Raw genomic sequence first — 57,379 nt, 5'->3', positions numbered from 1 at the left:
TGTGCCGCCGTCGTAGGCGGGATCTCCCGCGTACCCCTTGGGGTCTACGGCCAGCCATGGCTCGCGGCCGGCGCGCAGGATGTTCCGGGCGTGGAGGTCGCCATGGATGAGGGTGTCCGGCTGGACCCGGCCCAGTTCCCGGACGGTCGCCACAGCGGCATCCACCACCTGGCGCGGCAACGGATGTGTCAGCTCCTCTGCGTCCCTGCGCAGCTGTTCCTGCCAGGCATCGGCCTGCTCGCGCAGCCGGGGCAGGCCGGACGGTGCGGGGATGGCCAGGCGGCGATTGAGCCACCCGGCAACCGCCACCACCTCGTCGCCGTCCGCAACCTCCGCCAGGGTCGCAGCCTGAACCCGCTCCAGCAGCATCGCGAACCGCTCGTCGTCGCGCTCATGCAGCAGGACGGCGCCGCGCCCGGCCCACGCCACGAACGCGTCCGGCTCATGGGCGTTGCCGGGATGCGGAAACGACACTTTCAGCACAGCGGTCTCCTCAGCCCGCCGTCGTACCGGGACGATGACACCAACGCCTCCGTGCAGGACCTTGCCATCCGGCACGCACTCCCAGCGCCCCAGTAACTCCTCCACGATCCCGGGCAGCTCGGCGAGCCACTCAGCCCCGGCCTCCCCCTCGCGCTCGATGGTGCTCCGTGCGAACTCCTCTGGCATGGATCATCTCGGCACCCTATGCGCCGGCCCACCTCAATGACCAAGTCCGAGGCAGGTATGTTCTGATCTTTTTCGGATAACCCTTGGGAGCGGGTAACCCCGCCGCTGTCGCCCGCTCCTGCGCGACATCTCCAGTCCGGCCGCATGCAGGCCCGTTTGCGGCTTTGTCGGGGCGGCTGAGATTCCAGGTACGAATCTCAGCCGCCCCGATTCCCGCTTGAGACTACGTGTGGACCGCCGGGTAGCCCCAGGAAAGCGAGGAGTTCACGCTGGTGCAGTATGCGTAGCTCCAGGAGTCACTGCCAGTCGCAAGCCACGGCCCGTACACAATCGTGCCGTTGTTGCATATGGCTACGGCTCGGAAGGCTATACCTCCGACTGCGGTTCCGCAGTTGGTCCCGAAGGTATTGGAATCCTGCCAATTGACGCAGGCGCCAGAGCTTGCACTCGCCGGAGTGGCGGCGAATCCTCCGAGCATAAGCGAGGCCGAGGCAACTGCCACCGCGGTCAGGGCGCGCACCTTGCGCATCAAGTCTCCCATCGACGCGAAATCGGCGCTGTGCGGCAGTCCGATTTCAATCTGTCATGACAATAAACAGATCCTCTCCTCCAGGGCCTACAAACGTCAATCGGGATAAAGGCCGTCGACATGCGCTCATATGAACCAATTGCCAACTTCAAACCAGGGCAAAGTTCATAAACTTGCATTGAAACCATGACAGTTGCCACACGCCGCAGCCACGACCGACGACGCCTCGCCGAGCCCTCCACCAGATAGATCACGACGTCACACTGGAGTATCGGCCGGGCCGGACCGGACCAGCGGCTGCCGTTCCGGCGCTACCCTGCTGGCACATCGGCGCGCGCGGTGATCAACTGGGGCGGACAACTCACCTGGGAGGGAACGGATATGGGCGTACGGGGGCTGGCGGAGATCCTGGCGGACGCGGCGGGCGGGGTGTTCCCGCCGCCGGACGGGGCGGTCACCGTGGTGCCGCAGCCCGCGCCGCGCGAGGCCGGGGTGCTGGCCCTCGCCGCCCACGCCGTGGTGTTCACCGACGAGGACCCGGACTGGGTGCGCGAGGCGATCGCCGCCGCCCCCGGCGACCCGTTGTCCGCACCGGTCTGCCCGCCCTTCCTCACCGCCTTCGCCGAGCGCACCGGGCGGACCGTCAACAACATCGACCTGCTCACCGTCGCCGACCGCCTCCCCGGCGCCCCGCCGCTGCCGCTCACCCCGGTCGAGGACCGCGAACACCCCCGGGTGGTACGGGCGTTGCGCTACCGCGAGGACGTCCGGGTGTACCAGGCCGACGGCGGTGTGCTGATCCTCGGCCGCGGCGTGGCGGGCCGCTGGGAGGCCGCCGTCGAGGTCGACCCGCACGCCCGGGGCCGCGGTCTCGGCCGCGCGCTGGCCGTCGCCGGCCGCCACCTGCTGCCCTCCGGCGGAACCGTCTGGGCCCAGCAGGCCCCCGGCAACGCCCCCAGCGTCCGCGCCTTCCAGGCCGCCGGCTACCGGCCGATCGGCGCGGAGGTCCTGCTGGTGGCCGGACGGCCGTAGGCCCTCACCGCACCAGCACCCGGTCGGCTCCGAGGTCGTACCCCAGGAACGGCGCATCGCCGCCCTCGACCCACGTGGGCACCGACCTGCCGAGCCGCCGCCCGATCGCGGCCAGGAAGCCGCACAGCGCGTCCAGCCCTTCCTGGCCGTCGAGTTCGGCGACATCGACGTCGAAGTCGATCCGCTGCGCACTGCGGAACCGGAACACCACCCCGACCCCCGGCCCCGGCCGCACGCTCAGCACCGGCTGCGCGGGGCCGCGCGGCCGGAACAGCACCTCCTCGGCCCGCGGCAGCGCCGTCTCGAAGCAGCCCACGACGAAACTGCGGGCCCAGCCCCGCTCCACCACCAGGTCGAGCACGGCCTGCCAGTCCGCCACGGTGGTGTCCGCGACCCACCCGTCCGGCAACCAGCCGTCCCGGCACGGATCGAGCAGCCATGCGGCGTGGTCGCCCCAGCGCAGCTCAGCCATCCCGCTCTCCTGCCCCCGGCGCGGTCCACAGCAGCCGGACCCGGTCGGCCGCGATGTCGTACCCGAGGAACGGCTCCCGGGTGTCGCCTTCGAAGTACATCGGCACCGACTTGCCGAGCCGGCGCCCGATCGCGGCGAGGAAGCCGCAGAGGACGTCCAGCCGCTCCTGGCCCTGCAGTTCCCGCAGGTCGACGTCGAAGTCGACCTGCTCCTCACCGAGGAACCGGAAGATCGCGCAGACCTCCGGGTCCGGCCACACGCGCAGGTTCGGGCACGCGGCGCCGGCCGGGCGGGACAGCACGGTCGCGGCCCGGGGCAGCGGCAGCACCGCCTCGCCCTCGGAGTACTCGAAGGCCCAGCGCTGCTCCACCACCAGGTCGAGCACCGCCTGCCAGTCCGCCACCGTCGTGTCGGCGACGTACACATCCGGGAGGCAGCTCCCGCCGGACGGATCCAGCAGCCACGCCACGTGGTCGTCCCGGAGCAGGTCGGGCATGCCGCCATCCTGCCGTCCAGGACGCCTCCCGCCGAGCGGTTTTCCGGCGGCGACCTCCGGGCCGCTGACCTGCGGGGGCACCGCGACCCTCGTCAGCCGGCTTCGGGCACGATCGCCCGGACCACTCCTACCCCCCGCGCGCCCGCCGGGGCGAGGTCGGCGATGGTCCGGACCGCGTCCGCGATCTGGGCGTCGGTGAGGTCGCCGCGGGCCGTCAGGCGCAGCCGGGAGATGCCGTCCGGGACGGACGGGGGGCGGAAGCACCCGACGGCGAGGCCGGCGCGGAGGCAGTCGGCGGCCCAGGTGACGGCGGCCTCGGGGCCGGGGGCGCGGACCGAGACCACGGCCGCGTCCGGTTCGCAGGCCCGCAGGCCGGCGGCGGTGAGGCGGGCGGCGAGGGTGCGGGCCACCTCGCGGGCCCGGTCGGCGCGCTGGGGTTCGGCGCGCAGCAGGCGCAGGGCGGCCAGGGCGGCTCCGGCGGCGGCCGGGGCGAGGCCGGTGTCGAAGATGAAGGTGCGGGCGGTCTCGGTGAGGTGGCGGATCACCCGGCGGGGGCCGAGGACGGCGCCGCCCTGGGAACCCAGCGACTTGGACAGCGTGACGGTGGCGACGGTGTCCGGCTGCCCGGCGAGCCCGGCCGCGGCCAGCGCGCCGCGGCCGCCGGGGCCGAGCACGCCCAGTCCATGGGCGTCGTCCACCAGCAGTGCGGCCCCGTGCGCCCGGGCGGCCCCGGACAGCCCGGGCAGCGGCGCCGCGTCGCCGTCCACCGAGAACACCGAGTCGGTGACCACCAGGGCCCGCCGCTGGGTCCGCCCGGCGAGGACCTCGGCGACGGCCGCCGGGTCGCTGTGCGCGGCCCGGTGGACATCGGCCCGGGCGAGCCGGCAGCCGTCGATCAGCGAGGCGTGGTTGTAGGCGTCGGACACGATCAGGGTGTCCGGGTCGGTCAGCGCGGTGAGCGCGGCGAGGTTGGCGGTGTACCCGGAGGAGAACACCAGCGCGGCCTCCACCCCGCAGAACTCGGCGAGCTCCTGCTCCAGTTCGGTGTGCAGCGCGGTCGTGCCGGTGACCAGCCGCGAGCCCGTCGCCCCGCCGCCCCACCGCAGCGCCGCCTCCCCCGCCGCGCGGGTCACCACCGGGTGCCGGGTGAGCCCCAGGTAGTCGTTCCCGGCCAGGTCCAGCACCTGGTCCTCCGCCCGACGACTGCGCAACCTGCGGGTCAGCCCGGCGTCGGCGCGCAACTCGGCGGCCTCGTCGAGCCAGTCGAAGACGTGCGCCGGGGCGGGCCCGGCGGCGGTGTGCGGTGCGGAGGTGAGCGGGAGGGTCATGCCCGGCACTCTGGCACGCCCCGCGAGACGGCGGCAATGTGCGACTCCACACAGCATGGGCAGGGCTTTCTTGTCGCCATTCACTTTTTGTTTACCTGATGTCAATCAGAGAGAAATTCCCTATTTCCCCACTTACTGCCGCTTCGCTCACCCTGACAACAGGTACCACCAGGACGGCAATACTTTCGGGTACGCTCCATGGCGATCTACACCTGGGGGCGGACACGTGACAGAATTCGAATTCGAGCGTCGAATGAATCCTTGGCTCTTCGACGAGAAGGGCAATCTGACCGAAGCGGCCAAGAAGCAGTTCCCGGACCTGGCCGGCAGCAACGCCGCCCCGGTCTCGCTGAACCCGGCGGGCGGCGGCGCAGCCGTGACGGTCAACACCGCCAGGGCGCCCTGGAAGGACCGGGCGCCGACTCGCACCTCTTCAAGACGGGCGAGGTCGAACGCCTGCTGGGCACACTCGGCCGGAACCCGGACGCCTACGCCTCGATCGCTGCCGGGCAGCAGGCCTACACCACCGCCCAGATCCAGGACGTGCTGGCCCACCCCGAGTTGCACAAGGACCTGGCCGTGGCGGTCGAGAACATCGCCAAGCCGGCCGGTCAGGTCAACGGCCTCATCACGAGCGCCATGGTCGACGAGGTGTACAACAAGCACACCGCCAGCGACGCCGAGTACAACGCCGCCATCGACACCAAGCGGGAACTCGCCGGCCAGCTCTGGTCGTTCGCCGGCGACGCGCTGAAGGAGCGGGCGCCCCTGATCGGCGAGGGCATTGACAACGTGGCCAACCAGATCATGGACAACGTCGCCGCCGGCTACAAGGTGGACACCCACAACGCCGCGAGCGACGAGGCCGTCACCGCGAAGCAGAACGCCGAGGCCAACTCCCAGCAGGCGATCCTCAACGCGGTCCGCGACGCCGGCCGCGCTACGGGCGCCGACCCGAACTACATTAACGACGTGGCCCGGCGGGCCGCCCAGGAGGAGAACACCGGCTACGGCAGCGGCTGGGACTCCTTCGCCACCGCCTTCCCCAAGAAGAACTAGGCCCCGGCCCGCCGCACCCAGGCCACGACCGAGAGTGTTGAGACATGGTTGACGTCGCCCACATCACCCCGCCGTCCCCGGACGACCCGCCCCGGCGCCGGTCACGGGTCCGCCCCTGGCACGCCGCCGTCGCCCTCGCGGCCGCGGCGGCCGTGGGCGGCGGGTTGTGGGCGTGGAAGCCGTGGCAGGAGGTGGAGCTGCCGCAGAGCGCCTGCTGGTCCCTGGTCACCAAGGACCAGCTCAAGGTGCTCGCGGGCCCGGACGGCCGTGGCTACGAGGGCACCCGCCAGGACCGGATGGCAACCCCGTCGGACCCGGTCAACGGCGACCGGTACGGCAAGTGCGAAGTCTGGTGGGCCGGGCAGCACACGACGGCCGACGTCCTGCTGTCGGCAACCGTCTCTCCCGCGTACGACGGGATCGACGCCGACCGGCAGAAGGACACCCGGGAGGCCGGTCGCACCATGCCACTGGACTTCGGCCCCGACACAGTGGGCTGGGTGGCCGACGCGGGCGGCGACAAGTCGCCCCGGGTGCGGTTGTACGTCCGGTGCGACGGCTACCAGCTGCCGCCGGAGCTCCGTAAGGCCGAGGCCGACCCGGCGTACGTCCAGGTCTCCGTCGACGGCGAGCCCTGGGTCTCCGCCGCGCCCCGTGCCAGGATCCGGCAGACGTACGCCGATGTCGCCCTGAAGATCGCGCGGGCCGCCCCGGGCGCGTACAGGTGCGCCAACACCCCCCGGCTCGCCCACACCGCCCCGACCGTTCCCGTCGAGTGATCCCGGGCTTTGCCCGGGGTGGCGGCGAGCAGGCAAGATAGCCGGGTGACCCTCCTTGATCTGATGCCGAAGCCCGCCACCCCCGACGCGCTGTACGAGACGTTCGCAGCCTGGGCGGAGGAGCGGGGGATCACGCTGTACCCGGCGCAGGAGGAGGCGCTGATCGAGCTGGTGTCCGGGAACAACGTGATCCTGGCGACGCCGACCGGGTCGGGGAAGTCCCTGGTGGCGGCCGGCGCACACTTCGCGGCGCTGGCGGAGGGGCAGCGGACCTTCTACACCGCGCCGATCAAGGCGCTGGTGTCGGAGAAGTTCTTCGACCTGGTGAAGATGTTCGGCACCGAGCAGGTCGGCATGATGACCGGCGACGCGAGCGTCAACCCGACCGCGCCGATCATCTGCTGCACCGCCGAGGTGCTGGCCCAGATCGCGCTGCGGGACGGCGCCCGGGCCGACATCGGCCAGGTGGTGATGGACGAGTTCCACTTCTACGCCGAGCCGGACCGCGGCTGGGCCTGGCAGATCCCGCTGCTGGAGCTGCCGCAGGCGCAGTTCCTGCTGATGTCGGCGACGCTGGGCGACGTCCGCCGCTTCGAGGAGGACCTGACCCGCCGCACCGGCCGCCCGACCACCGTGGTGCGCAACGCGACCCGTCCGGTGCCGCTGTTCTACGAGTACCGCCGCACCACCATGCACGACACCCTGGAGGAGCTGCTGCAGACCGGCCAGGCGCCGGTCTACGTCGTGCACTTCACGCAGAAGGAGGCGGTGGAGCGCGCGCAGTCGCTGATGAGCATCAACATGTGCTCGAAGGCGGAGAAGGAAGCCATCGCCGACCTGATCGGCAACTTCCGCTTCACCACCAAGTTCGGCCGCAACCTGTCCCGTTACGTGCGCCACGGCATCGGCGTGCACCACGCGGGCATGCTGCCGAAGTACCGCCGACTGGTCGAACGCCTCGCTCAGGCGGGCCTGTTGAAGGTGATCTGCGGCACCGACACGCTCGGTGTCGGCGTCAACGTGCCGATCCGCACGGTGCTGTTCACCGCCCTGTCGAAGTACGACGGCCAGCGGGTGCGGATCCTGCGCGCCCGTGAGTTCCACCAGATCGCCGGGCGCGCGGGCCGGGCCGGCTTCGACACGGTCGGCCAGGTGGTCGCCCAGGCGCCGGAGCACGTGATCGAGAACGACAAGGCGATCGCCAAGGCCGGGGACGACCCCAAGAAGAAGCGCAAGGTGGTGCGGAAGAAGGCGCCGGAGGGCTTCGTCGGCTGGACCGAGGAGACCTTCGACAAGCTGATCGCCGCCGACCCGGAACCGTTGGTCTCCCGGTTCAAGGTGAGTCACGCGATGCTGCTGTCGGTGATCGGCCGCCCGGGCAACGCCTTCGAGGCGATGCGCAAGCTGCTCACCGACAACCACGAGGACAGGGCGGCCCAGCGCCGGCACATCCGCACCGCGATCGCGATCTACCGCTCGCTGCTGGAGGGCGGCGTGGTGGAGCGGCTGCCGGAGCCGGACGCCGAGGGCCGGATCGTCCGACTGACCCTGGACCTCCAGGAGAACTTCGCGCTCAACCAGCCGCTGTCCACCTTCGCGCTCGCCTCCTTCGAGCTGCTCGACCCGACCTCACCCTCGTACGCGATGGACGTGATCTCGGTGGTCGAGGCGACCCTCGACGACCCGCGCCAGATCCTCGCCGCCCAGCAGAACAAGGCGCGCGGCGAGGCCGTCGGCGAGATGAAGCGGGACGGCATCGAGTACGAGGAGCGGATGGAGCGGCTCCAGGAGATCACCTACCCGAAGCCGCTGGAGGAGCTGCTCACCCACGCGTACGACGTGTACCGCCGGGCGCACCCGTGGATCGGCGACCACCAGCTCCAGCCGAAGTCCGTCGTCCGTGACCTGTACGAGCGGGCGATGACCTTCTCGGACTACGTCGGCTTCTACGAGCTGGCCCGCACCGAGGGCATCGTGCTGCGCTACCTGGCGGGTGCGTACAAGGCGCTGGAGCAGACCGTCCCCGAGGACGTGAAGACCGACGACCTCAAGGACGTCATCGCCTGGCTCGGCGAGCTGGTCCGCCAGGTCGACTCCAGCCTGCTGGACGAGTGGGAGCAGCTGGCCAACCCGACCGAGGCGGCCACCGCCGAGGTCACCCTCGACGACAAGCCGGCCCCGGTCACCGCCAACGCCCGGGCCTTCCGGGTGCTGGTGCGCAACGAGATGTTCCGCCGGGTCGAGCTGTGCGCGCTGGAGCACTGGGACGAACTCGGCGAGCTGGACGGCGAGTACGGCTGGGACGCGGACCGCTGGGCGGACGCGATGGACGGCTACTGGGACGAGTACGACGACCTGGGCACCGGCCCGGACGCGCGCGGCCCGAAGATGCTGATCATCGAGGAGGAGGACTCCGCCTGGAAGGTCCGGCAGATCTTCGACGACCCGGAGGGCGACCACGACTGGGGCATCAGCGCCGAGGTCGACCTGTACGGCTCGGACGAGGAGGGCCGGGCGGTGCTGCGGGTGACGGCGGTGGACCGGCTCGGCGGCTGACCGGGCAGGAGCACGCGGACGGGGCCCGGCGCGCGGACGCGCCGGGCCCCGTCCTTTCTCACGCCGGTTCGGCCACGCCCCTCGGCTACATCCAGACGAACGGCTGCCCCGCCGCGTACGACAGCGCGCGGGTGGCCTCGTCCAGGTTGGGTTCGCCGCTGCCGGTGGCCGGGGAGCTGGACGTCGGGGCGGTCGAGCCAGGGGTGCCCGGGCTGCCGCTGCCGCTCGTGCGGGCGTCGCCGGGGCGGGAGCTGGTGACGGTCACGTAGTGGCCGACCGCCTCGACCCGGGCCTCGCTGCCCGGCTTGGCGCTGCCGGCGGACTGGGCGGGCGCGAAGTTGGTGTCGGCGAGGATGAAGGCGACCGCGCCGGGCTTGCCGCGCAGGGTGTCGGCGGCCTTGGCGGCGGCGGCCTGGTCGGCGAAGCGGAGCAGGGTGACGCTGCTGAGCACCGGTCGGTCGACGCCGGTGAAGCTGACGATCAGGTAGGCCTGGCAGCCGCTGTCCTTGAGCAGCTCCTGGGTACGGTCCTGGAGCACCTCGTCGCACTTCTCGCCCTGCCGGATGCCGCCGCGCCGGGCCTTGTAGCCGGCGACCTCGACCGGGCGCTGGGCGGGGAACAGATTGCCGGCGTTGAGAGCCTCGGGGTCGGTGGTCGGCGGGGCGGCGCCCACCACCGGGGGCGTGCGGGTGGAGTCCGCCTTGGACGGGCCGAGGCCGGGTATGTAGTCGCCGGGCGTCGGGCGGGTGATGACCCATCCGCCGGCCACGACCACGACGGCCACGACGGCCCAGCCGACCGCCCGGCGGGGGGTGAGCCGGGGGCCGCGCCTGCGTGCCGTGCCGGCGGATCCCGCGGCGGGAGTGTCCTCGGCGCCCCCGCCGGTCCGCAGTCCTGCCCGGCCGTCCTGGCCATCTCCCGGAGTCGGGGTGCGCTCCCCCTGCGTGGTCATGGCGCAGATTCTAAGCACCCCCCGGGTGGCGTGCGTCACTGGGTGGGGGGTTGTCGATCTTCGCCCCGGGCACCCCCGCCCTACCCGCTGGTAACCTCGCCTCCGGGCCCCCGTCAAGCGCGTGACCAGCGCCGACGCCGTGAGCTTCGACACTGTGGCAATCGGCACATCCTTCCGGGGATCTTCTGGTGGGTTTGCTCTGGCGCCATTCCGACGCCAGCAGGCAGGATCGCCCCATGGATCTGCTCGATACCCTCACCGCCAAGGGCCTGCGCGGCGAAGTCCCGACCCGCGAGGAAGCCCTCGCCGTCCTCGCCACCACCGACGACGAGCTGCTCGACGTGGTCGCCGCGGCCGGCAAGGTGCGCCGCCGCTGGTTCGGCCGCCGGGTCAAGCTCAACTACCTGGTGAACCTGAAGAGCGGGCTCTGCCCCGAGGACTGCGCCTACTGCTCGCAGCGGCTGGGCTCCAAGGCCGAGATCCTCAAGTACACCTGGCTCAAGCCGGAGCAGGCCGCCGACGCCGCCCGCGCCGGGGTGGCCGGCGGCGCCAAGCGGGTCTGTCTGGTCGCCAGCGGCCGCGGTCCGACGGACCGTGACATCGACCGGGTCACCGACACCATGGCCGCCATCAAGGACGCCGACCCCGAGGTCGAGATCTGCGTCTGCCTCGGCCTGCTGTCCGACAACCAGGCGGAGCGGCTCAAGGCGGCCGGCGCCGACGCGTACAACCACAACCTCAACACGTCCGAGAACACCTACGGGACCATCACCAAGACCCACACCTACGCGGACCGGGTCGACACCGTGCAGAAGGCCCACGGCGCCGGCCTGTCCGCCTGCTCCGGTCTGATCGCCGGCATGGGCGAGACCGACGAGGACCTGGTCGACGTGGTGTTCGCGCTGCGCGAGCTCGGCTCGGACTCCGTCCCGGTCAACTTCCTGATCCCCTTCGAGGGCACCCCGCTCGCCAAGGAGTGGAACCTCACCCCGCAGCGCTGCCTGCGCATCCTGGCGATGGTCCGCTTCGTCAACCCCGACACCGAGGTGCGGATCGCCGGCGGCCGCGAGGTGCACCTGCGCTCGATGCAGCCGCTCGGCCTGCACATCGCCAACTCGATCTTCCTCGGCGACTACCTGACCAGCGAGGGCCAGGCCGGCCAGGCCGACCTCGACATGATCAAGGACGCCGGCTTCGAGGTCGAGGGCGCCGGCGAGGCCACCCTGCCGCGCCACCGCGCCGACGTCGCCGAGGCGGCCGCGGCCGGCTCCTGCGGGACGGCCGCTTCGGCCTGCGGCAGCGGCGGCGGCTGCGGCCCGTGCGGCGGGCACTCCCACCCGGAGCCCGCGCCGGTCGAGGAGGGCACGGACGAGGAGCTGCGCAGCGACCTGGTCAAGGTCCGCCGTCGCGGCGCCGGCACCGAACTCGCCCCCAACGCCTGACCCTTCGGCACCCTTCGGCGCCCTCAGGCACGCTTCGGCACCCCGGGGCGCCCGCCGTCGGAACACTTCGGAGAGACCTCACCATGTCCCAGCTGTCCACGGACACGCTGCTCGCCCTCGACCGGGCGCACGTCTGGCACCCGTACGGGCCGATGCCCGGCACCGTCACCCCGTACGTGGTCGAGTCCGCCTCGGGCGTCCGGCTGCGCCTCGCGGAGCCCGTGGAGGACGGGCGGCGCGAGCTGGTCGACGGGATGTCGTCCTGGTGGGCGGCCATCCACGGCTACCGGCACCCCGTGCTGGACGCGGCCGTGCGCGAGCAGCTGGGGCGGATGAGCCATGTGATGTTCGGCGGGCTCACCCACGAGCCCGCCGTCCGGCTGGCCGCCCGGCTGGTCGAGATCACCCCGGAGCCGCTGCAGCACGTCTTCCTCGCCGACTCGGGCTCGGTGGCGGTCGAGGTCGCCATGAAGATGTGCCTGCAGTACTGGCAGTCGACGGGCCGGCCGGGGAAGCGCCGACTGCTCACCTGGCGCGGCGGCTACCACGGCGACACCTTCCACCCGATGTCGGTCTGCGACCCGGACGGCGGGATGCACCACCTGTGGGGCGGGGTGCTGCCCGGGCAGCTCTTCGCGCCCCAGCCGCCGTCCGGCTTCGACGCCCCGCTCGACCCCGAATACGCGGCGCGGTTCGAGGAGTTGATGGCGCGTCATGCCGACGAGCTGGCGGCCGTCATCGTCGAACCGGTGGTCCAGGGCGCGGGCGGGATGCAGTTCCACTCCCCCGCCTACCTGCGGATGCTGCGCGAACTCTGCGACCGCTACGGGGTGTTGCTGGTCTTCGACGAGATCGCCACCGGCTTCGGCCGCAGCGGCGCGCTGTTCGCCGCCGACCACGCCGGCGTCTCCCCCGACGTGATGTGCCTGGGCAAGGCCCTCACCGGCGGGTACCTGACGCTCGCCGCCGCCCTGTGCACCGGCGAGATCGCCGACGGCATCAGCCGCGGGGAGATGCCCGTACTGGCCCACGGGCCGACCTTCATGGGCAACCCGCTGGCCTGCGCGGCCGCCAACGCCTCGCTGGACCTGCTGCTCGGACAGGACTGGGCGGTGCAGGTCAAGCGCATCGAGACCGGGCTCGCCGAGGGCCTGGCCGCGGCATCGGACGTGCCGGGCGTGCGCGACGTCCGGGTCCGGGGCGCCATCGGCGTGGTGCAGTTGGACCACCCGGTGGACGTCCCGGCGGCGACCGGGGCGGCGGCCCGCGAGGGCGTCTGGCTGCGGCCGTTCCGGGACCTCATCTACACCATGCCCCCCTACGTGACGGAGGACGAGGACGTGGCACGGATCGCTGCCGCCGTGACCGCCGCGGCGGTGGCGGGATGAGCGCGCGCATCCTGTTCGTGACGGGCACCAACACGGACGTCGGCAAGACCGTCGCCACCGCGGCCGTGGCCTCGGCGGCGCTGCGGGCCGGGCGGAAGGTCGCGGTGCTCAAGCCCGGGCAGACGGGCGTGGCTCCCGGCGAGCCCGGCGATGCGGCGGAAGTCGCCCGTATGGCGGGTGAACTGACGGTGCGTGAGCTCGTCCGGTACCCGGAACCGCTGGCGCCCGACACCGCCGCCCGGCGGTCCGGACTGCTCTACCTCTCCCCCGCCGAGGTGGTCACGGCCGTCGCCGACCTCGCCGCCACCCACGACCTGGTCCTGGTCGAGGGCGCGGGCGGACTGCTGGTCCGCTACGACGACCAGGGCCGTACGCTCGCCGACCAGGCCCGGGCCGTCCTCGACGCCGGCCTCCCGGCCGAGGTGCTGCTGATCGCCTCCGCCGGGCTCGGCACCCTGAACATCGTCTCGCTCACGGCGGAGGCCCTCGCGGCCCGCGGACTCCCGCTCGCCGGCGTCCTGGTCGGGTCCTGGCCGGCCGACCCCGGCCTCGCCGAACGCTGCAACCTCGCCGACCTGCCGCGCTCCGCCGGCGCCCCGCTGCTCGGCGCCCTGCCGGAACGCGCGGGCGCCGTCGAGGACTTCGCGGCGCTCTCGCTCGCGTCCCTGGCCCCCGAACTGGGCGGCACCTGGGACGCGGAGCACTTCGCACACGTCCACCGGCCGGAACCGGGCCCGCGTCCCCCGAAGGTGTGATCCCGGCGCCCAAACCGCGCGGGGTGCGGTACCGGCTCAATACCGTTCCAGGTATGACAGACGGGCTGACCGTGGACGAGGCCCTGCGGGCCTTGGCCGCCCTTGAGGCGGCGTGGAAGGACGACGACGAGGCCCTGTCCGCCCTTGCGGCGGGCGGGGCCGACGAGCGGCCGCTGCCGGCGCTGGTCGCCGCGTACGGCGAGCACGCGATGGACACCCTGATGGCGCTGGCCTTCGGCCTGCGGTCCAGCATGAGCGACGAGGAGATCGCCGAACTCTCGGACGCCGTCAGCGCCAACATCGGCGCGAGGATGAGCGCCCTGCTCACCCAGACCCTCAAGGCCTGGGGCACGGTCGCGGCGGCGGACGACCTCTGCGTCACCCGAATCATCGCCCACACCGTCATCGACGCCATGCGCGCCGTCACGGAGGATCCCAGCAAGACCGAAGTCCTGCCCCTCCTGGCCACCTTCCGCAACTACGCCCTCAACGGCGTCTGAGAGACGGACGGTCCCGGTGCGGGCTTCGAGCGATCCCGAAGCCCGCACCGCCTTCTGAACAGTCGCCCGTACCGGACGTCGGCGGGACCGACTTCCGGTACGGCGGTCATCGCCCCATCGACCGGGAGACGTCCCGGGCGTTCTCGTCCAACCGCGGCTCGGCCGTCCCCGTCGGCACCGCTCCCCCCCTGGGCACTGGCCCCGTCGGTACCGGCCCCTTCTCTTCGGCCCTCGTTCGATATACGGTACACAACGCTTGTTACGTACCCGGCAGGTCGGCGCGACGGTGCGCCGTATCCCCTCTGGAGAGTCCGCTGTGACCGAGCCCGCCCAGCCCACCGAGCCCACCCCGCCCATCAAGTACCGCAAGAACGGCCTCACGCGCGGGGTGACCGAGGAACTCGCCGAGAGCATGAAGCACGGCTGGGCCGACACCGAGCGCCACGGCCTGGAGCCGATCCCGCAGGCCGCCCACACCGAGCGCCGCCGGGCCGCGCTGTCCGCCGCGTACCCGGGCGAGCTGCTGGTGGTCCCGTCCGGCAACCCCAAGGTGCGGGCCAACGACACCGACTACCCGTTCCGCCCGTCCTCCGACTACGTCTACCTGACCGGTGACCAGTCCCAGGACGCCGTGCTGGTCCTGGAGCCCACCGGGGACACCGGCCACCGGCCGGTGCTCTACCTGCGCAACCGCTCCGACATCGAGAGCGGCGAGTTCTGGCTGGACGGCCACGGCGAACTGTGGGACGGGCGCCGCAACAGCCTGACCGAGAGCGAGCGGCTGTTCGGCCTGCCCTGCCGGGACGTCCGCACCGCGCGCGCGGACCTGGCCGCGGCCACCGCCCCGGTCCGGGTGCTGCGGGGACACGACGCCGGGGTGGAGGAGACCCTCCGGGACAGGACGACCGCCGAGCGGGACGCCGAGTTCGAGGTCTTCCTGTCCGGAATGCGCCTGGTGAAGGACGAGTTCGAGATCGCCCAGCTGCGCCTCGCCTGCCAGGCGACCGCCCGCGGCTTCGAGGACGTGGTGCGCGTCCTCGGCACGGACGCCGCGACGCCGGAGCGGCTGATCGAGGGCACCTTCTTCGTCCGGGCCCGGCTGGAGGGCAACGACGTCGGCTACAGCACCATCGCCGCCGCCGGTGCGCACGCCACCACCCTGCACTGGGTGCGCAACAACGGCCAGGCCCGCCCCGGCGACCTGCTGCTGCTCGACGCCGGCGTGGAGACCAACGAGCTCTACACCGCGGACGTGACCCGTACCCTGCCGGTCTCCGGCCGCTTCACCGACATCCAGCGCAAGGTCTACGACGCCGTGCACGCCGCCCAGGAGGCCGGCATCGCCGCTGTCCGGCCGGGCGCGGACTTCCGCGACTTCCACCGCGCCGCCCAGCGCGAGCTCGCCGAACACCTCACCGCCTGGGGCCTGTTCGGCGACCTCACCGCCGACAAGGTGTACGAGCTGGGCCTGCACCGCCGCTTCACCCTGGCCGGGACGGGCCACATGCTCGGCATCGACGTCCACGACTGCGCCCACTCCCGCACCGAGGAGCACGTCGACGGCACGCTGCTGCCGGGCATGGTGCTCACCGTCGAGCCCGGCCTGTACTTCCAGGAGAACGACCTGACGGTGCCGGAGGAGTACCGCGGCATCGGCGTCCGGATCGAGGACGACATCCTGGTCACCGAGGACGGCAACGAGAACCTCTCCGCCGACCTCCCCCGCGGCTCCGAGGAGGTCGAGGCCTGGCTGGCCCGCCTGCGCGGCTGAGCCGGGAGAGCGGACGTGCGGGCCCCCGGGGGAACCACCCGCCGTGCACCGGGCCATGGTGGTCCCCTGTCGGGTGGGCGGGTGTCGACGTCGTGACCGAACGCAACCGTTCGCACGCGCATCGGGCCCAGCGGACCACGTCCCCCGGACGGCCGCCAGCGCTCGGCGGCCGTCCGGACGGAAGACCTCCGGGCGGCGTCGCGTGCGGTTCCGCGCCGAGGACGGCAGGGAGCGGATCAGCCGAGGCGCCACACGGTGGTGGTCTTGACCGAGGCGTCCTCCAGGTCCGCCACCACCGGCACCTGGTAGGCGGCCACGGCGGTGAACCGCTCGCGGGGCAGGTAGGCCCGGCCCGGGTCGCCGACGATCACGGTGGCGCCGCGGGCGGCGGCCCGTTCCAGGAAGGGCAGGAAGCGGGCGGCCATGGCCCGTTCGTAGAAGACGTCCCCGGCGAGCACCACCTCGGCGGGGGCGCCGTCCCCGTCCACCAGGTCGACCAGCGCGCCCGCCACCCGGACGCCGTTGGCCTCGGCGTTCAGCTCGATCGCGGCGACCGCGTAGGCGTCGATCTCGGCGGCGCGCACCTCCTTCGCGCCGCGCAGCGCGGCAGCCACCCCGACCAGTCCGGATCCGGCGGCGATGTCCAGGACCGCGCGCCCGTCGACCAGTTCGGGGTGGTCCAGCACGTAGCGCGCGACCGCCACCCCGCCGGCCCAGGCGAACGCCCAGAACGGCGGCGGCAGTCCGTCCCGGCCGCGCTCGCGCTCGGTGGTCTCCCACAGCGCGATGGCGTCCTGGGCCATGTGCAGGCGGATCTCGGGCACGAAGGGAACGGGCGTCAGCTCCGTCTCCCGCCGGATGAAGGCGGGGTCGGCGCCGGCTCGAAGAGTTCGCAGCTCGCTCGGCATGCCCGCAGCATAGGGCCTACGGGGTGCGCCTCCCGCGCGGGTGGTCGGCGGAGGGTGGCCGCTCAGCCCTCGACCGCCAGCGGGATCGCCGCGGTGAGCCGGGCGCCGGTCGCGGTCGGAGTGACGGTGAGCGTGCCGTGGTGGTGGCGGGCGATGTCGCGGGCGATCGGCAGGCCCAGCCCGGTGCCGCCGTGGTCGCGGGAGCGGGCGTCGTCCAGGCGCGTGAAGCGTTCGAAGACCCGCTCGCGGTCGGCGGCCGGGATGCCGGGGCCGTCGTCCTCGACGTCCAGCAGGGCGAGACCGTGCACCGGGTCGGTGCCCAGTCGCACGTGCACGGTGGTGGCCGCATGGCGTTCGGCGTTGTCGAGCAGGTTGGTGAGCAGCCGGCCGAGCCAGAGCGGGATTCCGTCGACGGCGACCCCGGGGGCCAGGTCCGTGGTGCGCCGGTGCGGGCCGCACGGGCGGGCGAGGACGGTGGTGGCGACCAGGTCGGAGAGGTCGATCCGCTGGCGTGGGCGGTCGTCGGTGCCGCCGGCGTCCAGCCGGGCGAGCAGCAGCAGGTCGGTGGCCAGGTTCTGCAGCCGGTCGGTGTCCTCCAGGGCGCCGTGCACCAGCTCGGCGCGGACGTCCGGGTCCGGGTGGGTGTCGGCGACCTCCAGCTGGGTGCGCAACACCGCGAGGGGGCTGCGGAGTTCGTGCGAGGCGTCGGCGATGAACTGCCGCTGTCGGCGGCCGGAGGCCTCCAGCCGGTCGAGCATCGCGTTCATGGTCGCGGCGAGCCGGGCGATCTCGTCGGCCGTGCCGGGTTCGGGGACGCGGCGGTGCAGGTCCTGCCCGGTGATGGCGTCGACCTCGGCGCGGATCGCCTCCACCGGGCGCAGCGCCTGTCCGGTGACCTTCCAGGTGACCACCACGCCGGTGAGCAGCAGCAGCGGGCAGGCGACGGCCAGCCCGGCCTGGGTGATGTCCATGGCCTCGTCGGCGGCCCGCAGCGAGGCGCCCGCGTAGACGGTGACCGGCCCGTCGGCGGTGTCGGCGGTGACGGCGGCGAGCCGCTGGCGGTGGTGTTCGTACAGCGGGTCGACATCGTCGGTGGTGTGCGAGCCGGTGCGCCGCGCGGTGGCCAGGGCGGGGCGGCCGGCCAGGTTGGGGCTGGCGGCGAGGACGGTGCCGCGGGCGTCGACGACCTGGAGGAAGTCGGTGCCGTGGGCGGGGTGCAGAACGGGTGTCAGCCGTCCCTGGACGGCGAGTTGGGCCACCGATTCGGCCTGCTGTCGGGTCGCGGAGGCGGCCGAGGCGACCAGGTCGGCGTGCACCGCGGCGAGCAGTCCGGCCCCGGCCAGGGCGAGCGCGGCGGCCAGCACGGTACCGGCGGCCGCGGTGGCCCGGGCCCGTACCGTACGGGGGAAGAACCGGCGCAGTGCGTGGGGGAGTTGACGAGACCCGGGCACGTCAGCCGCCGGCCGGGTCGAGCCGGTAGCCGGCGCCGCGCATGGTCTGCAGGGCGGCCCGGCCGAAGGGCGCGTCGATCTTGCGCCGCAGGGCGTGGACGTGCACCTCGACGATGCTCGGGTCGGCGTCGTGGTCGGCGTCCCAGACGTGGTCGAGGATCTCGCGCTTGGAGACCACCGTCCCGGCCCGGGCTGCCAGGTGTTCCAGGATGGCGAACTCGCGGGCGGTCAGGTGGGTGGGGGTGCCGGCCCGGGTGCAGGTGCGGGCGTTGGCGTCCAGCACCAGGTCGCCGAGGGTGTGCAGCCGGGGGCGCTGCCGGTCGATCCGCCGGTGCAGGGCGCGCAGCCGGGCGAGCAGCACGACGAAGGAGAAGGGCTTGGAGAGGTAGTCGTCGGCGCCGGTGTCCAGGGCCTCGGCCTCGTCCCACTCGCCGTCCTTGGCGGTGAGCATCAGGATTCCGGCCCGGCAGCCGCCCGCGCGCAGCCGGGCGCAGACCCGGTAGCCGTTGAGGCCGGGCAGCATGATGTCGAGGACGATCACGTCGTAGGGGTGGCGCTCGGCGAGGGCGAGGCCCTCGGGGCCGTTGTGGGCGGTGTCGACGGTGTGTCCGTCGGCCTCCAGTCCGCGCCGCAGCGCGGTGGCCATCCGCTGTTCGTCCTCCACGACGAGTATGTGCATCCGTTCAGGGTGCCAGGTGCTCCTGAGAGCTTCCGACCCGCCTTAAGCGCAGGTTCAGGTACGGTCCGCCATGATCGCCGGGCGCGGCCCGGGCGGTACCGGGCCGGACGCTGAGCGCAGCAGCCGCACGAGGCAAGGAGTGCCCCCGATGACCGACCCCCTGTCGTCCACCACCCCGCAGCCCGGGATCGAGCCGGAGATCCCGGAGGTGCCGCCGCTCGCGCCCCGCCGTCGGCGCGTGGAGCGCCTGCGCGCCTGGGCGAGCGGGCGGGAGCGCCGGATAGCCGCGTCGGTGGCGACCGTGGCGCTGCTCGCCGGGGGCGGGCTCGCGGTCGCGGCGGCGGCGCACGAGGGACACGGGGAGCGCGGGAGCGGGCACCGCGAGGCGTCGGCCCGGTCCGAGGACGGGAGCGGGCACGCGTACGGGAACGAGCGCGGGACCGGGCACGAGCACGGGACCGGTAACGAGCACGGGAACGGAAACGAGTACGGGACCGGGCACGGGAAGCAGCGCGGGCACGCCAACGGCGAGGCGCCCGCTCCGCTGCCCTCCCTCGGCGCCTCCGCCGCCCTGGACAAGGCCCAGGCCGCCGTCCCCGGCGGCCGCGCCGAGTCGCTGCACCGGGTCACCGCGCAGGGCGGCGGCGCGGCCTGGGCCGTGACGGTCGTCGGCCAGGACGGCGTGCGCCACCTGGTGACGGTGGACGGCACCGACGGCCAGCTCACCTCCAACACCGTCGTCGACGGCTCGGAGGGCTGAGGTGGCCCACTCGTACGCGCCGACCGCGCCCGGCCCCGCCGCGCCCGGCCCCGCCGCGCCCGGTGACGTCCGGGCCGCCGCCAGCAAGGTCCCCGTGGTGGACGGCTGGTTCTGGGTGGTGAAGGTGCTGACCACCGGCATGGGCGAGACCCTCTCGGACTTCCTCGCCAAGACCTTCGACCCGGTGCTGGCGGTGGCCGCCGCCGGACTGCTGCTGGCCCTCACCCTGGTGGTGCAGTTGCGCACCCGCCGCTGCGTGCCCGGGCTGTACTGGGCGGTGGTCGTGCTGGTGAGCGTGTTCGGCACGATGGTCGCCGACGTGGCGCACGTCGCGCTCGGTGTCCCGTACGTGCTGTCGGCCGGCGCGTTGGCGGCGGCGCTGGCGGGGCTGTTCCTGCTCTGGCACCTGGTGGAGGGCTCGCTGGCGATCGACCGGGTGACCGGGCTGCGCCGGGAGCTGTTCTACTGGGCGGCCGTGCTGCTGACCTTCGCCCTGGGCACCGCGCTGGGTGATCTGACGGCGGCCACCCTCGACCTCGGCTACCTGGTGGCCGGCCTGGGCTTCGCGGTGCTGATCGCCGTTCCGGCGGTGGCTGCGCGGGCCCGCTGGGTGGGCCCGGTGGCCGGGTTCTGGTGGGCGTACGTGCTGACCCGTCCGCTGGGCGCCTCGTTCGCGGACTGGCTGGGCGTCGGCGCCGACCGCGGTGGCATCGGCCTGGGCACCGGCCCGGTCAGCCTGGCCCTGGCCGTGCTGATGGCGGTCGCCCTGGCCCTGTCCGCGCGGACGCGCCGTCGGACGGCTGGACTCGTCGCCCACTGACCGTCTACATTGCTGTAGACGTCGGAGGCGCACGGCATCACCCCCCGGACAGCCGTGCGCCTCCGACCTCCTCTCCGCTACTTCCGCTCGTCCACCACCCGCTTGATCTTCCCGACCGAGCGCTCCAGCGTGTACGGGTCCACCACCTCGGCCGCGACCGTCACGCCCACGCCGTCCTTCACCGCCCGGACGATCGACTCCCGCGCCGCCGCCCGCAGTTCGGCGGGCGCCTCCGGGCGGGCCTCCACCCGCACCGTCAGATGGTCCATCCGCCCCTGCCTGGTCAGCCGCAGCTGGAAGTGCGGGGCGACGCCCGGGGTGCGCAGCAGGATCTCCTCGATCTGGGTCGGGAAGAGGTTCACCCCTCGCAGGATGATCATGTCGTCGCAGCGCCCGGTGACCTTCTCCATCCGCCGGAAGGCCGGCCGCGCGGTTCCGGGCAGCAGCCGGCTGAGGTCACGGGTGCGGTAGCGGATGACCGGCAGCGCCTCCTTGGTGAGCGAGGTGAAGACCAGCTCGCCGACCTCGCCCTCGGGCATCACCAGGTCGGGCCCCAGCCGGTCGCCCAGCGGGTCCACGACCTCCGGGTAGAAGTGGTCCTCCCAGATGTGCAGCCCGTCCTTGGTCTCCACGCACTCCTGGGCTATGCCGGGGCCGACCACCTCCGAGAGGCCGTAGATGTCGACGGCGTGCAGGTCGAGCCGCTCCTCGATCTCGCGCCGCATCTCCTCGGTCCAGGGCTCGGCGCCGAAGATGCCCACCTTCAGCGAGCTGGCGCGCGGGTCGAGACCCTGCTTCTCGAACTCGTCCAGCAGGGTGAGCAGGTAGGACGGGGTGACCATGATGATCTCGGGGCGGAAGTCCTGGATCAGCTGGACCTGCCGGGCGGTCATGCCGCCGGAGGCCGGGATGACGGTGCAGCCCGCCCGTTCGGCGCCGTAGTGGGCGCCCAGGCCGCCGGTGAACAGCCCGTAGCCGTACGCGACGTGCACCTTGTGGCCGGGACGGCCGCCGGCCGCGCGGATCGAGCGGGCGACCACGTCGGCCCACATCGACAGGTCGTTCTCGGTGTAGCCGACCACGGTCGGCCGCCCGGTGGTGCCGCTGGAGGCGTGGATCCGGCGGACCCGCTCCATCGGGACGGCGAACATGCCGAAGGGGTAGCCCTCGCGCAGGTCGGCCTTGGTGGTGAAGGGGAACCGGGCGAGGTCGTCCAGGGTGCGGCAGTCCTCGGGGCGCACCCCGGCGGCGTCGAACTTGCGGCGGTAGAGCTCGACGTTGTCGTAGGCGTGCCGCAGGGTGGCCCGGAGGCGGTCGAGCTGGTGGGCACGGAGTTCGTCCACCCCCATCCGCTCGCCGGCGTCCAGCAGTGCGGGTGGAATCGGCTCCCCCAGGCGTCGTCCCGGTTCGGGTGAGCTGCCGGTCATCGTCGCTCCTTCGCAGGTCGGCCGATCCGTATGGGCCCGACCGATCGTTCGGTCCGGGCCGGCCCAGGCCAAGTAATCCAGCACCCGAACCACCTGTCAAGGGCTTGCGCAGCGGCGCCGGAATGCGCAGTTCCGACGCCTTCGTGGCGGGATTCCCCTCGCCGCTTGGCTGGCCGATATGAAAATCATTACGGAATCTTGACCAGGCTCCGACCGCTCCCGACCCGGACGCATGGTTCAGTGGTGCGGCTTCTCCCCCGCACCCCGGAGTGATCACCTTGGCCTCGACCCCTGCGCTGGTCAGCGCGCTGCGCGAGCTCGGCGACCGGCCCGCCGTCGTCGCCGACGGACGCACGATCAGCGGCACCGGCCTGCTGCTCGGCGTCTCCCCGCCGGGCGGCCTGCCCCGGGCCCTCGCCGAACGCGTCGCCGAACACGCCGCCCTGGCGCCCTCCGCCGCCCGCACCGCCGAGGAACGGCTCCGCCACTGGGCCGGCGTCCTCGGCCCGCCGCCGATCCGGCACACCGTGCTGCACCCGGCCACCGAACTCGCCGTCGAACTCGCCCTGGCCACCCTGCTGGCAGGCGGCACCGTGCACTGCGCCGACCCCGACCAACGGCCCGAGCAGCAGCTCAGCGCCCTCGCCGCCAACGGCACCACGCACCTCAGCCTGCCATCCGCCCTGCTCTGGCGGCTCAGCCGCCAGCCCGGACTGGCCGAGCACGACCTGAGCGCGCTGCGCCTGGTCCTGCACGTCGGACCCGAACCCCGGCAGGACGACGTGTACGCCGCCGTCGACGCCCTCGGCGCGGTCCTCGCCCACGTCCGCGCCCCGCACAGCCAGGCCGAGGCCGCCGACCGCCGGCTGCGCGCCGACGCCGAGGCCGCCACCGCCGCCGCCTGGAAGCACGCCATCGGCATCACCGCCGACCAGGTCACCGAGTTCGGCGCCCATCTCGACCGGGCCGTCCTCACCGCCCTGCTGCACACCCTCCAGCAGGCCGGAGTGCTCACCGACCCCGCCCGCGGCTGGTCGGAGGCCGAACTCCTCGCCACCGCCCTGGTCATCCCGGCCCAGCGCCCCCGGGTCGGCCGCTGGCTGGACGCCCTCGCCCGGCACGGCCTGATCACCCGCCAGGGCGGCGGGGCGCAGGGCCCGCTCTTCCACGGCGCCCCCGAACTCACCGCCGCCGAGGTCCGGGAGGCCTGGCGTCCCGCCGCCGAGAGCTGGGCCGACGGCCTCGGCACCGCCCCCGTCCTCGACCGGGTCCGGCGCGGCGCCCTGCGCCTGCCCAAGCTGCTCACCGGCCAGGAGGCGCCCCGCCCCGCCGTCGCCCCGGTCCGCTGGGCCGCCGCCCGCGGCTACCTCGGCGCCGCACTCGGCGCGCTGGTGCGCGCCACCGCCGAGGCCCACGAAGGACCGCGGCCGCTGCGGGTCCTCGAACCCGACCGCGACGGCGCCGAGACCGCCGTCGCCCGCGCCCTGGCCGCCCGGCCCCGGCAGAACGCCGACCACCACCTCACCCCGGACGGCGGGCGCTACGACCTCGTGGTCGCCACCGCCGCCGGACGCCCCGACGAGGAGGTTCCGGCGCTCGTCGACCAACTCGCCCCCGGCGGGCGGCTGCTGCTGCTCGCACCCGTCGCCGAACAGCTCGACCTGCTGATCACCGGCGACCCCCGCGGCCTCACGGCCCACCCGGCCGACCACTGGCGGGCCGCCCTCTCCGCGGCGGGCTGCCCCACCGTGCTCACCCTGCCGGCGGACGGGCACCCGATGGGGCTGCTGGGGCAGGGGCTGTTCGCGGCGCGGGTCGACTGACTCCGCGGCGCGCCCGCCGAGCGAACACGCTCCCGTGGCTCCGGGACGTGTCGGCCGAGGGAGCTCGCACTCCCGTGACTCCGGGACGTGTCGGCCGCGGGAGCGCACTCTCGTCACTCCGCGGCGCGCCCTCGGCGGGTGCGGCTACGATCGGGCGCATGGCAGCTTCCGTGCGTTCGATCCGCTCCCGGGCCTCCCTCGGCTCGATCGGCTCCATCGGTTCCATCGGCTCGCTGCTGTCCATCGGCTCGGTCGGGTCCGTCCTCTCGATCGGATCGGTCGGCAGCGTGCTGTCCGTCGGCTCGGCCGGCTCGGTCTTCAGCGCGTTCTCGGCGTGCTCCTGGCTCAGCGTCGGCTCGCTGCTGTCGGTGCGCTCGCGCTGGTCCGTACGGGGCCGGCGCCCGGGGCGGGGGCCGGCCGCGGCCGACCGGTGAAGCAACGGTCACGTACCGCCACCCGATCCGTACCATTTCGATACCGAAGCCCGGGTGAGCTGCGGGAATCCTCGCCGCGCCGGACGGTCCCCCGGTAGGCTCCGGCTTGTCCCCCGGGCCTTCCCGCGGGCGGCGGCGCGCCGCCCGTGCCGGTGCACCGGGGGCAGACCCCCGCGGGCCATTCGGTGGGCTCCGCGCACTCGACACCGCGCGCCAGGGCAGTCGCGCGAACGGCGAAGGGCATCGCATTGGCGGATCGGCTCACCGGAGGAGACTCCTCGCTGCTGCGGCGGATCAACGCCGCGGTCACGCTCAGGGCGCTGCGGACCGGCCACTCCGTGACCCTCACTCAGCTCGTGGGCGAGACCGGGCTCTCCCGGCCGACCGTCGAGGGCGTGATCGAGGGCCTGGTCGAGACCGGACTGGTCGCCGAGGTCGAGCAGCCCCGGGAGGACGGCCAGCCTGGCACCGGCCGCCGCGGCCGGCCGGCCCGCTGGTTCCGCTTCCGCGCCGAGGCCGGGCACATCCTCGGCATCGAGATCGGCGTGCACGACATCCGGGTCATCCTCGCCGACCTCACCGGCGAGGTGGTGGGCAGTCACTTCAAGCCGGTCGACGAGACCCTGGACGCCGAGGAGCGCCTCACCGCCGTCCGCACGGCCGTCGCCGACATCCTGCGCAAGGCCGGCATCTCCCGGGACAACCTGTGGGCCGTCGGCATCGGCACTCCCGGCATCGTCGACCGCGAGGGCACCGTCCGGCTCGGCACCGCGATGCCCGGCTGGACCGGCCTCGACCTCGGCGCCCGCCTGCGGCGCTCCTTCCGCTGCCCCGTCCTGATCGAGAACGACGCCAACCTCGCCGCCATCGCCGAACACTGGCAGGGCGCGGCCGTCGGCGCCGACGACGTGGTCTTCGTGATGGCCGGCCTCAGCCCCGGCGCCGGCTCGCTCATCAACGGCAAGCTCCACCGCGGCTACGGCGGCGCCGCCGGCGAGATCGGCGCCCTGCACCTGCTCGGCCAGGAGGTCACCCCGGAGAAGCTGCTCTCCACCACCGGCAAACCGCTCAACCCCCTCGACGAGGCCGCCGTCGCCCGCGTCCTGCGGCTCGCGCGGGAGGGCGACGAGGTCGCCAAGGTCGCCATGGACCGCTTCCTGACCCGCCTCGTCCAGGGCGTCGCCGCCCTGGTCCTCGCCATCGACCCCCAGCTGGTGGTCATCGGCGGCTGGGCGGCCGGCCTGGACGGCGTGCTGGAGCCCCTGCGCGAGCGGCTGTCCCAGTTCACCCTGCGGGCGCCGGAGGTGGCGCTGGCGGCGCTGGGCTCGGAGGTCGTCTCCATGGGCGCGCTGCGGGTCGCCCTGGACCACGTGGAGGACCAGCTCTTCGCGGTGGACCCGCCCCGGGTGTGAGCCTCGCCCAACGACAGCGGCCCGGAAGCCAGTTGGCGTCCGGGCCGCTGTCCGAGGGTGGGTGCGGGATGGTTCAGGAGGCGGTGCGGACCTCGGGGGTCGCGGCGACCGGGGTGACCTCGACCAGGCCGGTCTCGCCGAAGGTCAGCTTGCAGGTGTCCGCCCGGTAGGTGGAGACGGCGAGCGCAACCAGGCGGCCGGCCGAGGCGTACTGGGTGGTCATGACCAGCACCGGTGTCCCCGGGGGGCGCTCCAGCAGAGCGGCCTCGTCGGCCTCGGCGACACCGAGCTCGACGGCCCGGGACTCGCCGTCCACCTCCAGGCGCTCCAGCTGGCGCAGCACCGAGCGGGCCCGGTCGCTCTCGGCGCGGAAACCGGGCAGGTGCGGCAGGGCCGAGGCCGGGACGTGCAGCGACTCGGTGGCCATCGCGCGGCCCTCGACCAGGCGGACCCGGCGGACGGTGTGCACGGTGGCGCCCTCGGCGATGCCGAGGTCCTTGGCCAGCTGCGCGGAGGCCGGCGCGGTGGTGCAGTCCACCGTGCGCCAGGCCTGGCTGCGGCCGGCGCCGGGCCAGCCCTCCTCCTGCCGGTTGACCGGGACGCCGACCCGCGGGGCGGCGATCAGCGTGCCGATCCCCCGGCGGCGGACCAGCCGGCCCTCCAGCTCCAGCTGGTCCAGGGCCTGCCGCAGCGTCGCCCGGGCGACCCCGAAGCGCGCGGAGAGCTCGCGTTCGTTGGGCAGGACCTCACCGGTGGAGAACTCCGAGTCGATGGCCCGCAGCAGCACCGTGCGCAGGTGCCAGTACTTCGGTTCCGGCACCGCCGAAAGCTGTCCTGTCGTCCCGACCGTGCCCACCGTGTCCTCCACCTGGTCCTGTCCGCCCTACGACAAGGAGGGCGGATCCCGGGCCCGCTGCCCGCTGTTGCGGCAGGTGGGAGAGCGAGCCTTTATCCGTCCTTCTTTATTAAAGGTCCTTGCAGTAAGCGACCCTAGGTGCTGCGTCCGGAGATGGTCAAGACCAATGGCACGGCTTGGTGCGGCGTTCGCGAACATTCATGCCACGTTCACGACAGCCCACGCCGGCGCCGCGCCGGACCCCTGCCGCGCGTCACGGTTCGGGACGGACACGACCAATGGGTAGGCTGCCCGGGTGATCGTGGTGACGAGTGTGAACGTGAACGGAATCCGGGCGGCCGCCAAGAAGGGCTTCGTCGAGTGGCTGGCCGGAACGGAGGCGGACGTGATCTGCCTCCAGGAGGTGCGCTCCGAGCCCGCGCAGCTGCCCGTCGAACTGAGCGACCTGGACGGCTGGCACGCGGTCTGGGCCCCGTCCGTCGCCAAGGGCCGGGCCGGCGTCGCGATCCTCTCCCGCCAGGAGCCGCAGCGCACCGCGATCGGATTCGGATCGGAGGAGTTCGACAATTCCGGCCGGTACGTCGAAATCGACCTCCCGGGCCTGACCGTCGCCAGCCTCTACCTGCCCTCCGGCGAGGCCGGCACCGAGCGCCAGGACGAGAAGGAACGCTTCATGGCGGAATTCCTCGTCCACCTCACCGACCTGCGCGCCCGCGCCGCCGCCGACGGCCGCGAGGTCGTGGTCTGCGGCGACTGGAACATCGCCCACCGCCCCGAGGACCTCAAGAACTGGAAGGCCAACCAGAAGTCCGCCGGTTTCCTCCCCGAGGAACGCGCCTGGCTCTCCCGCGTCTACGACGAGGCCGGCTACGTCGACGTCGTCCGCGCCCTCCACCCCGACCGCACCGGCCCCTACACCTGGTGGTCCTACCGCGGCCGCGCCTTCGACAACGACTCCGGTTGGAGGATCGACCTGGTTGTCTCTACTAGAAACCTCGCTGAGAAATGCGTCGAGGCCTACATCGAACGAGCAGCCTCCCACGCCGAACGCTGGAGCGACCACGCACCGGTGACCGCCGTGTTTGATCTCGACTAACTGACCGACAGCCAGCGAAAGTTCAGCAGCACTGAGAGGTATCCAGAGGCAAATCGAACCCAGCCGCGCCAAAATTCCTTCCCGTCTGCAGGACGACGCTACACCGCCCTCAAGCTCCAGCGGCCTTCCTCGCTGGAGCTCTTTTACAAAGTGAGTCGATTGCCAGCTTCGATAGCCTTGTCAGCATTCCAGTCACCCTGCAGTCGATGGCGGCCACCTTCGATTTCGACGGCACCCTGGCCCAGACCAGTGCCGCCAACATCCACGTCGTCCGCACCAGCTTCGCCGACCTCAGTCTCACCGCGCCGGCCCGTGGCTGCGCGAGGCTCCGCTGGGCGACCTCATGGCGTCGACCTGATGATCTTGATCATCTCGTCCAGGTCGCCGACCGCGCGAAGCATCCCCAGGTCCCGTCCGAGGTCGAAGCCCTGTGCGGCCGGTTGAGCATCATCCGCGCGGGACAAACCGTGGAGACCGAAAGCCTGGCCGACCTGCGGCACTCACGCCATAGCCCGTTCAGCTGCCCGGCGTCTGCTCGTCTCCGACCCTGCGGGAACAGTCGGGGCCTCCTGGCACACCTTGGCATTCATCGTGACTCGAACGGCCCACATAGGACAACAGACTGCTCCGCGCGTAGCTCGCGCCCGGCACCGGCGCCTGGTGCCGCCTGACATGCCATCTTCAACTGCCCTGACAGGTAGGGACTTTGATGTTTTGCGTTCGCTTCGCCGTGCGGCAAGGATGGCGCGATGAATGAAGCCACGCGCCTGCCGAACCCCGGAACCGGTCTGACCGGCCCTAACTACGCCCGGCGCAGTCGAGTAGAGCCGACCGTAGATGCACTCGGAAAGGGCCGGTGGGTCGCGACTGACGAGTCCGGCTGGGGAGGCGACCAACTCGCCGCCAACCCCGACCGATACATGACCATCGGATCGGTTGCCATCGATGACCAGACGGCGCAGCAGGTGCTGCTCGATCTGCGGCGTGACGCGAGGATCACCGATCAGGTGGCCGAGGTGAAGTTCAAGCACTTCAAGGACAGGCCGACAGGTCGGCAGGCGCTGATCGAGGCGCTCGGCCCAGGCGGATCCCTCGAAGGTCGAACTTCGGTATACGTGATCGACAAGCACTACTTCGTGGTGGGAAAGATCATCGACCTCTTGATCGAAACTCAGGCCCACTCTCGAGGCGTCGAAATGTACCGCAACGGCGCAGCTCGCCAAAGCGCCCGGACGCTGTTCGAGGAGGGGCCTCGGGCGCTGGGAAGGGATGGGTTCGGAAAGCTTGTCCAAGCCACGGTGGACTTCGCGTCGATGCGGAACCGGGACGGGCGGCAGTCCTCGGTTGAGAACTTCTTCGACGTCTTGGAGGCGGCGTGGGCGAAGTCCACGCGCCGACGCGTCACTACGGTCCTCGCGCAGGCCCGCGGGACTCGGGCGGAGGCTGCGGACTTCCTGCAGGCGCTCCAGGAGGGTGATCTCTCGGACAGTCTCGAACCACTGATTCCCGGGGTGGCAGCCGTTGTCAACAACTGGTCTGAGCGGATCGGGAAGGTCAACGCGTTGACGGACGACCAAAAGGTGCTCACTGACGACTGGTTGGACAAGATGATACGCCAATTCGATGGGGGCGGGTCCTGGGAGTTGCGGTGGGTCCTGGGACGGGCCCAGGTCGGGCAGATGCTGCGAGGGGAGTCCAAGACGCACCCTTCGCTGCAACTCGCCGACCTCGTCGCCGGCGCCGGGTTCGCTGTGGCAAAGCGCTTTGGGGGCAGCGACTCACCTGCGGCAGCGGAGCTCTACCCGGCCGTCGTGCCGCTGATCGACCCGAACAGCATGGTCGCCTTCGACGACATGTCGCGGTTCGCGAGGCCGCTTGGATGACGAACGCCAGCCGGATCCCTGGCCTCGACCAGTCGAACGGATCCCTGCGCGGACTTCACGGCGCCTGCTCCGGAAGGCTCGGGGTGTGAGGCGTCGTAGCAGTCGAGGGGCCTGCTCGCGACGACAACGTGCACATTGCCCCCGCCGCCTCACGTCGGCCCCTCGCTCGCACGAGCTGCCGGGTTGGAGTCCGGAACATCCCGAGTGACCGCCAGACGCGGCGCAACGCTTGGGCTGCGGTGTCGCCTCACAAATATTCACAAGTGCACATTCCGATTCTATGTTCAGAATAACTGGACATAGCGACTACCCTCCTGCTTGTGACGTCAACCGTTGATCTGCTCCGCGGGATGTTGGGCGAGAACGCGTACGCGGCCCTAAAGGCTTTGGCGGCTGCGACCGTGCCACCGTCAGGCCGGATGATGGCAAAGAACTTGGGGATTTCCCCGACGACTGCGACGGCGGCGCTGGAGAGGCTGCGAGAGGCTGGCTTCGCTACCTCGAGCCAGGTCGGCCGGGCCAACCTCTGGCACCTCACCACCGACAGCGAGATCATGCGCGCGTGGCTGGAGGAGGTCCGACTGCAGGCCACCGCTGACGCCACAGCAGGGATGAGTCCCTACGCGACCGGTGGCGGAGGTGTCACGTTCGAGCGCAAGGTCGCAGTCCAGTACCTCGCTCACCTTCTCCTCGGGACCGGAGCGACGGAGCTGGGCGACAGCCGGACGGTCATCGGCGTGGAGTTCCAGAAAGCACCCGAGCACTCGGTCGACGACCTGGTCATCCGCGCGGCCCGGGCTGACGAGGTCGAGCCGTCTCTGGTGCTAGCTCTCGCGGTGCGCCGGGCACCGGACCTCGTGCAGAGCAACGAGGCGAGCAGGAAGCTCATCGGCACGTTTGTCCAGGAGGTCGTCAACGCGCCCACGGACGGCCTTGAATACCGGGCCGGCATGGTTGTTGCGGGTCGGCAGGAGCACGCGGAACAGCTAGCGCTACTCGCCGCCGAGGCCTTCGTACACAAGGACGCACCCAGCTTCTTCGGCCTCATCCGCACACACCGAAAGTTCCCCGCTGGTGTAAGGAAGCGGCTCAGGCACCTCGAAGGTCTCGTGAAACTCGCACTGCCGGACCTCGGGACAGCCGACCCCGGCCCGCAGCTCGTGGAGCAGCGCACGTGGGAGCTGCTGTCGCGCCTGACCGTGCTCATGCCCAGGCTCGAACCGCCGGACGAACTGGACTGGGGCCCCATGACGAACTCCCTGATCCCGGTGGCCCGCGGAGCGGATCTGTTTGGGGCGATGCGACTGCAAGAGCGGCTCGTGGCCCTGGCGGCTGAGTACGCGCCGAAGGCAGCGACCGTCGACCTGGGCCTCCTGCGGCGCCATTGCCACGCGGTCCTCGACTCTGCAGCGCGTCGTCACCGGCCTGGCTGGGCCATGCTCGGTCGCCTTCACCAGAGCGCGGTCGCTTCGGTGAGCGACTCGATCTCCGGCGACGGCCGAAAGGTCCACCTGGAACGGCGCGACACCGCAGATCAACTGCTCCAGCTCGTGCAGTCCTCAACCACAGGGGTTGTCGTGCGCGGCGACTCCGGTGTGGGAAAGAGCGCGCTGGCGGTCCGCACCATCGCCGATGCCGCATCGGACCCGGACGTCCTACAGGCCCTCTGCATCGACCTCAGGTCCCTCCCCAGTACGAGCGTGGAGCTGGAGTCCGCGCTCGGTGCCTCGCTCGCAACGCTCCTCGGAGAACTCAGCGCCCCTCAGCGACTCCTGGTGATCGACGGCGCGGACGCACTGGTCGAGGGGAAAGCGGGCACCTTCCTCAGCCTCGTTGACGCGGCCGTCCAGGCGGACGTCAAAGTGGTCGCCGTGACAGCGAACGACGCCCAGCAGGTCGTCCATGACACGCTGAGCGATCGCGTCGGTGGGGATGTCGCCAGTCTTGAGGTGCCCCCCTTGACCGATGCCCAAGTTGCTGAAGTCACGGCGGTCTTCACCGAGTTGTCGACCCTCGCGGAACAGCCGCGGTCACGGGAGTTGTTGTCCAGGCCGGTGGTCGTCGATCTCCTCGTGCGCGGGCGTGTGAAGACCACCCCCCTGAGCGACGCCGACGCCATGCAGCAGGTATGGAACGGGCTGGTGCTCCGCAAGGAGCATCCCGAACGCGGTCTTCCGGAGGCCCGCAGCATCGCGCTCCTGCGCCTGGCCGCCCTTGAACTCGGCCTGGGAGACGCCCTGGACGTGATGGGGACGATCGATGCCACGGCGCTCGCTGGCCTTCGCCAGGACGGGCTGCTACGCACGGACCCGGACGACCCGTTCAGCGTCGGCCCCCGGTTCGCCCACGACGAGGTGCGCCGATACGCGATCGCCCGTCTACTCCTCACCAGCGCTAGTCCCACCGCGAGACTACTTGAGGCCGGTGTGCCGCGCTGGACGCTCGGTGCCGCGCGGCTGGCCTGCCAAGCACTGCTTGTCCAACCCAACAGCCCGAGGAACCCCTTCCGGGGCAGGTTCGCCAGCCTGCAGGAGTGTTTCGAGCATCTGGTCGCCGAAGGCCACGGGGACCGTTGGGGCGATGTGCCCGGCGAAGCGCTCCTGACGCTCGGAGCACCCGACCCGGTGCTGCGCGACGCATGGCCGACACTGCGTGCCGAGCCAGGCACGGGCATGCAGCGGCTCCTGCGGCTCGTGGACCAGCGGTTGCGCAACGGAGCGGGCCTGGTACGGATCGACGCGGTCGAGCCACTGATCGCCCTGCTACTCGAGGACGAGGAGCCCTGGCAGCAGGGCAAGCATGTGCAGGGAACCCTTCGCGACTGGCTCCACGCGGTCACCCTCGCGGGCACACCTGCTGGCTATCCGCTTCGGGTCAAACTGCACGACCGCCTCGTCGCCGCCTGCGCCGAAGCCGACCGCCGGTTCCAGGAACAGCAGGCGGCGGCCGCCGCGGCGCAGGCCGCCCTGCCGCCGCAGGAAGTCGAGGCGAAGCGTCAGCACCTGGAGAAGCAACGGCTGCTCTTCATGGGTCGCGGCCGCCGCCAGGGGCGTCGCCCGGCGCGCCCTGAGATCCCTCGCGAGATCGCGGACGAACTCATCCTCGAGTTGCTGGCCCTGCTGGGCCCGGATCTCGGAGAGGACGGTGAGGCCCTTCTGCGTCGAGTGGCACACGACGCGCCGGCATGGGCGGGCCCCACCGTTGAGGAGGTGCTGACCGGCCGGGCGCTGGCCACGTACCGGCGCGGTCTCCTCGCCGACCTGACCGAGGCTTATTACCTCAACGAGGACGAAGACGGCACGGGTTTCCATGAGGACGGGATCCGGCACCACACTGCCCGCGGGCTCGGTGTGACCCCGCTCGCCGCCTGGTACCGTGGCCCGTTCCTTGCGCTGTTCCAGTCGGACTTCCGCAACGGCGTAGCGGTGCTCAACCGCATGCTCAACCACGCCGCACTGGCGCGTGCACGCACCCTGGTCGGCAGCCACCTCCAGTACGGCGCACAGGTAGAGGAGCGCGACCTCGATGCCTTCCGTACACCGCTTGACGTCGCGGGCGAGCGCCGGACATACGTCGGAGACGAGCACGTCTGGCACTGGTACCGCGGGACCGGCGTCGGCCCCTCCCCCTGCATGAGCGCACTGCAGGCACTGGAGCGAGTGTGCGACCAACTGATCGAAGCGGACATCTCCCTGGAAAGGATCATCACCATCCTGCTGGAGGGCTGCGAGAACCTGGCCATGGTTGGCCTGATCGTGGGCCTTCTCGTCCGCCACCTGGAACGCGCCGACCGCCTGCTGGACCGGTATCTCACCGAACCGGTCATCTGGCACATGGAGTTCGGACGCGTCGTCAGCGAAGGTGGCGGCCTAGGGGCGGCGCCCTCCGATGGTCTGACCGCTCCCGAACGTCGCCGCTGGTCCCTGCGGGAAGCAGCCATGATGATGGTGCTGCACGCAAACGATCAGCGTGCCGACGAGCTGCGATTGATCGGGCAGGAGCTCATCGCAACGGCCAGGCGACTGGTCGAGGAAGAACTCGGCGAGGCCGACGACCAAGTCACCCAGGACGAACTGGCGGCCGTGCGCGGGTGGGCGAGCAGCCTGGACCGCGGCACCTACCAAGCGCAGCAGGTCGAAGGGGGCGTGGAGGTCCAGAGCACACCCCCAAGTGACGTCGCCGAGGCCCTGCAGGCCAAGAGCGTCGAGTCGGCACGCGCTCACGAGGCCATGCGGCTCAGCATCCGCTACTACGTCAACCCCAGGAACGGCAAGAGCGAAGCACTCACGGGTCAGGACCTGGTCGCCGACCTCGCCGCGGCCTGCGACCTGCTCGAGAACCCTTCCGACCCCGACTCGAGTAGTCAGTGGGACGCACCCGCCGCAGTAGCCGCCGCAGCACTCACAGCACATATCGTCAATGGCGTCGATCTGCCCGTCGACTCACTGCTCTTCGCTGTCGACAAGCTTCTGCGCATCGGTCAGGGCGCAGGATCACCGCGCCCGTTCGAGGTCGAGGAGACATACTTCGAGCAGGGAGCGGACCGCCATGCTGCGCGGGCCCTGCCTCTTCTCCTTCTGCCTGGCGCAGCGCGGCTCCGTGCCCGGGTCGACGGCAAGGACGGGTCTGCGACGTACCGCCGGACGGCCAGCGCGGCGGGCAAGCTGGGGAATGCCGTAGCCAACGAAGTGCGCGTGCATCTGGCGCGTGGCCTCGACCAACTCTGGCGCACCGACTGCACGACCGACGGCAGCGTCTGCCACCACGAGACAGCATTCGAGCTCGCGGTCGAGACGATGCGGGATTGTGTCCTTGGCGACTGGGACCCGGAGACCGGTCGGCGCAAGCCCGTCACACTCGACTACCCCATCGCACGCTCACTGGCGAAAGTAGCCGCGGACTCCATCTACGTAGCGCGCCTCGATGGGGCGATTAGGGCCCTCGGGCCGGCAGCAGCGGCACAGTCCTGCGTCTCGGCCCGGGCTCGCGAACTCCTGGATACAGTCCTCGCAACGCAGCGCCGCTCACTGCTAGCCTCCGAGGACGACCTGGACCGCCGCGGCACCCGCGCTTTGATCGCGGCACGGGCACTGCTCTCTCTCGCCAGCACAGGCGAGGACGCCCCCGTCATCCAGCACATCGATGCATACGCTGACCACGGGACGTGCCTGGGCAGTTTCCTGAGCGCGCTGGCGGCCGCCGCCGAAGAGTCAGCAGACGCAGCAGCCGTCGCGCGCCGGATGTGGCCAGCCATCGTTACACATGTGATCGACCTGCAAGCCGACGGGCACTCGCCCTTCGCGGGTCGGCGTGACTACGGATCGGCTCTGGCCTCCCTCCTTCCGAACCCCGCCGCCGAAGTCGCCTACCTCTACCGGGAAGTGCACGGCGAACCCATCGTCTGGTGGGACCCACTGGCCTGGCGGGACCCCGTCGCGCGGTGGTTGCCGCTCGCTCAAGGCAGCGCCGCATGCGTGGACCAGCTCATCGGCTTCATCAGGCCACTACCGGCTGAGGACCAAGCGCGCGTCGGTCTCCCCTGGGTGGCGGACCTGGTGCTCGCGCATCCAGGAAAGGCAACCCGAACCTATCTGCTCGCCTCCTGGCTGATCGAAATGCGTCAGGCTGTGGCCGACGCGGGCATGACGGAGGACTGGCAGCGGGTCGTCGACGCCCTCGTGGTTGCGGGTTTGTCCCGGCTCGCACCGTACTCCGAATAGCCAGACCGGAGCCAGGGAAGCCGCTTCCGTCGAAGGCGATGCCTTCGGCTTCTCCAGCTCGTGCGCTGGCGAGCCAACCCACCAGCGCGCGAGTGGCAGATCGCCCAGCCGGATTCCTGTGACAGATCAGGACTCTGGGACGCCTGGCAACCTCCACAGGTCGCTGATCCGGCGGACGGGGCATGCCCTTTTCGCCCGGGAGGACCGCTGCGGGCCGCAGCGGCAGCCGGCACGCGGCCGGGCCGCAATGCACCGGCCCGGTTCACCGGGGCGCGTGTTGCAGCAGGTCCGGCTGGTCAGTTGGCCGCAGCGTCGTGCACTGCCCGTGGGCATGGTTGAGAAGATACAGCGCCGCTTGCAGGACGAGCGAGACGTTGTGCCTGGGCGGGGCGCCGGTCAGACCGTGGAGGATGTCGTTGCGGAGGTTCAGCCCGTGCTCGGGAACGACCAGGAGGAGTTCCAGCACTCTGCTCCAGTCCTCCCGGTACCCGGCCTCCGGCATGCTCTGCAGGAGCCGGCCCAGGAGGTCGACGCCGCCGGGGGTCTGCCCCTTGGCCACGGAGACGATGGCCGCCCGGCTTCGCAGGAGCTGGCGGAGGATCTGCTCGACCTGGGGCAGCGCGACGCACGCCGCAGCGTCGAGCTCCCCCAGCCAATAGTGGAGGAAGGCCCGGGCGAGGATCCGCGTGCGGGGCTCGGGCAGCACCGTCTCGTGCGCCAGGGCGGCGGTCAGGTCGTAGCACGGCCTCCCGGGGCTGCCGCGGGGTCAGTGGCTGCGGGTCCGCCGACCGTTGTACTGCTCGTCGGTGATGTGTTCCAGCCAGGTCGTTTCCAGCTGGTCGTCGCCGGGTGCGGTGCCGTCCCACAGCGCGATGTGCTGCATGAAGCGGTCGGCGGTGGCGCCGTGCCAGTGTTGCTCGCCCGGCGGGCAGGTCACCGTCTCACCGGGGTGGGCTTCGAAGACGGTGCCGTCGCGGGTGCCGATCAGGGCGATACCGGCGACTACGTGCAGGGTCTGGCCGACTGCGTGGTGGTGCCAGGCGGTACGGGCGCCGGGTGCGAAGCGCACCATGTTGGCGCAGGCGGGAGGGTTCCTGGCCTGCGTGGATGACGTCGAACCAGACGTCTCCGTTGAACCAGTCCTGGGGGCCCTTGCCGGTGGGTCGGGGCTCGACGAATTCCATGTGGTGCTCCTTGGGGGCTGTGCGGGGAGGGGAAAGGGCGGAACCGACCGGCTTTCGCCGGGTAGCGTGGCGGGCCATCGGGGCAGCCGTCACCAGGCTGCCTGACCGGTCCAGCCCGGCCCGAGAGCGGCGCCTGGCAGACGTGCGGCACGCCGACGAGGCCACCGGGAACCCCAAGCCGTTTATGGGTGGTGCGTTCAGTGGGTGGGCCAGGGCAGGTCCGAGGGGATGCCGATGCTGTTGATCTCGACGAACTCGTCGAAGCCTTCGAGGCCGAGCTCGTGTCCGAGCCCGCTGTCCTTCACACCGCCGAACGGTGCCGCGAGCCCGGCCGGGCATCCGTTGACCTCCGTCATGCCGGTCTCCATGCGCGTGGCGAAGCGCGTGGCGCGCATCGGGTCGGCGGAGAACACCGCGCCGCTGAGCCCGTAGCGGGAGTCGTTGGCGATCGCCAGGGCCTCTTCTTCGGTGTCGTACTCAAGCACCGAGAGCACCGGCCCGAAGACCTCCTCCTGGGCGATGTTCATCGACGGGGTGACGCCGGTGAAGATGGTCGGCTCCACGAACCAGCCGGTGTCCAGCCCCTTCGGACGGCGGCCACCGATGATCGGAACCGCTCCCTCCTTCACGGCGGCGGCGATCATGCCCTCGACGCGATCGCGGTGGAGAGCGCTCACCAGGGGGCCGAAGTAGACCTCGGGGTCGAGCGGGTCGCCGATCCTGAGGGCCCTGACCTTCGCAGCCAGTGCGTCAACGAACCGGCCGGAGATGCTTCGGGGAAGCACGATCCTCGTCTTGGCGGTGCAGACCTCGCCATTGCTGCGCAAGGCCGCATGCAGCACCTTGTCGACCGTGGACTCCACGTCGACGTCGTCGAGCAGCACGGAGGCGGACTTGCCGCCGAGTTCGAGGGTGACGGGGCGCAGCAGCGCGGCGCACGCGGCGGCGATGCTCTTTCCCACGCCCGTTGATCCGGTGAAGGAGATCGTGTCGACCCCGGGGTGGGAGACCAGGTGCTCACTGGCCGGCCGGTCGCCGGAGACGATGTTCAGCACGCCGGCGGGCAGGCCGGCCTTCTGCGCCATCTGGGCGAAGAGGTACTGGTTCAGTGGCGCGTCGGGAGCGGACTTGACCACTACGGTGCAGCCGGCCAGCAGGGCCGGTGCGAGCTTCATGATGGTGATCAGGTGGGGTGCGTTCCAGGGGACGATGGCGCCGAGAACGCCGTTGGGGCGGCGGTGCACGAGGGCTCGGCCGGAGGGGACCTCGCGGATCTCCTCGAACGGGTAGCTCTGGGCGAGTTCGATCATCTGGTCCACGATCAGTCGGGGACGGCGTGCCTGGATGGGGACCGAGTGCTGGATCGGTGTGCCCATTTCGGAGGACACGAGTTCGGCCATGGCTTGCTCGTTCGTCTGCATCTCGGCGCTGAGCCTGCGCATGATCTCCGAACGTTCGGCCAGCGTCATCCGTGGCCACGGCCCTTCGTCGAACGCCTTGCGAGCCGCCGCGACGGCCCGGTCGATGTCGGCTTCGACGCCCATCGGGACGGTCGCGATGGGCTGTTCCGTGTACGGGGAGAGCACCGTCAGCTTCTCGTCGGTGGACGGGGCGACCCATTCGCCGCCGATGAACAGGCTGTCGTAGTGGCCGTGCCACAGGGTCTCTGACATTGCTTTCTTTCCTTCCGTGCCGTGCGGCATCAAGGTGGAGTGATGGGGTCCGTCTTCGCGGTCACCGAATGAGTTGTCCGGGCTTTTGCCCAGGTCACGCCCCCGCGCCGGGTACGGGCCGTCGGCTCATCGGGAACCGACCGGGGTCTGGGCCGCGGCGAGCCTCTCCAAGGCCGTGATGCCCCCACGCAGTCGCCCGAGTGCCGCGACGGTGTCCGTGGAGGTCGTCCCTTCGTCAACGCCGTCGGGATCGGTGGGCCGTGGGGCGCTCAGGGATCTCGGGCCGAGCGTTTCGAGGTCTCGCGAGGCAGCCGCAACGTCGGAGGAGACAGCTGCGCGTTCCTCGGCGTTCCAGAGGGGCGCGAGCGCGGAGAGCGCCGCGATCTGTCGGCGCACGCTCGTCACCGCGTCGACGGCCGGGTCGAGGGCATCGTTCTGCCAGCGGCCGTGCCGGTCGTGGGGCTCGAAACGGGCGCTGCGGGCCGCCGCGGTGAACTCCAGCGCGGTCAGTCGGGCACGCACGACGGAGTGGGCGACCGCAGTCCGGTGTGCCTTGTCCTCCGCTGCCCACAGGAGTACCAGCGCGTCGATCTGACGCGCGGTCGCCTCGGCCCACTCCGTGAGGTGCTCGGTGAGCATGCCGCGCTGCCACGTGGGAGCGATGAGGTAGGCGGCGAACGCGAGCAGGCAGCCGATGATCGTGTCGAGGCCGCGCGTGGTCGCACCGAGCGAGCCGTGGGTCAGCGAGCCGATCCAGGCCACCACCCAGAACATCGTGAACGGCTGCCCGCAGCTGCGGAACGCGAGGAAGCCGTAGAACAGCAGGAGCAGCACGACGGCGTGGAGGGCCGGCACGTCGGGGAGGAAGGACAGCGCGACAGCGACGACCGCGCCCGCGACGGTGCCGAGGGAACGGCCGACGCCACGGGCGAAGGTGGAGCCGTAGTCCGGGAACACGGTCAGGGCCGCCGCGACGACCACCCAGAAGCCGTGCCCTGCCAGCATGGTGGCCGGTCCGAGCCATGCGCCCACTGCCAGGCCGACGACCTGCGCGACGACGCAGACCGTGGCCAGCCGCAGTGCGTGGTGCAGGATCGGCGAGCCCCGGCGCAGCTCGTCCAGGACCAGTTCGAGCGAAGTCGGGGTGCGACGCTCGTCGGATGCGGGGGAAGTGTCCTCACCGGCGGCGAGCCGAGTAGTGGCCGCCACTGCCCGTGCTACAGCGCGCTGGAGCTCGGTTCGCGGTTCGCCCGGCCATGGGGCCGCGCCGAGGGAGCCGTCCGGTCGCGGGCGCGAGATCGCCGATGCGATGCGGCCCAGTTGCCGCGAGGCGGCCTCGTGCCAAAGGGTGGATTCGTCGTCTGCACGGTTGTCGAGTGCGCGCATCAACTGCCCGATCTCCTCGCCACGCACCACGAGTTGCGTGAGCCGGTCGAGCTCGGGATGACTGCGCCACCGCAGCAGCGCCAGGCTTCGGTCGGCCGCCAGGAGTGCGGAGTCCGCAGAGTTGCCGGCCGCGATCGCCCGGTAGAAGCCTGCGACGGCACGGCGCTGCGTCGAGTGCCGCGATCCGTACGGGGGAAGCAGCTGGGAGAGGTTCATGATCAGGAACCCCACGGTGAAGAAGGCGACGGCTTCGACCGGGCCCACCGTCAGCCCTGATGAGATCTCGGCGAACGCCAGGAAGACGATGGTGACGACCGTCAGGCGCATGCTGATGCCGATCGCGACAGCCCGCAGGAGCCCGGAGGCCAGGAACAGCACGAAGATGAGCGGCAGTACGAACACCCAGCGCCCCGCGAACACGATCCCCAGCCCCGCGGCAGCGATCTGCGCGGCGCTGGTCGCGAGTGTCGCGACGACGCGGGACCGGTTGTGCGGCATGAGCGCGGCGATCGCGCCCAGGAACGCGCCCACGGTGACCAGCAGTTGTTCCACCGGGTCGTGCAGGAGGTAGCCGATGACCGTCACGATCAACATGCCGACCGCGACCCGGATCAGCTTGACGGGCTCCTGGAACGGCTTGCCCGGTTGCATGCCGCGCCGAGCCGCGTCCCGGAAAGCAACCCAGTCCATGGTCGAAAACACCTTTACGTGAAAGCTGGTGGTCCTGTCGTGACGACAGGGGTCAATTTCCCGTGCTCGCGCTGGGATTGCTGTGGATGCGCAAGTGCGGGTGGCTCCTACCAGACGAGGTGGTCGCCGTCGGTGCCGGGCTTGTTCACGCCGAGGTTCTCGCGCACGTGCGTGTTGGGGTGGGCGACGATGTCGGCGACGAGCGCGGCGACGCTCTTGCGGGAGACCGTGGTGCCCTTGAACGGCTCGTCGCGTTGGGTGAGTTCGTAGGAGACCTCGTCGGCATCGGAGAGCCAGGCCGGGCGCAGCACGGTGTAGTCCAGCGACGAAGCCTCGACCGTGTCGGAGGCGGCCGCGTAGGTGTCGAGCGTGGACGCACCGATGGTGGCGCGGTTCCAGCGGCCGAACTCTCCGGGCACTTCCTGGTGGATGCCCAGCGCGGTCACGAAGATCAGGCGCTTGACGTCCTCCGCTTCCATGGCGGCGACGATTGCTCGGGCCTGTTCGTCGATGTTGCCGGCGAGGTTCGCGTAGACGACGTCCTGTCCGCGGATCGCTTCGGCGAGTGCCGCGCGGTTGGTCGCGTCGCCTTCGATCACGGTCGCGCCGGCGGGAACGTTGCTGATGCGGTTCTTGTTGCGGGCGAAGAGCGTCAGCGTCGCACCCTGGTCGGCGAGCATGTCGATGGCCCAGGAGGCGATCTGCCCGGACGCGCCGAGCACGAGGACGTTGGTCATGATGATCCCTTTCGCGGTCAGTCGCTCAGACGAGGTGGGAGGTGAACCAGCCGATCATCTGCTCGGGGTTCTCGGGGAAGTAGTTGTAGCCGTCGAATCGGCGGGTCGTTCCCTCGATCCAGTGCAGCCTCTTGTCGGCGGTGGCGAGGTTGTCGTAGATGCCCTGGACGTCTTCGGGGCGGGTGCTGGAGTCGTGGTGGACCTGGGCGATCAGCGTCGGCACGGTGACGTCCTTCGCGAAGTCCAGCGGGGACAGCTCGTCCAGGTCGAAGCCGGTCAGGTTCTTCAGCTCGGTCTCCAGCAGGCCGATCCCGCCGGGCACCTGGGCCAGGGCGGTCTCCGCGAGCGCGCGCAGCGAGACGGGCTGGACGGCGACGAGGGCTCGGACGCCGTCGAACTCCTCGGGGTGCTTGGACATCGCGACGATCGTGGAGTTCGCACCGAGGCAGCGGGAGAGGAGGGCGATGCGGGAGTTGTCGACGCCCAGGCGCTCGCGGCCGTAGCGCACCGAGCCGATGACGTCGCGGTACTCCAGCAGGCCGATGCCGACCAGGCCGCCGTTGGCCGCGCCGCTGCGGCCGTGGTTGCGCAGGTCGTAGGCGAGGACGTTGTAGCCGGCGTCGTGAAGGTTCTTGTAGTCGGGAAGGAAGTTGATCTCGAAGTCGGCGAACGGGGTGGCGTACTGGGGCAGGTGCCCGGGGTAGCCGTAGCGGTTGCACGGCATGGGGTGGTTGGCGATCACGAGCTTGTCGGAGTCGGCGGGGATGAACCAGCCCTCCAGCGGGGTGCCGTCCTGGGAGGGGAAGGTGATGTCCTCGTAGGCGAGGCCGTACTCGTCGGGCCGGCGCAGGACCGGGACGCGCCGGGTGTAGGCGAATCCCTGGGCCAGGGCGGTGGCGATCGTTTCGGGCGAGGGCGTGCTCATGAGCGGGGCTCCTGGAAGAAGGGTCGGGGTGGCCGGCCGGGCGATGGGTGCGCAACCGCTCGCTCGGCCGACCGGGTGGCGCCGTACGGGCACGCGACCGGGGCCGCGCGGAGGACGGGTCTGCTCAGAGGTGCTTGGTGAAGAACGGGATGAGGGCGTCCAGCGCGGGCCCGACCGCCTCGGGCTTGTCGTAGAGGTCGTAGTGCGAGACGTCGGGGATGATGAGCAGTTCCTTGTCCTTGGACGCGGCGAGGTCGAAGACCGTGTGCGCGTCGCGATACGCGCCGAACTCGCCCGGCTTGTTGCCGACGACGAGCAGCAGCGGCTGGGTCAACAGCTTGTCCGCCAGGTGGTAGGCGTCGAACCAGACGGTGGGCGCCATCGAGGAGAACGACCACAGATTGGTCCCGTGCGGGTGGGCGCCACGCGGCGTCTTGTAGTACTCGGTGGCTTCCGCCACGTCGATGTGCAGCGGCGGGACGAGGCCGAGCTCCCTGGCCTTCTCCACCGACGGCGGCAGCGAGCTGTCGAGCCGCTGCTCGCCCCCGCGGGCCTCGATGGTGCGCTGCGCGGCGATGGCCTCCAGCGTCTTGATGGCGGCGTCGGGGGACATGTCGCCCTGGCGCAGCAGGCGGCCCAGGTTGACGCCGGTGACGGTGGCCACCGCCTTGAAGCGGCGCTCGGTCATCGCGGCGGCCCAGGTGTAGCCGCCGCCGGCGCACATGCCGAACACGCCGATGCGGTCCTCGTCCACGTAGGGAAGGGTGACGAGGTAGTCGGCGGCGCAGCGGAAGTCCTCCACGCGCCAGGTGGCGTCCTCCAGCTGGCGGGGCTCGCCGCCGCTGGCGGCCTGGAAGGCCGCGTCGAACGCGAGGACGATGAAGCCCGCCTCCGCGAACGCCTTGCCGTACACCGATCCGGACGTCTGCTCCTTGCAGCTGCCGACCGGGTGGGCGCTGACGATGGCCGGGTACTTGCGCGCCGGGTCGAAGCCGGGCGGGAAGTGGATGTCCGCGGCGACGTCGACGTGCTTGTTCTTGAAGGTGACGGTCTCCATGGCTGGCGCCTCCTGGAAGTGGATTCGGTTCCGCAGAGAGGAAGAGGGCACGGGCGGGCCTCGGGGTCCACCTGCGTTTCCCAGGGATCTGCGGTGATTCCACGGTTCCACGCCGGACGACGACTGTGCAGGGTAAGGATTCCTACCCCTCTCCTGGGCCGTTCGAGTACGCAACGCGACCGGCGGCCTACATGGGGGGTAGCGTTTTCTACCCCCCCGCCGTCACACCGCTGCGGGTGATCGCCGCAGTACCGTGGCCGCATGGGCACGGACGCGAACCGCAACGAACTCAGCCAGTTCCTCAAGGCGCGGCGCGCCGAACTGAGCCCCGAGACGCTCGGGCTGCCCTCCGATGGCCGGCACCGACGCGTGCCCGGCCTGCGCCGCGAGGAGGTCGCCCAGCTCGCCTCCATCAGCGTCGAGTACTACACCCGGGTCGAACAGGGCCGCCTCAAGGCGTCCGCCCCCGTCCTGGCAACCCTGGCGACAGTGCTCCGCCTGAACCAGGACCAGCGGACCTACCTCCTCGAACTGGCCGGCAAGGACGCTCCGCGCCCCCGCCGCCCGCACACGCAGAAGGTCAGGCCGCAGACCCTGCGCCTGCTCGACCTGCTCGGCGCCCCCGCGATCATCCTCGGCCGCCGGATGGACATCCTGGCCTGGAACCCGCTCGCCGCCGCCCTGCTGACCGACTTCTCCCGGCTCCCCGACAAGCAGCGCAACTACGCCCGGCTCGTCTTCTCCGATTCCGAGATCAGGGAGCGCTACAGGAACTGGGAGACCATAGCGCCGGACTGCGTCGCCTTCCTGCGCATGGAAGCCGCACGCCATCCGGACGACCCGCAGCTGAGCGAACTGGTCGGCGACCTGGCCATCAAGGACCCCCACTTCCGTCAGTGGTGGGCCGCCCACAACGTCGCCGCCCAGACCGCCGGCGTCAAGAAGCTCAACCACCCGCTCGTCGGCGAAATCACCCTGGACTGGGAGACGCTCGCCTGCGCCACCGACCCGGACCAGCAGATCGTCGTCTGGACCGCGGAACCGGGCACCCCCAGTCACGAAGCCCTGGCCTTCCTGGCCTCCTGGGCCACCACCCAGCCCTCCGCACCCGCTCCCCCGGATGCCGGCGAGCTCGACCGTTCGGCACAGTCCGACCAGCACCGCGACCGCCGCTGAACTCCCCTCGCCCTGTGGCCTTGTGACGCAGCCGGACGATGGAAACGCTGACGAGAGGGCCGGCCAGGAGAAGTGGGCCGCCACTCCGCAACCGCTTGGGGTGCCGGTGCTGCGGCCAGCTATGCCGACAGCTACGAGGTCGTGTTCTCAGCCGAGTTGAGGACAAGTCGCGCGGTCAGATGGATGATGGTTTCCATCGCGGAGGCATGCCTCCGTAGCCATTTGCCGCGAAGAGTCGGGAGCACCGCCCTCAATGGCCCATGACGCCGCGTACCACTGGCCCCCAGAGCTGATGGCCTTGTTGACAGACACCATCCCCTTGCTCTGCCGCAGCAAGGACGACGTCGTCAACTTCCTACGCGGCGCAGGAACCAACGAGGCACTCCTTGGCAGGTTCCGCCAGCAACTCGCGGTTGACCGCAGCGCGGTGAGCAAGTACGAGATCGCCCGCGAGGTGATCAGGCAACTGAACGAACAGGGCGACCAAAGCCTCGGGGTGCGCCGTGCGCTGCTGCGCCGGGTCACCGAGTTCGAGGACTTCTCGACCTGCTGGCCCGACGACCAGCTCAAGGCCCGCGGTCTCGTCGGGCAGATACGCCAGGTCGTCGGTGTGAAGGACTCCTTCACCCGCATGCAGCAGGAGCGCGACCGGGAACGCGAGGCGCACCTGGCCGATCGCCGAGCTGCGGAGGACGAGCGCAGGCGTCGGAGCGCCCTCTACTCGGACCTGAGGGCACAGATTGCTGCTCTCTTCTCGATGGGAGATGCACAGAAGCGCGGCCTGGAGTTGGAGGCTCTCCTCAACCGTGTCTTCGCCCTCGACGGGATCGGCGTGAGGGAGTCCTTCACTCTCTGGCTGGAGGACGGCGAGGCCGCTGAACAGATCGACGGTGTCGTCGAGCTCGACGGCCAGACTTTCCTCGTCGAGGTGAAGTGGTGGGCCAAGCCGCTGGACGTCAACCCGGTCAGCCGCCACTTGGTTCGGCTCATGGGCCGCCCCGATGTCAGCGGACTGATGATCTCAGCATCCGGGTACAGTGCCCCGGCGGTCGCGGAGTGCGAACGCTTCCTCACACACAAAGTGATGGTGCTCGGCGAGCTGCGCGAGTTGGTGCTGCTCTTGGAGCGCGAAAAGAGTGTTGCCGACTGGCTGCGGGAGAAGACCCGCAGAGCGAAGCTGGACCGGCGCCCTTACACCGTCCTCGACGTCGACTTCTAGGCCCCGGAGATGAACGGCGCTGTGAATCACGAGCCCTTCGTACGCCAGCACGCCAGCCCCGGAGGATTCGGATTCGCCAGAACCGGTCTCGACTCCGAACGAGTAGAGCGCCTGCGCACCGGCCCGCTGGATGACGTGACCGACCTGGATGCCGCCTACGAGCTCATCCGAATCGCCAGGACGGACCTGGAGGCGTTCGCCACCGGTGGCACGGGACGCCTCGACGACAACGAAATGGCCGTCCTTCTCGGGGCGCTCCCCATGGTGCTTCGACGACTCGAAGTGCCATTCGCCCCGCCCTTCCGGGACTTCAAGAGCTTCAAGGGCTACTGGAAGCAACACGGCATGAGTGGCAGCTACGATGCCCGGCGCAGATACCTCGCCGGACTCTTCGAGCCCGTACTGGGCAAGCTCGACACCCACCATCCACATCTAGTGCACGACCGCCCGCGATCTCACCGAATCACCGATGTCACACGCAGGCGATTGCGCGAACGCCTGCCGATCAACTGGTGGGGCACGCTCGACGAGGTACAGTTCCTCGGCCACCTGTACGACCTCGACAACCTGCCCAGCAACGACCCCAGGCACACCACCGCCACCCAGGACATCGGGCACCACTGCATTGCCGATCCGAACGACTGGGAGGCGGACTGGATCTGGACCGACCCTAGATTCGCTCTCGCGGACGGCGACGAATACCTGCTCCGGTTTCTTGCCGAAATGCTCCATCCCGCGGTCCGCACCGACGCCACAGAAGTCGAGCAGCTCCGTGCCCGCATCAACGCAGCACTGATGCACGACGGATTCGAACTCGCCGAGACCGACAGCATCAGTGGCGCACCCGTGTTCACGCCCTGCCCCATCGGCGCCGGCGTTCCGGGCACCATGAAGAACCTGATCTTCGCCTCCAACGGGCCCAAACCGGAGTTCGTACTCGGCGACGCCATCAACAACGACCTCCTGGTCGTGAAGAACGGCGAGTTCTGCCTCCAGTACGACCGTCCCCTGGGAGCTTCCGGCCTCACATGGGGCAGCTTGATGGACTGGTGGCGGACCCAGGTTCCCTTCCCCGAAGACGCGACAGATCAAGCCGTCGGGCATGCCCTCTACAAACGCCTCTGGACTTCACTACACCACGACCCGCAACACCCTGACGCGACCACCCCCGAGCAGCTCCTCTTCCGAACCTACTGTCGGCACTTTCCGATCAACGAGGCAGGAGCCGCCTACCCCGCACTGCTCCCCCAGGTCTACTTGCACCTCGACCCTCGGACCCGCGCAGAACGGGGAGGCAAAGACAGCGTCCTGGGCCGCGAACGCATGGACTTTCTGCTCCTACTCCCCGGAGCTGTGCGAATTGTCGTGGAGGTCGACGGCAAACAGCACTACGCCGAAGGCGACATTGCATCTCCGCGCCTGTACTCGAAGATGGTCTCCGAGGATCGGGCCCTACGGCTCAAGGGTTATCAGGTGTACCGATTCGGCGGACACGAGCTCACACAGAACACAGCGCCAGCGATGCTTCGAGACTTCTTCGAGACCGTCGTCGACGATCAAGGCCGCTGAGGATTCGACACTGCACCTCCACGACCAGTCACACTGCGTGGCGCCGCGCAGTGGGCTGTGGACCAACCTCGTGGTCTCCGCTCGACGCTTCTCGATGCCTCTCATCGGTTGACGCCGCCGAGTGTGCACTGGTTGTGAAATGATCGACCGCCTCGCGGATGCAGCCCTCCGCCGTCGCAGCCCATGCCTCCAGTCGCAGGTCCGCGGTGTGCGGCACGGCCCGATGACCGCTCCGCGACCCTTGCAGCCCGGTCACCGCCGACAACTCCCCTCGTGCCCGTCCGCAGCCGAATCCGCCTCACCGTTCCAGGCTGGTCCCGTGCACCAGTGCGGGCAATCCGTACCGGGTGCCGCAGACGGACACGGCCGCGAAGGCGCTCGGTAGGCCTTAGCCCTGGTCCTCGCTGCCGAACATCACCTGACCATGCACGTCTTCGACGCCGCCGCGGCCGGTGCGATGCGCGCGATCCGCCGGGGCCCGCGGCATCGGCGCCCGCGTCTCCGGCGGCGATCCGGCCGGGCAGCTCCCGGCAGCACGAGGCGACGGCTCTGGGGGTCCGACAGCCCTGGCGGCAAGCCCGTACGGCCCTCTGCCGGCCCTCGCGGCGGGAGGACAGTGGAAGCCTCGAAGGCCTTCGACACACTCCCGGAGAGGCCGGCATGCACGGGTCCGCACGGCTGGGCAGGATCTTCGGCATACCGCTGCGGATCCACTGGAGCGCGCCCGTCCTGATCCTGTTCCTCGGCGTCGGCCTGGCCAGGCAGACTCTCCCCGCCTGGGTTCCGGGCCGCTCCGCAGCCGCCTACGCCCTCGCGGGCCTGATCGGGGCGCTGCTGCTCACCGTGAGCCTGCTGCTGCACGAGGCGGCCCACGCGGTCACCGCGCGCCGCGCCGGCATTCGCGTCGACGACATGACCGTCTTCGCACTCGGCGGCCTCACCCGGATGGGGCGTCCCCCGAGCCCGCGGCTGCAGTTCGCCGTCGCCGGGATCGGGCCGCTCACCAGCCTGGTCCTGGGCGGACTGTCCCTGGCCGCCGGACTCGGCGCGCTGCACACCGTGCACTGGGCGGTGCCCTCGGCGGTGTTGCTGTGGACCGGCTGGACCAACCTGCTGCTCGGTGTGTTCAACCTGCTGCCCGCCGCGCCCCTGGACGGTGGCCGACTCCTCCAGGCGGCGGTCTGGTGGCGCCGGGGTGACCGTGAACGCGCCGAGCGTGTCGCCGGGCGGGCCGGTCAGGCCGTCGGTCTCCTGCTGTCGGCCGCCGGCTGGGTCGGGCTGCTCTACGGTAACGACGCCGGATTCTGGTTCGTCCTCGTCGGACTGTTCATGTGGTCGTCCGCCACGGCCGAGGTCCGCCGCGCCGCGCTGGTGGCCGCACTGCGCGGCGTCCGGATCGGCCAGGTCATGATCCCGGCGACCGCCGCGCCCGACTGGCTCACCGCGGACCGGCTGCTCGCCGCCGACCCCGCCGCCCACGCCCACGCCCACGCCCACGCCCACGCCCACGCCCACCGGCCGATGGTCCCCCTGGTCGACGTCGACGGCCGCGCGAGCGGCCTGCTCGACCTGCGCCGCCTCGCGGCGCTCCCACCCGCCCGCCGTGGCGAGGTGCGGGCCCGCGAGGTCGCCACGCCCCTGTCGCGCTGTCTGACCGCCGTACCGCAGGACGATCTCGTCGAGGTCCTGGACCGTGCGGCCGCGCCGCCGCCGGTCCTCGTCCTGGACGACGGCCGACTGGCCGGGATCGTCACCGTCGACGTCCTCGACCTGATCGCCCGCAGGCGCCGTGCCGCGAGCCGGAGCACCCTGCGCTGAACCCGGCGGACGACCGGTCGGCGATCTCCACGGGCTGCCGCGAGGCAGGGCAGAACCGGCACCAGAGCGGATCCCTGCCAACCCTGCAGGACGGCCGAGAAAACCGAGCAGTGACCCGCGGTCGGCGGGCGCGGCAGCTCTGCGTCAGCGATCGCGCACGATCACGACTGAACACGGCGCGTGCTGGGCGCAGTGCTGGCCGACCGAGCCCAGCAGGGCACCAGTGAAGCCGCCGACCCCTCGGCTGCCCACCACCAGCAGCCTGACGTCGTCAGCCGCGGCAGCCTTCAGCAGCACCTGCGCCGCAGTGCCCTCCTCCACACGGGCGGTGATCTCCACCGGGACTTCGACGCCCACCGCCTTCTCGATGCTCTCGGCCAGGACCTTCCCCGCGATGTCCGCGAGCGCCTGCTCCTCGACGGCCGGGACCCTGCTGCCCCATCCGGAGAACGGCGGCTCCCAGGCAAGGACGGCCTCCACATCCGCGCCGGTCAGCTCCGCCTGCCGAACTGCCCAGCGCAGTGCCCGCCGGGACTGCTCGGAGCTGTCCACCCCGACGACGATCCTCCCCCGAGTCTGCTTGACGGTCATGGCCTACCCTTCCCGTCAGTCCGAGGGCGTCCTGGCAGCCATCGCAAACGCGGGCTGCCCGGCGCGCCCCGGCACCTCCTCCTGGCAGCATCGGCCGAATCTGCCGGACCCGCACGCCGACGCCGGGTAGCTACTCGGGCAACCGAGCGGGTACCACGCGCCCGCCCGGTCGGGCCAGCCCGACCGTGTGCCCGGAGCCGCCGCCTCGACGCTCCGCAGCCGCTCCTCGCTCCGGCGCCGGAGGTCGGGGGTCGGCGAGGCAGTGGGCAGTGGCGGGGTCTGGCCCGCCCGGTCGGATGCCGGGTGGGGAAGCGACTGCGTGTGATCATCTCCTGCCTCCGCCCCCGTCATCCGCCACCGGGACACCTCAGGCAGGGCCGCCCGGACCCACCCAGTCGGGCCCGCCGCCACACTCCCGGAGTGCGGCACTGGGCTGGATCGCCGGAGGGCCGCGGCGCAGCGCGGCTTCGCAACCTTGGAGCCTCGGTGCTGCGCGGAGTCGCGTGTCGGCCGTCCGCCTCCGATCGGGGCCGCAGCTGTAGCGCACTGTCACAACCCGCGAACACGGTGACCGGATATGGGAGTTGATGTAGGGCGACTGGCTCCGATCGCGGTCCGGCGGTCGGCGCAGCAGCATGGAGGAAAGGGGTCACCCAAGCGAGGAGGGTGCGAGATGGCCGGCGATCCGCTTCAGCGGCGTGCGCGCTGGTGGCCGTCGTTCTCGGAGCTGTTCGAGGACTTTCCCGCGGACCTGCGGATGGGCGAGCACCTCATCCGGGTCGAGGAGTCTGAGGAGGGCGGGGCCTACGTGGTGAAGGCCGAACTTCCGGGGATCGACCCGGACAAGGACGTCGAGATCACCTTCGAGGGCGGGGTCCTGACCGTCCATGCCGAACGCAGCGAGGAGAAGAAGGAGAAGCAGCGTTCCGAGTTCCGCTACGGCTCCTTCACCCGCAACATCAGGCTGCCCGACGGTGTGAAGGAGCAGGAGATCACGGCCAGTTACGACAAGGGCGTGCTGACGGTGAAGGCTCCCATCGGCGAGGCCGGTAAGCCGACTCGACGGATAGAGATCTCCAGAGGAACCTGACACACGACCAGAGCGGACCTCGCCGGGCCGCTTCCGGAGTCGGCAGGGGCCCGCTCGTCCGCCCGCCCCAAGCCGTCCGGAGGTGCTCCGGCCTGTGGCGGTCGGACATGTCGGTCCCCACGCGGGCAGTGGCCGAACGCCCCGCCTTCGCGGGCCGGTCGGCCCGATCCGACCGGCCGGCGACGTCCGATCCTCGGCCGCGCCGACTCGCTCAGCTGGGGAGCCGCTTGGACCAGCGCGGCTCGACCTGGCGCCACTCCGCGTCCCACTGGGCGTAGCGGTGGTGGTTCAGCGCGCGGACCGAGCCCTTGCGGGCGAGCCACCGCTGGACGCGGTCCGAGGTGGTGTGGCGATCCGGGCCCGGGACACCGCGCCCGATCACTTCGGGTGCGTGGCCGCGGAGTGCGGTCCGGGCATGCCGCGCGTCACGGCGGCGCCTATGTCGAGGTGGCTGCCGTCCGACGTGTGCTGGAGCGTGTGGTGGACGGCCACGACCCCGTCCACGGCGCGGCACAGTCGCTCGATGACCGGGATGAGGCTCTTGCGGTCGACCGTGCCGGTCAGGGTGACGACGCCGTCGTCGACGCTGACGTGGACGGCGTCGGGCGGGAGCCAGAGCGTGTGGTCGAGGACCCATTCCTTCGAGAGCGCGTGCCGGGTCGCGGACTCCGCCTGGATCAGGTGCGAGACCTTGCCCTCGTCCCCGTGCGTGTCCGACACACGCGAACCCACCACTGCCCGAACCGGCGCGAAGCCGTCACAATGCCCATGGGCCTCCCCCTACCGCCCAGGCCGGCAGACACCCTCGAACAGGCTGTTCTCGAACGAGTGGGCTCTTTTAGAAAAGGCGTCCATCCGCTGGAGGATCGACCTCATCGCGACGACTCCGGGCATCGCGGACAAATGCATCGCGGCCTATGTCGAGCGGGCCACCTCCCACGCGGAGCGTTGGAGCGACCACGCACCCGTCACGGCCGCGTTCGACTTCGGCGACAACTGACCGACAGGCAGCCGCAATTGGGCAGATTCAAGCAGCGGCGCCGGCCTCCGGCAACCCCAGCCCATCCCCACTCACGCCGGCGAACGAGGCCTGCGGTCTCGCCCGACCGGCTTTTGACAAGTCGATTCGTTGCACCGCCTCGCGCCACGGGCGTCGCGGCCACTGACTGGCGAGAAGGCCTGGTGACACCGACACGGGATCGGCCGGGGTGGCTCCCCTATCCCCCGCCGGCGTACCTCACCGGTGAGAGTACGCCAGTGGCGGACGCACCTGCTTCAAGTAACCACATCAATCAACCTCAACTGGAATAGCCGCCTCGAACACGTGAGCACGGCCGGGCCCCCGGGCTTCTCGTGTGGCCTCAGTGGCGTTGGGGTGGCGGTCGTGGTGGAGGGCGAGGTGTTGCCGGAGCAGGCCAGGGAGCCTGCGATGGTGTTGCCCTCGATCTCGGGGCGGCTGTCCTCGGGGGAGGGCCCGGTGCCGGTGTTGCCGGTGACCATCAGGGATCCGCCGATGTGGTTGCCGACGGCCTCCAGGCCGCCGGTGTTGTTCGTCAGCCGTCCCGCCTGTCACTCGCGGTAGAGCAGGAGGGTGCCGCCGGCCAGGACCGCGCTGGCGACCAGGGCCCAGGCGGTCTGTCCGTGCAGCACGAGGACGGCGCCCGGGGCGGCGCCGGCGAGCATGGTGGCGACGGAGAGGAGCTTCCTGCGCCTGCGGGGGGCGGAGCCGCCGGCCAGGCGGGAGTCGGCGGCCAGGCCGGTCAGGGTCAGGGTGAGCACGGTGGTGGTGAGGTCCGGCACGCCGAGGCCGCGTACGGTGCCGTTGCGGATGCCCATCGCCAGGGCGAGCAGGGCGATCACGGCGTACTGTGCGGGGCCGGGGCCGTCCGCGTTCCGGACGAAGACGATGGCGGCGGCCGCACCGTACAGCGCGACCTCCAGGATGAAGACCGTGCGCAGCTGTGCGGGGCGCCGGGTTCCGGCGTGCCGGGTGGCGATCCGGCCGGCCAGGAGCGCGCCGAGGAGGAAGGCTGCGAGCGAGGTCAATGAGCCGGTGACGGAGAATCCGGGTGCTCCGGCAAGCGCGAAGGCGATGACGACGACGTTGCCGGTCATGTTCGCGGTGAAGACGTGGCCGAGGCCGAGGTAGCTGACGGCGTCGATCAGACCGCTGACCAGGGTGAGGCCGAACAGGGCCAGTGCGAGCGGGTGGCGGTCGTGGATCTTCGGTCCGGGCAACGGCGGCGGGGGTGCGGTACGGGAATCGGCTGCGGGTGTGGTCACGACGGTTCCTCGGGCGGCAGGGGGGATGTGGGCGGGGGCACCGCCGTGGTCCGGCGGCGCCCCGGGTGGAGTCGGCTTCCAGTCAGAAGAAGCAGGGGTCCAGCTGCACCTGCGGCTGCCCGGGGAGGGCGAGGCCGCGAGCCGCGCGCCAGGCGCGCTGCTCGCCGGAGGCCGCCACGGCCTCCAGCACGCCTTCGGCCTGGCGGACGCCGGCCAGGCTGGGGGCGGGGGTGGCGTGGTAGCCGCCGAACCGGGTGATCGGGCTCCAGGACGGCGACACCTCGGGCAGCTCGGGGGCCAGCCCCTGGTGCTCCGCCGCGGCGTGGACGATGTGTCCGCCGACGACAGTGAGGACGGACTCGATGTGTGCGATGTCGGCCTCGGGCACGCTGAAGTAGTCGGCGCTGAGCAGTGCGAGGTCCGCGTAACTGCCGACCGTCAGGCGGCCCTTGACCTCTTCCTCGCCGGTGAGGCGGGCACCGCCGAGGGTGTAGAGCTCCAGGGCCTGCTCGCGGCTGAGCCGATTGTGCTCGGCCGCGAGGCGCCGGCCGCTGACGGCCCGGCCGGAGACCAGCCAGTGCAGGGCGACCCAGGGGTTGTAGGAGGAGACCCGGGTGGCGTCGGTGCCCGCCGCGACGGTGAGGCCGCGGTCCAGCATCGCGCGCAGCGGCGGCGCTTCGGCGGCGGCCGGGGCGCCGTAGCGCGCGACGAAGGCTTCGCCCTGGAAGGAGAGGCGGTTCTGAACGGACACGGAGCCGCCCAGGGCGGCGATGCGGTCGAGGCTGTCCGGGCTGACGGTCTCGGCGTGGTCGAAGAGCCAGCGGTTCCCCTGCGGGAAGAGCCCTTCGGCCGCGAGCTTCTCGAAGACGGCGAGGTCGCGGCGGATGGTCTCGTCGTAGGTGGCGTGCAGCCGGAAGCCCCAGCCGTGCTCCGTCAACAGACGGACGGCCTTCTCGAACTCCGTCTCATAGGTGCCCAGTTGCGGCCTGGGCTCGGTGAAGTTCTCGAAGTCCGCGGCGGCCCAGGTGAGGTTCTCCCCCGCGCCGTTGAGGCGCAGCCACTCGTCGCCCTCCCCGGGACGCACGGTGTTGACCCAGCGGGTGAGGTCGTCCAGTTCCTGCCCCGCGGTCTGCGGGAAGAGGTGGTAGGCGATGCGCAGCGTCAGCTCGCCCTGGCGGGCGAGTTCCATGACGGTGCCGTAGTTCTCGGGGAAGCTCTGGAATCCACCGGCGGCGTCGATCGCGGAGGTGAGGCCGAAGCGGTTCAGCTCGCGCAGGAAGTGCCGGGTGGAGCCGAGGCGGTCGGCCTCGTCCAGCATCGGGGCCTTGGCCAGGGTCGAGTAGAGCAGCAGCGCGCCGGGGGCGGCGATCAGCAGGCCGGTGGGCTCGCCGTCGTGTCCGCGGACGATCTGGCCGCCCGCCGGGTCGGGGGTGTCCCGGGTGAAGCCCGCGGCCCGTAGGGCTGCCTTGTTGAGCAGCGCCGACTGGTAGAGGTGGAGGACGAAGACGGGGGTGTCGGGCGCCGCGGCGTTGAGCTCCGCCAGGGTGGGCAGGCGCCGCTCGGCGAACTGGTCGGCGGACCAGCCGCCGACCACCCGCACCCACTGGCCGGGCGGGGTGCGCTCGGCCTGGAGCCGGAGCATCGCCAGGGCCTCGCGCAGCGTCGGGACGCCGTCCCAGCGCAGCTCCAGCACGTAGTTGAGGCCGCCGCGGATGACGTGCAGGTGAGCGTCGTTGAGTCCGGGGACGGCCCGGCGGCCGAGCGCGTCGACCACCCGCGTGTCCGGGCCGACCAGCGGGGCGACGTCCGCGTCGTTACCGACCGCCTGGATCAGTCCGTCCCGGATGGCCACCGCGGTCGCCCGGGGGCGGCGCGGGTCGTTGGTGTGCACCTTGGCGTTGCGCACGACGAGGTCGGCGGGCTGTTCCGGAGCGCCGGGGCGGATTCCGGCAACGGGCATGGTGGACAAGGGAGGCCTCTTCCTTCGGTGGAGTTCGATGGAGTTCGGTGGTGTTGGTGTTCGGTGGTCTTCGGTGGGGGCGGGCGCGGGGTCAGTGGAAGCCGAGAGCCGAGGGGGTCACCGCCGGGCCGCCGTCCGGCCGGGGATTCGCCCGGGCTGCGAGGACCAGCGCCGCGAGTTCTCCCCCGGCTCGGTCGATCCGGGCCGGCAGGCTGTCGGTGCGGGTGTCGCCCGTCCCGCCCCAGTCCTCGGATGCCGCGAAGACCGCGGTCGGCGCGACGAGCGCGCGCTGGTAGGCGAAGAGCGGGCGCAGCGCGTGTTCCAGGGCCAGGGAGTGGCGCGCGGTGCCGCCCGTCGCGCCGATCAGCACCGGCTTGCCCGCCAGGGCGCCGGGGTCGAGCAGGTCGAAGAACGACTTGAACAGGCCGCTGTAGGAGGCCGAGAAGATCGGGGAGACGGCGATCAGCGCGTCCGCCGTGCTCACCTCCTCCAGTGCCTCGCCCAGCGGCTGGGCGGGAAAGCCGGAGAGCAGGTGGTGCGAGATGGGGGTGGCCAGGGGACGCAACTCCCGCAGGTGCAGCAGGACTTCACGGTCGGCCCGGGCCAGGTGGCTGGTGGCGGCCTCAACGAGGCGGTCCGCGAGCAGGCGGGTGGACGAGGGCTGGCCGAGGCCGCCCGAGATCACGGCGAGCGTGATCGGCGAGGTCGATTCCATGGGGGACTCCGTCCTGGTCAGGAGGCGTCGGGGACGTTGTCCCGGATCGTGGCGTGGGTGGGGGCATCGGGAACGGTCGCGGGCCTGCCCTTGGCGAACTCCTCGCGCAGGACGGGCACGACCTCCTCGCCGAGGGTGTCGAGTTGCTCCAGCACCGTCTTGAGCGGCAGGCCGGCGTGGTCCATCAGGAACAGCTGGCGCTGGTAGTCACCGACGGCCTCGCGGAAGCCGAGCGTCTTCTCGATGACCTCCTGCGGGCTGCCGACGGTCAGCGGGGTCTGCTCGGTGAACTCCTCCAGCGAGGGCCCGTGCCCGTACACCGGCGCGTTGTCGAAGTACGGACGGAACTCGCGCACCGCGTCCTGGGAGTTCTTCCGCATGAACACCTGCCCGCCGAGGCCGACGATCGCCTGCTCGGGCGTGCCGTGGCCGTGGTGGGCGAAGCGCTCGCGGTAGAGCTCGACCATCCGCCGGGTGTGCTCCTGGGGCCAGAAGATGTTGTTGTGGAAGAAGCCGTCGCCGTAGTACGCGGCCTGCTCGGCGATCTCCGGGCTGCGGATCGAGCCGTGCCAGACGAACGGCGGCACACCGTCCATCGGCCTGGGCGTGGCGGTGAAGGCCTGCAGCGGGGTGCGGAAGCGGCCTTCCCAGTCGACCACGTCCTCGCGCCAGAGCCGGTGCAGCAGAGCGTAGTTCTCCACCGCGATCGGAATGCCCTGGCGGATGTCCTGGCCGAACCACGGGTAGACCGGGCCGGTGTTCCCGCGCCCGAGCATCAGGTCGACACGGCCGTCGGCGACGTGCTGCAGCATCGCGTAGTCCTCCGCGATCTTCACCGGGTCGTTGGTGGTGATCAGCGTGGTCGCGGTGGACAGGATGATCCGCTCGGTCCGCGCGGCGATCCAGCCGAGCATGGTCGTCGGCGAGGACGGGACGAACGGCGGGTTGTGGTGCTCGCCCATGGCGAAGACGTCCAGGCCGACCTCCTCGGCCTTGAGCGCGATGGCCAGCATCGCCTTGATCCGCTCGCGCTCGCTCGGCGCCCGTCCCGTGGTCGGATCGACCGTCAGGTCGCCAACGCTGAATATCCCGATCTGCACGGGTTGCCGCCTTTCCGCTGGCTGATCGCGGCCCGACGGGGCCGCCCGGCGAAACCTAGGCAGCCGACACGCGCGAAGGACTTCCGCAGCGCATGACCGATGGCCCCGCAGCGCACTGAAGCGGTCGGCCGGCCCGGTTCGGCCGGTCGTGCATTGTCAGGACAATCCCGGGCGCACAGCGGGCAGAACACCCGGGCCGCCGCGCACTAGCGTCGTCGATCGAGGCGACCCGGTGATCCGGGACGGTCTGATGCCACGTCAATTTCCTGCATTCACAAGAAAAGAGAAGACCCATGGTCGACTTCGCGAACGTTCACGCCGCTCCGAGCCCGGACCTGCTGACCCCCGACAACGCGATGATGCTGTTCGTCGACCACCAGCCGCAGATGTTCTTCGGCACCGGCAGCGGCGACCGCACCGCGATCATCAACGCCACCGTCGGCCTGGCGAAGGCCGCGAAGATCTTCGACGTGCCGACCGTGCTGTCCACCGTCGCCGCCGAGTCCTTCTCCGGCCCGATCCTGCCGCAGCTGAAGGCCGTCTTCCCCGGCCAGGAGGTCGTCGACCGCACCACGATGAACGCTTGGGAGGACGAGGCCCTGGTCGAGGCGGTCAAGGCGACCGGCCGCAAGAAGATCATCCTCTCCGGCCTGTGGACCGAGGTCTGCCTCGTCCTGCCGGCCCTCTCCGCACTGGACCAGGGCTACGAGGTCTACGTCGTCGCCGACGCCTCCGGCGGGGTCAGCCCGCTGGCCCACGAGCACGCCCTGCAGCGGATGACCGCCGCCGGCGCCGTGCCCGTCACCTGGATCCAGGTCCTGCTGGAGCTCCAGCGCGACTGGGCCCGCACCGAGACCTACGTCGCGGTGACCGAGCTGGTCAAGGAGCACGGCGGCGCCTACGGCATGGGCCTGGTCTACGCCCAGTCCATGATCAACCCGCACGCCGCCGGCTGACCGACCGCACCGACCCAACGGAGTCCGAAATGAACACGGGCCTTCTCCTGCTGCGCCTGGTCGCCGGCCTGCTCATCGCGGGCCACGGCGTCCAGAAGGTCAGCTTCCACCTCGGCGGCGGCGGCCTGGAGGGCGGCAGTGCCGAGTTCCGGGGCGACGGCTTCCGCGGCGGCAAGCTCACCGCGGTAGCCGCCGGCGGCACCCAGGTCGGGGCCGGACTGATGCTGGCCCTCGGCCTGCTCACTCCGCTGGC

The 57,379-nt window shown here is 71.2% G+C and carries 47 protein-coding genes and 2 pseudogenes (2 of these 49 only partly in view); 25 read left to right on the top strand and 24 right to left on the bottom strand.

Going from position 1 to position 57,379, the window contains the following annotated elements; all coding sequences use genetic code 11:
- Positions 1-669 carry the 5' portion of an aminoglycoside phosphotransferase family protein gene (locus ACIRVF_RS36145; protein WP_402827826.1) on the bottom strand. The gene continues 255 nt to the left of window position 1, outside the view, so only the first 669 of its 924 coding nucleotides appear in the window; its start codon is at positions 667-669; the stop codon falls past the left edge of the window.
- Positions 670-1,579: 910 nt separating this feature from the next.
- Here ACIRVF_RS36145 and ACIRVF_RS36140 point away from each other — a divergent pair.
- A complete protein-coding gene (locus ACIRVF_RS36140; protein WP_402827823.1) occupies positions 1,580-2,230 on the top strand; it encodes a GNAT family N-acetyltransferase in 651 nt (216 codons plus the stop codon).
- Between the two features lie 4 nt (positions 2,231-2,234).
- Here ACIRVF_RS36140 and ACIRVF_RS36135 read toward each other — a convergent pair whose 3' ends face one another.
- From ACIRVF_RS36135 to ACIRVF_RS36125, 3 genes are all read right to left on the bottom strand, one after another.
- Positions 2,235-2,702, bottom strand: a complete 468-nt coding sequence (locus ACIRVF_RS36135) for a hypothetical protein (protein WP_033347981.1) — start codon at positions 2,700-2,702, stop codon at positions 2,235-2,237.
- Positions 2,695-3,198, bottom strand: coding sequence for a hypothetical protein (locus tag ACIRVF_RS36130; RefSeq protein WP_402827819.1), 504 nt, complete (start codon positions 3,196-3,198; stop codon positions 2,695-2,697). Before ACIRVF_RS36130 ends, ACIRVF_RS36135 begins: the two co-directional genes overlap by 8 nt.
- 92 nt (positions 3,199-3,290) lie before the next feature.
- Positions 3,291-4,526: an 8-amino-7-oxononanoate synthase gene (locus ACIRVF_RS36125; protein ID WP_402827816.1), complete on the bottom strand. Its 1,236-nt coding sequence runs from the start codon at positions 4,524-4,526 to the stop codon at positions 3,291-3,293.
- Positions 4,527-4,787: 261 nt separating this feature from the next.
- On the opposite strand from ACIRVF_RS36125, the gene ACIRVF_RS36120 reads away from it, so the two are divergent.
- The 3 genes from ACIRVF_RS36120 (at position 4,788) to ACIRVF_RS36110 (ending at position 8,920) form a co-directional block, all read left to right on the top strand.
- Complete coding sequence (locus ACIRVF_RS36120; protein ID WP_402827813.1) at positions 4,788-5,585, top strand: hypothetical protein; 798 nt, start codon at positions 4,788-4,790, stop codon at positions 5,583-5,585.
- A 44-nt stretch (positions 5,586-5,629) separates the two neighbouring features.
- Positions 5,630-6,364: a hypothetical protein gene (locus tag ACIRVF_RS36115; RefSeq protein ID WP_402827810.1), complete on the top strand. Its 735-nt coding sequence runs from the start codon at positions 5,630-5,632 to the stop codon at positions 6,362-6,364.
- A 63-nt stretch (positions 6,365-6,427) separates the two neighbouring features.
- Positions 6,428-8,920, top strand: a complete 2,493-nt coding sequence (locus ACIRVF_RS36110; protein WP_402827847.1) for a DEAD/DEAH box helicase — start codon at positions 6,428-6,430, stop codon at positions 8,918-8,920.
- A gap of 85 nt (positions 8,921-9,005) precedes the next feature.
- Here ACIRVF_RS36110 and ACIRVF_RS36105 read toward each other — a convergent pair whose 3' ends face one another.
- A complete protein-coding gene (locus ACIRVF_RS36105; protein WP_402827807.1) occupies positions 9,006-9,872 on the bottom strand; it encodes a hypothetical protein in 867 nt (288 codons plus the stop codon).
- Positions 9,873-10,108: 236 nt separating this feature from the next.
- On the opposite strand from ACIRVF_RS36105, the gene bioB reads away from it, so the two are divergent.
- From bioB to ACIRVF_RS36080, 5 genes are all read left to right on the top strand, one after another.
- Positions 10,109-11,314 (top strand): biotin synthase BioB, encoded by a 1,206-nt coding sequence (gene bioB, locus ACIRVF_RS36100; RefSeq protein ID WP_402827805.1) that lies wholly within the window; start codon positions 10,109-10,111, stop codon positions 11,312-11,314.
- A gap of 83 nt (positions 11,315-11,397) precedes the next feature.
- Positions 11,398-12,702: an adenosylmethionine--8-amino-7-oxononanoate transaminase gene (locus ACIRVF_RS36095; RefSeq protein WP_402827802.1), complete on the top strand. Its 1,305-nt coding sequence runs from the start codon at positions 11,398-11,400 to the stop codon at positions 12,700-12,702.
- Positions 12,699-13,457: a dethiobiotin synthase gene (gene bioD, locus ACIRVF_RS36090; protein ID WP_402827800.1), complete on the top strand. Its 759-nt coding sequence runs from the start codon at positions 12,699-12,701 to the stop codon at positions 13,455-13,457. The genes ACIRVF_RS36095 and bioD overlap by 4 nt, the downstream gene beginning before the upstream one ends.
- 53 nt (positions 13,458-13,510) lie before the next feature.
- Positions 13,511-13,957: a hypothetical protein gene (locus ACIRVF_RS36085; protein WP_402827797.1), complete on the top strand. Its 447-nt coding sequence runs from the start codon at positions 13,511-13,513 to the stop codon at positions 13,955-13,957.
- Positions 13,958-14,273: 316 nt separating this feature from the next.
- Positions 14,274-15,728: an aminopeptidase P family protein gene (locus tag ACIRVF_RS36080; RefSeq protein WP_402827794.1), complete on the top strand. Its 1,455-nt coding sequence runs from the start codon at positions 14,274-14,276 to the stop codon at positions 15,726-15,728.
- A gap of 236 nt (positions 15,729-15,964) precedes the next feature.
- Here ACIRVF_RS36080 and ACIRVF_RS36075 read toward each other — a convergent pair whose 3' ends face one another.
- The 3 genes from ACIRVF_RS36075 to ACIRVF_RS36065 form a co-directional block, all read right to left on the bottom strand.
- Positions 15,965-16,636, bottom strand: a complete 672-nt coding sequence (locus ACIRVF_RS36075) for a class I SAM-dependent methyltransferase (RefSeq protein ID WP_402827791.1) — start codon at positions 16,634-16,636, stop codon at positions 15,965-15,967.
- A gap of 62 nt (positions 16,637-16,698) precedes the next feature.
- Positions 16,699-18,087, bottom strand: coding sequence for a sensor histidine kinase (locus ACIRVF_RS36070; RefSeq protein ID WP_402827788.1), 1,389 nt, complete (start codon positions 18,085-18,087; stop codon positions 16,699-16,701).
- Position 18,088: 1 nt separating this feature from the next.
- Entirely contained in the window at positions 18,089-18,766 is a 678-nt protein-coding gene (locus tag ACIRVF_RS36065) for a response regulator transcription factor (protein WP_402827785.1), read from the bottom strand.
- A 148-nt stretch (positions 18,767-18,914) separates the two neighbouring features.
- On the opposite strand from ACIRVF_RS36065, the gene ACIRVF_RS36060 reads away from it, so the two are divergent.
- Positions 18,915-19,526 (top strand): hypothetical protein, encoded by a 612-nt coding sequence (locus ACIRVF_RS36060; protein ID WP_402827782.1) that lies wholly within the window; start codon positions 18,915-18,917, stop codon positions 19,524-19,526.
- A 1-nt stretch (position 19,527) separates the two neighbouring features.
- Entirely contained in the window at positions 19,528-20,346 is an 819-nt protein-coding gene (locus tag ACIRVF_RS36055) for a hypothetical protein (RefSeq protein ID WP_402827780.1), read from the top strand.
- A gap of 77 nt (positions 20,347-20,423) precedes the next feature.
- Here ACIRVF_RS36055 and paaK read toward each other — a convergent pair whose 3' ends face one another.
- Positions 20,424-21,773, bottom strand: coding sequence for a phenylacetate--CoA ligase PaaK (gene paaK, locus ACIRVF_RS36050; protein WP_402827777.1), 1,350 nt, complete (start codon positions 21,771-21,773; stop codon positions 20,424-20,426).
- A gap of 278 nt (positions 21,774-22,051) precedes the next feature.
- Between paaK and ACIRVF_RS36045 the strand changes: the two genes are divergently transcribed.
- The 3 genes from ACIRVF_RS36045 (at position 22,052) to ACIRVF_RS36035 (ending at position 25,442) form a co-directional block, all read left to right on the top strand.
- Positions 22,052-23,596, top strand: coding sequence for a hypothetical protein (locus tag ACIRVF_RS36045; RefSeq protein WP_402827774.1), 1,545 nt, complete (start codon positions 22,052-22,054; stop codon positions 23,594-23,596).
- Positions 23,597-23,754: 158 nt separating this feature from the next.
- The gene (locus tag ACIRVF_RS36040) at positions 23,755-24,030 is read left to right on the top strand and encodes a hypothetical protein (RefSeq protein WP_402827771.1); all 276 of its coding nucleotides are present in this window, start codon (positions 23,755-23,757) and stop codon (positions 24,028-24,030) included.
- A 248-nt stretch (positions 24,031-24,278) separates the two neighbouring features.
- Positions 24,279-25,442 carry an ROK family protein gene (locus tag ACIRVF_RS36035; RefSeq protein ID WP_402827768.1) on the top strand — a complete coding sequence of 388 codons (1,164 nt, stop codon included), beginning with the start codon at positions 24,279-24,281 and terminating at the stop codon, positions 25,440-25,442.
- 73 nt (positions 25,443-25,515) lie between these two features.
- Here the strand turns inward: ACIRVF_RS36035 and ACIRVF_RS36030 are convergent, their stop codons facing one another.
- On the bottom strand, positions 25,516-26,262 hold the full coding sequence (locus ACIRVF_RS36030; protein WP_402827765.1) for a GntR family transcriptional regulator: 747 nt from the start codon (positions 26,260-26,262) through the stop codon (positions 25,516-25,518).
- Positions 26,263-26,593: 331 nt separating this feature from the next.
- On the opposite strand from ACIRVF_RS36030, the gene ACIRVF_RS36025 reads away from it, so the two are divergent.
- The 3 genes from ACIRVF_RS36025 (at position 26,594) to ACIRVF_RS36015 (ending at position 34,997) form a co-directional block, all read left to right on the top strand.
- On the top strand, positions 26,594-27,394 hold the full coding sequence (locus ACIRVF_RS36025) for an exodeoxyribonuclease III (RefSeq protein WP_402827762.1): 801 nt from the start codon (positions 26,594-26,596) through the stop codon (positions 27,392-27,394).
- 749 nt (positions 27,395-28,143) lie between these two features.
- The gene (locus tag ACIRVF_RS36020; protein ID WP_402827759.1) at positions 28,144-29,277 is read left to right on the top strand and encodes a hypothetical protein; all 1,134 of its coding nucleotides are present in this window, start codon (positions 28,144-28,146) and stop codon (positions 29,275-29,277) included.
- 320 nt (positions 29,278-29,597) lie between these two features.
- On the top strand, positions 29,598-34,997 hold the full coding sequence (locus tag ACIRVF_RS36015; RefSeq protein ID WP_402827756.1) for a hypothetical protein: 5,400 nt from the start codon (positions 29,598-29,600) through the stop codon (positions 34,995-34,997).
- Positions 34,998-35,259: 262 nt separating this feature from the next.
- Here the strand turns inward: ACIRVF_RS36015 and ACIRVF_RS36010 are convergent, their stop codons facing one another.
- The 7 genes and pseudogenes from ACIRVF_RS36010 to ACIRVF_RS35980 all read right to left on the bottom strand — a co-directional run bounded on the left by ACIRVF_RS36010 (position 35,260) and on the right by ACIRVF_RS35980 (position 42,649).
- Positions 35,260-35,703, bottom strand: coding sequence for a hypothetical protein (locus tag ACIRVF_RS36010; RefSeq protein WP_402827753.1), 444 nt, complete (start codon positions 35,701-35,703; stop codon positions 35,260-35,262).
- 60 nt (positions 35,704-35,763) lie between these two features.
- Positions 35,764-36,181: pseudogene (locus tag ACIRVF_RS36005) on the bottom strand (cupin domain-containing protein).
- Positions 36,182-36,378: 197 nt separating this feature from the next.
- On the bottom strand, positions 36,379-37,854 hold the full coding sequence (locus tag ACIRVF_RS36000; RefSeq protein ID WP_402827750.1) for an aldehyde dehydrogenase: 1,476 nt from the start codon (positions 37,852-37,854) through the stop codon (positions 36,379-36,381).
- A 126-nt stretch (positions 37,855-37,980) separates the two neighbouring features.
- Positions 37,981-39,930, bottom strand: a complete 1,950-nt coding sequence (locus tag ACIRVF_RS35995; protein ID WP_402827747.1) for an FUSC family protein — start codon at positions 39,928-39,930, stop codon at positions 37,981-37,983.
- Between the two features lie 107 nt (positions 39,931-40,037).
- On the bottom strand, positions 40,038-40,667 hold the full coding sequence (locus tag ACIRVF_RS35990; protein WP_402827744.1) for an SDR family oxidoreductase: 630 nt from the start codon (positions 40,665-40,667) through the stop codon (positions 40,038-40,040).
- Between the two features lie 25 nt (positions 40,668-40,692).
- The gene (locus ACIRVF_RS35985; protein ID WP_402827741.1) at positions 40,693-41,592 is read right to left on the bottom strand and encodes an alpha/beta hydrolase; all 900 of its coding nucleotides are present in this window, start codon (positions 41,590-41,592) and stop codon (positions 40,693-40,695) included.
- 124 nt (positions 41,593-41,716) lie between these two features.
- On the bottom strand, positions 41,717-42,649 hold the full coding sequence (locus tag ACIRVF_RS35980) for an alpha/beta hydrolase (RefSeq protein ID WP_402827738.1): 933 nt from the start codon (positions 42,647-42,649) through the stop codon (positions 41,717-41,719).
- 261 nt (positions 42,650-42,910) lie between these two features.
- On the opposite strand from ACIRVF_RS35980, the gene ACIRVF_RS35975 reads away from it, so the two are divergent.
- The 4 genes from ACIRVF_RS35975 to ACIRVF_RS35960 all read left to right on the top strand — a co-directional run bounded on the left by ACIRVF_RS35975 (position 42,911) and on the right by ACIRVF_RS35960 (position 48,431).
- Complete coding sequence (locus ACIRVF_RS35975; protein WP_402827736.1) at positions 42,911-43,825, top strand: helix-turn-helix domain-containing protein; 915 nt, start codon at positions 42,911-42,913, stop codon at positions 43,823-43,825.
- Positions 43,826-44,078: 253 nt separating this feature from the next.
- Positions 44,079-45,044, top strand: coding sequence for a restriction endonuclease (locus ACIRVF_RS35970; protein ID WP_402827733.1), 966 nt, complete (start codon positions 44,079-44,081; stop codon positions 45,042-45,044).
- A gap of 9 nt (positions 45,045-45,053) precedes the next feature.
- Positions 45,054-46,613: a hypothetical protein gene (locus ACIRVF_RS35965; RefSeq protein WP_402827730.1), complete on the top strand. Its 1,560-nt coding sequence runs from the start codon at positions 45,054-45,056 to the stop codon at positions 46,611-46,613.
- Between the two features lie 660 nt (positions 46,614-47,273).
- Positions 47,274-48,431, top strand: a complete 1,158-nt coding sequence (locus tag ACIRVF_RS35960) for a site-2 protease family protein (protein ID WP_402827727.1) — start codon at positions 47,274-47,276, stop codon at positions 48,429-48,431.
- Between the two features lie 144 nt (positions 48,432-48,575).
- Here ACIRVF_RS35960 and ACIRVF_RS35955 read toward each other — a convergent pair whose 3' ends face one another.
- Positions 48,576-49,022, bottom strand: a complete 447-nt coding sequence (locus ACIRVF_RS35955) for a universal stress protein (RefSeq protein WP_402827724.1) — start codon at positions 49,020-49,022, stop codon at positions 48,576-48,578.
- A 673-nt stretch (positions 49,023-49,695) separates the two neighbouring features.
- On the opposite strand from ACIRVF_RS35955, the gene ACIRVF_RS35950 reads away from it, so the two are divergent.
- Positions 49,696-50,112 (top strand): Hsp20/alpha crystallin family protein, encoded by a 417-nt coding sequence (locus ACIRVF_RS35950; RefSeq protein ID WP_402827721.1) that lies wholly within the window; start codon positions 49,696-49,698, stop codon positions 50,110-50,112.
- A gap of 211 nt (positions 50,113-50,323) precedes the next feature.
- Here ACIRVF_RS35950 and ACIRVF_RS35945 read toward each other — a convergent pair whose 3' ends face one another.
- The gene (locus ACIRVF_RS35945; protein ID WP_402827718.1) at positions 50,324-50,494 is read right to left on the bottom strand and encodes a hypothetical protein; all 171 of its coding nucleotides are present in this window, start codon (positions 50,492-50,494) and stop codon (positions 50,324-50,326) included.
- On the bottom strand, positions 50,491-50,832 hold the full coding sequence (locus ACIRVF_RS35940) for a BON domain-containing protein (RefSeq protein WP_402827715.1): 342 nt from the start codon (positions 50,830-50,832) through the stop codon (positions 50,491-50,493). The genes ACIRVF_RS35945 and ACIRVF_RS35940 overlap by 4 nt, the downstream gene beginning before the upstream one ends.
- A 139-nt stretch (positions 50,833-50,971) precedes the next feature.
- Here ACIRVF_RS35940 and ACIRVF_RS35935 point away from each other — a divergent pair.
- A pseudogene (locus tag ACIRVF_RS35935) lies at positions 50,972-51,112 on the top strand (exodeoxyribonuclease III); the annotation flags it as partial.
- Positions 51,113-51,681: 569 nt separating this feature from the next.
- Here the strand turns inward: ACIRVF_RS35935 and ACIRVF_RS35930 are convergent.
- From ACIRVF_RS35930 to ACIRVF_RS35915, 4 genes are all read right to left on the bottom strand, one after another.
- On the bottom strand, positions 51,682-52,395 hold the full coding sequence (locus ACIRVF_RS35930) for a YoaK family protein (protein WP_402827712.1): 714 nt from the start codon (positions 52,393-52,395) through the stop codon (positions 51,682-51,684).
- Between the two features lie 82 nt (positions 52,396-52,477).
- Positions 52,478-54,355, bottom strand: coding sequence for an amidohydrolase (locus ACIRVF_RS35925; RefSeq protein ID WP_402827844.1), 1,878 nt, complete (start codon positions 54,353-54,355; stop codon positions 52,478-52,480).
- A gap of 91 nt (positions 54,356-54,446) precedes the next feature.
- Positions 54,447-55,070, bottom strand: a complete 624-nt coding sequence (locus tag ACIRVF_RS35920) for a CE1759 family FMN reductase (protein ID WP_402827709.1) — start codon at positions 55,068-55,070, stop codon at positions 54,447-54,449.
- Between the two features lie 17 nt (positions 55,071-55,087).
- Complete coding sequence (locus tag ACIRVF_RS35915) at positions 55,088-56,170, bottom strand: LLM class flavin-dependent oxidoreductase (RefSeq protein ID WP_402827706.1); 1,083 nt, start codon at positions 56,168-56,170, stop codon at positions 55,088-55,090.
- Between the two features lie 293 nt (positions 56,171-56,463).
- Between ACIRVF_RS35915 and ACIRVF_RS35910 the strand changes: the two genes are divergently transcribed.
- On the top strand, positions 56,464-57,126 hold the full coding sequence (locus tag ACIRVF_RS35910) for a hydrolase (protein WP_402827703.1): 663 nt from the start codon (positions 56,464-56,466) through the stop codon (positions 57,124-57,126).
- A 29-nt stretch (positions 57,127-57,155) separates the two neighbouring features.
- A protein-coding gene (locus ACIRVF_RS35905) for a DoxX family protein (protein WP_033354361.1) crosses the window boundary here: on the top strand, positions 57,156-57,379 show its start. Its footprint extends 259 nt past the window's final position; only the first 224 of its 483 coding nucleotides appear in the window; its start codon is at positions 57,156-57,158; its stop codon lies off the right edge, out of view.

The sequence above is a fragment of the Kitasatospora sp. NPDC101157 genome, assembly GCF_044768255.1.
Classification (GTDB): domain Bacteria; phylum Actinomycetota; class Actinomycetes; order Streptomycetales; family Streptomycetaceae; genus Kitasatospora.
Note: the sequence above shows the minus strand (reverse complement) of the source record. Positions and strands in the feature narration are given on the sequence as shown.

Bases quoted from the DNA above. Each gene is read 5' to 3' on its own strand.
- ACIRVF_RS36130 (WP_402827819.1), bottom strand. From the start codon at position 3,198: ATGCCCGACCTGCTCCGGGACGACCACGTGGCGTGGCTGCTGGATCCG.
- ACIRVF_RS35985 (WP_402827741.1), bottom strand. From the start codon at position 41,592: ATGAGCACGCCCTCGCCCGAAACGATCGCCACCGCCCTGGCCCAGGGA.
- ACIRVF_RS36085 (WP_402827797.1), top strand. From the start codon at position 13,511: ATGACAGACGGGCTGACCGTGGACGAGGCCCTGCGGGCCTTGGCCGCC.
- bioD (WP_402827800.1), top strand. From the start codon at position 12,699: ATGAGCGCGCGCATCCTGTTCGTGACGGGCACCAACACGGACGTCGGC.
- ACIRVF_RS35965 (WP_402827730.1), top strand. From the start codon at position 45,054: ATGAACGGCGCTGTGAATCACGAGCCCTTCGTACGCCAGCACGCCAGC.
- bioB (WP_402827805.1), top strand. From the start codon at position 10,109: ATGGATCTGCTCGATACCCTCACCGCCAAGGGCCTGCGCGGCGAAGTC.
- ACIRVF_RS35995 (WP_402827747.1), bottom strand. From the start codon at position 39,930: ATGGACTGGGTTGCTTTCCGGGACGCGGCTCGGCGCGGCATGCAACCG.
- ACIRVF_RS35925 (WP_402827844.1), bottom strand. From the start codon at position 54,355: ATGCCCGTTGCCGGAATCCGCCCCGGCGCTCCGGAACAGCCCGCCGAC.
- ACIRVF_RS35950 (WP_402827721.1), top strand. From the start codon at position 49,696: ATGGCCGGCGATCCGCTTCAGCGGCGTGCGCGCTGGTGGCCGTCGTTC.
- ACIRVF_RS36000 (WP_402827750.1), bottom strand. From the start codon at position 37,854: ATGTCAGAGACCCTGTGGCACGGCCACTACGACAGCCTGTTCATCGGC.
- paaK (WP_402827777.1), bottom strand. From the start codon at position 21,773: ATGACCGGCAGCTCACCCGAACCGGGACGACGCCTGGGGGAGCCGATT.
- ACIRVF_RS36125 (WP_402827816.1), bottom strand. From the start codon at position 4,526: ATGACCCTCCCGCTCACCTCCGCACCGCACACCGCCGCCGGGCCCGCC.
- ACIRVF_RS36105 (WP_402827807.1), bottom strand. From the start codon at position 9,872: ATGACCACGCAGGGGGAGCGCACCCCGACTCCGGGAGATGGCCAGGAC.
- ACIRVF_RS35960 (WP_402827727.1), top strand. From the start codon at position 47,274: ATGCACGGGTCCGCACGGCTGGGCAGGATCTTCGGCATACCGCTGCGG.
- ACIRVF_RS35980 (WP_402827738.1), bottom strand. From the start codon at position 42,649: ATGGAGACCGTCACCTTCAAGAACAAGCACGTCGACGTCGCCGCGGAC.
- ACIRVF_RS35910 (WP_402827703.1), top strand. From the start codon at position 56,464: ATGGTCGACTTCGCGAACGTTCACGCCGCTCCGAGCCCGGACCTGCTG.
- ACIRVF_RS36110 (WP_402827847.1), top strand. From the start codon at position 6,428: ATGCCGAAGCCCGCCACCCCCGACGCGCTGTACGAGACGTTCGCAGCC.
- ACIRVF_RS35975 (WP_402827736.1), top strand. From the start codon at position 42,911: ATGGGCACGGACGCGAACCGCAACGAACTCAGCCAGTTCCTCAAGGCG.
- ACIRVF_RS36140 (WP_402827823.1), top strand. From the start codon at position 1,580: ATGGGCGTACGGGGGCTGGCGGAGATCCTGGCGGACGCGGCGGGCGGG.
- ACIRVF_RS35955 (WP_402827724.1), bottom strand. From the start codon at position 49,022: ATGACCGTCAAGCAGACTCGGGGGAGGATCGTCGTCGGGGTGGACAGC.
- ACIRVF_RS36040 (WP_402827771.1), top strand. From the start codon at position 23,755: ATGGCAGCTTCCGTGCGTTCGATCCGCTCCCGGGCCTCCCTCGGCTCG.
- ACIRVF_RS36060 (WP_402827782.1), top strand. From the start codon at position 18,915: ATGACCGACCCCCTGTCGTCCACCACCCCGCAGCCCGGGATCGAGCCG.
- ACIRVF_RS36135 (WP_033347981.1), bottom strand. From the start codon at position 2,702: ATGGCTGAGCTGCGCTGGGGCGACCACGCCGCATGGCTGCTCGATCCG.
- ACIRVF_RS36075 (WP_402827791.1), bottom strand. From the start codon at position 16,636: ATGCCGAGCGAGCTGCGAACTCTTCGAGCCGGCGCCGACCCCGCCTTC.
- ACIRVF_RS36095 (WP_402827802.1), top strand. From the start codon at position 11,398: ATGTCCCAGCTGTCCACGGACACGCTGCTCGCCCTCGACCGGGCGCAC.
- ACIRVF_RS35990 (WP_402827744.1), bottom strand. From the start codon at position 40,667: ATGACCAACGTCCTCGTGCTCGGCGCGTCCGGGCAGATCGCCTCCTGG.
- ACIRVF_RS36115 (WP_402827810.1), top strand. From the start codon at position 5,630: ATGGTTGACGTCGCCCACATCACCCCGCCGTCCCCGGACGACCCGCCC.
- ACIRVF_RS35970 (WP_402827733.1), top strand. From the start codon at position 44,079: ATGGCCCATGACGCCGCGTACCACTGGCCCCCAGAGCTGATGGCCTTG.
- ACIRVF_RS36065 (WP_402827785.1), bottom strand. From the start codon at position 18,766: ATGCACATACTCGTCGTGGAGGACGAACAGCGGATGGCCACCGCGCTG.
- ACIRVF_RS36020 (WP_402827759.1), top strand. From the start codon at position 28,144: ATGAATGAAGCCACGCGCCTGCCGAACCCCGGAACCGGTCTGACCGGC.
- ACIRVF_RS35920 (WP_402827709.1), bottom strand. From the start codon at position 55,070: ATGGAATCGACCTCGCCGATCACGCTCGCCGTGATCTCGGGCGGCCTC.